This window comes from Cyclobacterium sp., assembly GCF_014762705.1.
Lineage (GTDB): Bacteria > Bacteroidota > Bacteroidia > Cytophagales > Cyclobacteriaceae > Cyclobacterium.
Map to the genome: position 1 here is coordinate 57,672 of NZ_JABURL010000060.1, position 50,794 is coordinate 108,465.

Annotated in this window: 38 protein-coding genes and 2 tRNA genes (1 of these 40 running past the window's edge); 20 read left to right on the top strand and 20 right to left on the bottom strand. The window is 43.3% G+C overall.

Annotated elements, in window-relative coordinates; translation table 11 throughout:
• Both ccsA and HUJ21_RS11390 read right to left on the bottom strand, forming a co-directional pair.
• A protein-coding gene (ccsA, locus tag HUJ21_RS11385) for a cytochrome c biogenesis protein CcsA (protein ID WP_291369840.1) crosses the window boundary here: on the bottom strand, positions 1-209 show its 5' end (the start). It extends 466 nt beyond the left edge of the window; only the first 209 of its 675 coding nucleotides appear in the window; it begins with the start codon at positions 207-209; the stop codon falls past the left edge of the window.
• Positions 210-441: 232 nt separating this feature from the next.
• On the bottom strand, positions 442-1,107 hold the full coding sequence (locus HUJ21_RS11390) for a heme exporter protein CcmB (protein ID WP_291369841.1): 666 nt from the start codon (positions 1,105-1,107) through the stop codon (positions 442-444).
• Between the two features lie 184 nt (positions 1,108-1,291).
• Here HUJ21_RS11390 and HUJ21_RS11395 point away from each other — a divergent pair, with 184 nt between their 5' ends.
• Positions 1,292-2,332, top strand: coding sequence for a dihydrodipicolinate synthase family protein (locus HUJ21_RS11395; RefSeq protein ID WP_291369842.1), 1,041 nt, complete (start codon positions 1,292-1,294; stop codon positions 2,330-2,332).
• Positions 2,333-2,362: 30 nt separating this feature from the next.
• Here HUJ21_RS11395 and serS read toward each other — a convergent pair whose 3' ends face one another.
• Positions 2,363-3,640, bottom strand: a complete 1,278-nt coding sequence (gene serS / locus HUJ21_RS11400) for a serine--tRNA ligase (RefSeq protein ID WP_291369843.1) — start codon at positions 3,638-3,640, stop codon at positions 2,363-2,365.
• 164 nt (positions 3,641-3,804) lie between these two features.
• On the opposite strand from serS, the gene HUJ21_RS11405 reads away from it, so the two are divergent.
• The 3 genes from HUJ21_RS11405 to HUJ21_RS11415 are packed head-to-tail and all read left to right on the top strand — an operon-like array spanning position 3,805 to position 6,381.
• Entirely contained in the window at positions 3,805-4,680 is an 876-nt protein-coding gene (locus HUJ21_RS11405; protein WP_291369844.1) for a PIG-L family deacetylase, read from the top strand.
• 58 nt (positions 4,681-4,738) lie between these two features.
• Positions 4,739-5,497, top strand: a complete 759-nt coding sequence (locus HUJ21_RS11410) for an SDR family oxidoreductase (RefSeq protein WP_291369846.1) — start codon at positions 4,739-4,741, stop codon at positions 5,495-5,497.
• A gap of 23 nt (positions 5,498-5,520) precedes the next feature.
• Positions 5,521-6,381, top strand: coding sequence for a fumarylacetoacetate hydrolase family protein (locus tag HUJ21_RS11415; protein ID WP_291369848.1), 861 nt, complete (start codon positions 5,521-5,523; stop codon positions 6,379-6,381).
• 87 nt (positions 6,382-6,468) lie between these two features.
• Here HUJ21_RS11415 and HUJ21_RS11420 read toward each other — a convergent pair whose 3' ends face one another.
• Positions 6,469-8,970 carry a mechanosensitive ion channel domain-containing protein gene (locus tag HUJ21_RS11420; protein WP_291369850.1) on the bottom strand — a complete coding sequence of 834 codons (2,502 nt, stop codon included), beginning with the start codon at positions 8,968-8,970 and terminating at the stop codon, positions 6,469-6,471.
• A gap of 310 nt (positions 8,971-9,280) precedes the next feature.
• Here HUJ21_RS11420 and HUJ21_RS11425 point away from each other — a divergent pair, with 310 nt between their 5' ends.
• From HUJ21_RS11425 to HUJ21_RS11440, 4 genes are all read left to right on the top strand, one after another.
• On the top strand, positions 9,281-10,762 hold the full coding sequence (locus tag HUJ21_RS11425) for a Do family serine endopeptidase (RefSeq protein WP_291369852.1): 1,482 nt from the start codon (positions 9,281-9,283) through the stop codon (positions 10,760-10,762).
• A gap of 327 nt (positions 10,763-11,089) precedes the next feature.
• Positions 11,090-11,164, top strand: a tRNA-Val gene (locus tag HUJ21_RS11430).
• A gap of 155 nt (positions 11,165-11,319) precedes the next feature.
• A tRNA-Val gene (locus HUJ21_RS11435) sits at positions 11,320-11,394 on the top strand.
• Positions 11,395-11,427: 33 nt separating this feature from the next.
• Complete coding sequence (locus tag HUJ21_RS11440) at positions 11,428-11,685, top strand: GIY-YIG nuclease family protein (RefSeq protein ID WP_291369854.1); 258 nt, start codon at positions 11,428-11,430, stop codon at positions 11,683-11,685.
• 149 nt (positions 11,686-11,834) lie between these two features.
• Here HUJ21_RS11440 and HUJ21_RS11445 read toward each other — a convergent pair whose 3' ends face one another.
• Entirely contained in the window at positions 11,835-13,664 is a 1,830-nt protein-coding gene (locus tag HUJ21_RS11445; protein ID WP_291369856.1) for a TonB-dependent receptor, read from the bottom strand.
• A gap of 247 nt (positions 13,665-13,911) precedes the next feature.
• Here HUJ21_RS11445 and HUJ21_RS11450 point away from each other — a divergent pair, with 247 nt between their 5' ends.
• The gene (locus HUJ21_RS11450) at positions 13,912-15,864 is read left to right on the top strand and encodes a M1 family metallopeptidase (protein ID WP_291369858.1); all 1,953 of its coding nucleotides are present in this window, start codon (positions 13,912-13,914) and stop codon (positions 15,862-15,864) included.
• A 49-nt stretch (positions 15,865-15,913) separates the two neighbouring features.
• On the opposite strand, the gene HUJ21_RS11455 is transcribed toward HUJ21_RS11450, so the two are convergent.
• Positions 15,914-16,366 carry a VOC family protein gene (locus tag HUJ21_RS11455; RefSeq protein ID WP_291369860.1) on the bottom strand — a complete coding sequence of 151 codons (453 nt, stop codon included), beginning with the start codon at positions 16,364-16,366 and terminating at the stop codon, positions 15,914-15,916.
• Positions 16,367-16,462: 96 nt separating this feature from the next.
• Positions 16,463-18,094, bottom strand: coding sequence for a S41 family peptidase (locus HUJ21_RS11460; protein WP_291369862.1), 1,632 nt, complete (start codon positions 18,092-18,094; stop codon positions 16,463-16,465).
• Between the two features lie 176 nt (positions 18,095-18,270).
• Here HUJ21_RS11460 and HUJ21_RS11465 point away from each other — a divergent pair, with 176 nt between their 5' ends.
• The 4 genes from HUJ21_RS11465 to HUJ21_RS11480 are packed head-to-tail and all read left to right on the top strand — an operon-like array spanning position 18,271 to position 20,819.
• A complete protein-coding gene (locus HUJ21_RS11465; RefSeq protein WP_291369864.1) occupies positions 18,271-19,029 on the top strand; it encodes a hemerythrin domain-containing protein in 759 nt (252 codons plus the stop codon).
• The gene (gene ruvX, locus HUJ21_RS11470; protein WP_291369866.1) at positions 19,029-19,442 is read left to right on the top strand and encodes a Holliday junction resolvase RuvX; all 414 of its coding nucleotides are present in this window, start codon (positions 19,029-19,031) and stop codon (positions 19,440-19,442) included. Before HUJ21_RS11465 ends, ruvX begins: the two co-directional genes overlap by 1 nt.
• Positions 19,439-19,987 (top strand): peptide deformylase, encoded by a 549-nt coding sequence (def, locus tag HUJ21_RS11475; protein WP_291369868.1) that lies wholly within the window; start codon positions 19,439-19,441, stop codon positions 19,985-19,987. The genes ruvX and def overlap by 4 nt, the downstream gene beginning before the upstream one ends.
• Before the next feature lie 40 nt (positions 19,988-20,027).
• Positions 20,028-20,819 carry an amidohydrolase gene (locus HUJ21_RS11480; protein ID WP_291369870.1) on the top strand — a complete coding sequence of 264 codons (792 nt, stop codon included), beginning with the start codon at positions 20,028-20,030 and terminating at the stop codon, positions 20,817-20,819.
• 3 nt (positions 20,820-20,822) lie between these two features.
• Here the strand turns inward: HUJ21_RS11480 and HUJ21_RS11485 are convergent, their stop codons facing one another.
• Positions 20,823-22,958: a T9SS type A sorting domain-containing protein gene (locus HUJ21_RS11485; RefSeq protein ID WP_291369872.1), complete on the bottom strand. Its 2,136-nt coding sequence runs from the start codon at positions 22,956-22,958 to the stop codon at positions 20,823-20,825.
• Between the two features lie 462 nt (positions 22,959-23,420).
• Between HUJ21_RS11485 and murF the strand changes: the two genes are divergently transcribed.
• Complete coding sequence (gene murF / locus HUJ21_RS11490) at positions 23,421-24,713, top strand: UDP-N-acetylmuramoyl-tripeptide--D-alanyl-D-alanine ligase (RefSeq protein WP_291369874.1); 1,293 nt, start codon at positions 23,421-23,423, stop codon at positions 24,711-24,713.
• Between the two features lie 58 nt (positions 24,714-24,771).
• Here the strand turns inward: murF and lpdA are convergent, their stop codons facing one another.
• The 7 genes from lpdA to HUJ21_RS11525 all read right to left on the bottom strand — a co-directional run bounded on the left by lpdA (position 24,772) and on the right by HUJ21_RS11525 (position 36,868).
• Positions 24,772-26,169 (bottom strand): dihydrolipoyl dehydrogenase, encoded by a 1,398-nt coding sequence (gene lpdA, locus HUJ21_RS11495; RefSeq protein WP_291369876.1) that lies wholly within the window; start codon positions 26,167-26,169, stop codon positions 24,772-24,774.
• A 62-nt stretch (positions 26,170-26,231) separates the two neighbouring features.
• Positions 26,232-27,785 (bottom strand): 2-oxoglutarate dehydrogenase complex dihydrolipoyllysine-residue succinyltransferase, encoded by a 1,554-nt coding sequence (odhB, locus tag HUJ21_RS11500; RefSeq protein WP_291369878.1) that lies wholly within the window; start codon positions 27,783-27,785, stop codon positions 26,232-26,234.
• A gap of 89 nt (positions 27,786-27,874) precedes the next feature.
• The gene (locus tag HUJ21_RS11505; RefSeq protein WP_291369880.1) at positions 27,875-30,667 is read right to left on the bottom strand and encodes a 2-oxoglutarate dehydrogenase E1 component; all 2,793 of its coding nucleotides are present in this window, start codon (positions 30,665-30,667) and stop codon (positions 27,875-27,877) included.
• A gap of 281 nt (positions 30,668-30,948) precedes the next feature.
• Positions 30,949-31,764 carry an NAD(P)-binding domain-containing protein gene (locus tag HUJ21_RS11510; protein ID WP_291369882.1) on the bottom strand — a complete coding sequence of 272 codons (816 nt, stop codon included), beginning with the start codon at positions 31,762-31,764 and terminating at the stop codon, positions 30,949-30,951.
• A gap of 141 nt (positions 31,765-31,905) precedes the next feature.
• The gene (locus tag HUJ21_RS11515; protein ID WP_291369884.1) at positions 31,906-32,535 is read right to left on the bottom strand and encodes a sterol desaturase family protein; all 630 of its coding nucleotides are present in this window, start codon (positions 32,533-32,535) and stop codon (positions 31,906-31,908) included.
• A gap of 148 nt (positions 32,536-32,683) precedes the next feature.
• Positions 32,684-33,826 (bottom strand): N-acetyl-alpha-D-glucosaminyl L-malate synthase BshA, encoded by a 1,143-nt coding sequence (bshA, locus tag HUJ21_RS11520; RefSeq protein WP_291369886.1) that lies wholly within the window; start codon positions 33,824-33,826, stop codon positions 32,684-32,686.
• Between the two features lie 72 nt (positions 33,827-33,898).
• Positions 33,899-36,868 carry a glycoside hydrolase family 3 N-terminal domain-containing protein gene (locus HUJ21_RS11525; RefSeq protein WP_291369888.1) on the bottom strand — a complete coding sequence of 990 codons (2,970 nt, stop codon included), beginning with the start codon at positions 36,866-36,868 and terminating at the stop codon, positions 33,899-33,901.
• Positions 36,869-37,124: 256 nt separating this feature from the next.
• On the opposite strand from HUJ21_RS11525, the gene HUJ21_RS11530 reads away from it, so the two are divergent.
• Genes HUJ21_RS11530 through HUJ21_RS11545 form a run of 4 tightly spaced genes read left to right on the top strand, consistent with a single transcriptional unit; the run spans position 37,125 to position 41,116 of the window.
• On the top strand, positions 37,125-37,541 hold the full coding sequence (locus tag HUJ21_RS11530) for a hypothetical protein (RefSeq protein ID WP_291369890.1): 417 nt from the start codon (positions 37,125-37,127) through the stop codon (positions 37,539-37,541).
• On the top strand, positions 37,534-39,375 hold the full coding sequence (mutL, locus tag HUJ21_RS11535) for a DNA mismatch repair endonuclease MutL (RefSeq protein ID WP_291369892.1): 1,842 nt from the start codon (positions 37,534-37,536) through the stop codon (positions 39,373-39,375). Before HUJ21_RS11530 ends, mutL begins: the two co-directional genes overlap by 8 nt.
• A gap of 16 nt (positions 39,376-39,391) precedes the next feature.
• Entirely contained in the window at positions 39,392-40,183 is a 792-nt protein-coding gene (locus HUJ21_RS11540; RefSeq protein ID WP_291369894.1) for a rhomboid family intramembrane serine protease, read from the top strand.
• 6 nt (positions 40,184-40,189) lie between these two features.
• On the top strand, positions 40,190-41,116 hold the full coding sequence (locus tag HUJ21_RS11545) for a rhomboid family intramembrane serine protease (protein WP_291369896.1): 927 nt from the start codon (positions 40,190-40,192) through the stop codon (positions 41,114-41,116).
• A gap of 6 nt (positions 41,117-41,122) precedes the next feature.
• Here HUJ21_RS11545 and HUJ21_RS11550 read toward each other — a convergent pair whose 3' ends face one another.
• The 3 genes from HUJ21_RS11550 to HUJ21_RS11560 all read right to left on the bottom strand — a co-directional run bounded on the left by HUJ21_RS11550 (position 41,123) and on the right by HUJ21_RS11560 (position 44,398).
• On the bottom strand, positions 41,123-41,749 hold the full coding sequence (locus HUJ21_RS11550; RefSeq protein ID WP_291369898.1) for a TetR/AcrR family transcriptional regulator: 627 nt from the start codon (positions 41,747-41,749) through the stop codon (positions 41,123-41,125).
• A gap of 70 nt (positions 41,750-41,819) precedes the next feature.
• On the bottom strand, positions 41,820-42,869 hold the full coding sequence (gene rlmN / locus HUJ21_RS11555; RefSeq protein WP_291369900.1) for a 23S rRNA (adenine(2503)-C(2))-methyltransferase RlmN: 1,050 nt from the start codon (positions 42,867-42,869) through the stop codon (positions 41,820-41,822).
• A gap of 89 nt (positions 42,870-42,958) precedes the next feature.
• The gene (locus HUJ21_RS11560; protein WP_291369902.1) at positions 42,959-44,398 is read right to left on the bottom strand and encodes a sulfatase; all 1,440 of its coding nucleotides are present in this window, start codon (positions 44,396-44,398) and stop codon (positions 42,959-42,961) included.
• 235 nt (positions 44,399-44,633) lie between these two features.
• Here HUJ21_RS11560 and clpB point away from each other — a divergent pair, with 235 nt between their 5' ends.
• The gene (clpB, locus tag HUJ21_RS11565) at positions 44,634-47,249 is read left to right on the top strand and encodes an ATP-dependent chaperone ClpB (protein WP_291369908.1); all 2,616 of its coding nucleotides are present in this window, start codon (positions 44,634-44,636) and stop codon (positions 47,247-47,249) included.
• Positions 47,250-47,418: 169 nt separating this feature from the next.
• The gene (locus HUJ21_RS11570) at positions 47,419-48,333 is read left to right on the top strand and encodes a glutaminase (RefSeq protein ID WP_291369910.1); all 915 of its coding nucleotides are present in this window, start codon (positions 47,419-47,421) and stop codon (positions 48,331-48,333) included.
• Here the strand turns inward: HUJ21_RS11570 and HUJ21_RS11575 are convergent.
• A complete protein-coding gene (locus tag HUJ21_RS11575; RefSeq protein WP_291369912.1) occupies positions 48,330-49,277 on the bottom strand; it encodes a sugar phosphate isomerase/epimerase family protein in 948 nt (315 codons plus the stop codon). The genes HUJ21_RS11570 and HUJ21_RS11575 overlap by 4 nt on opposite strands.
• A gap of 48 nt (positions 49,278-49,325) precedes the next feature.
• Positions 49,326-50,794, bottom strand: a 1,469-nt coding sequence (locus HUJ21_RS11580; RefSeq protein WP_291369914.1) for a DUF1501 domain-containing protein, incomplete at its 5' end; no start/stop codon positions are given.

The window sequence follows — 50,794 nt, forward strand, 5'->3', positions numbered from 1 at the left end:
GCCAGGTCTCCTGTCTTCAGGTGTTTGATGCCGTAATAAACGGCGACCACAAGCATCAATATCATGCCAAACCACATGGTAACATGAAAAAACAATGCCCTGATGGTCTCATTCAAAATGGGTAACCTGGGCACGTCAATCAACAAACCTGCGATGATGGTATATGCCAATAAGGCAATGGCCAAAACTTTCCACCAATAAGCTTTCATATTTAAGCGTTTAATTGCCTGGGCCAGTTATCCTGCCTGCTATTACATCTGTAAATCCCCAGTTCTGATTGGCAAATAGGGAAAATGTAAATGGGTGAGACAAGCAATTGACTCCTTATATCCGGGTACAAAATTAAGTTTTAAAAAGGGATTAATATACTTTTATCCAGTTTATTTGCTCACCGGTAAAAATCAGGTAGAAAGTAAGTTTTAATTGTTTGCAAATCTCAGATCAGCTTCTCCAAAGGTAAGGGAAAAGAATATAGGCACTGGCGGTTACAAGGGCATTGATCGCCAGTAAAGTGAGGATTTTTTCCAAATTAATCTCCCTGTCTAATCCATCAATGGCGTTTTTTGAAACCTGAATGGCCATTAATAAGATAGGGATCAATACCGGGAAACTCAAAATTGCCATCAATGTACCGTTGTTTCCTGCTTTTGAGGCAATGGCAGAAACCATGGTCAGGGAAGCCGAAAAGCCCATGGCGCCCAGCAGCAGGTTCAGCATGAAAAGCGGTTTATCGGCTACGGGATTTCCAAATACCACACCAAAAACCACATATCCCAATAAGGCCAGTATCAGGGTTAGCAGGGTATTGTAAATGGTCTTGGATAATATGATGGCTTCCGGGGAGGCGATCATATAATAATACAATTGCCTTGCCTGGTGCTCCTGGACAAAGCTTTTGGCTACGGCATTTACCGAAGAAAATAAAATGATGATCCAATACAGGGCATTCCAAACCGGAACCTGCAGGGATCCGGAACCAGCCCCCATACTCAGGTAAGCCGTAAAGACCGCACTGATAACGTACAGAAGTATGCCGTTGATGGCATACTTTTGCCGCCACTCCAAAAGGGCTTCTTTTTTTACCAGTATGACAATTTCTTTCCACATTGGGAGGCAAATATAGGCATAGAGGTGATTTTTGTCTGCAAATACAGTATTAATTTAATTCCTTGTTTACCGGAGATTAGTCTTTTTTACCGAATGACGGGTACCTATAATATAGGTTTTTTCCTTTATTGCCGTAATGGAAAATTGGAGAAAATAAATCCACATGCCAAAATTGTTAAATGCTATGGAAAATAAGAAGACCAACGAATTAAAGAAAAGACGAAACTTCATGAAGAAAATGGTTATAGGGGTGGCAGCCGGCCTAGCACCGGATTTTGGACTGCATGCCCAAAACTTCAATAAGGAATCTATGAAGGAAAAATCCTTTGTGCCTGTCATGTTAACGCCCTACAAAAAAAACAAATCAGTGGACTATAATGGGCTGAAAGCCCTAACGGATCATTACCTGGCAGCCGGTGCAAGAGGATTTTTCGCCAATTGCCTGAGTAGTGAAATGTATGACCTGAGCCCTGAGGAACGGTTAAAAGTAACAAAAACAGTAGTGAACCAGGTAAATGGCCGCTATCCGGTGGTTGCTACCGGGTCCTTCGGTGAGAATACCTTTGAAATGGCAGAATTTTCCAAAAAATTAGTTGATACAGGAGTTGATGCAGTCATTTTAATTACTTCCCATTTTGCAGAATCTACAGAAACAGATGAAATAATGATACGCCGCCTGGAGGCCTATTTGGACCAAACCAAGTCCATTGCCCTGGGTACCTATGAATGTCCAAGTCCATACAAAAGGATATTGTCATTGGAGGTACTGGATTTCCTTTTGGATACCGGGCGATTGGTTTACCACAAAGACACCACAGAAGACATCGAACGCATTCGTAAAAAGATTCTCCGATCAAAGGGATCTGATCTCGGTATTTATAATGCCCATATTGGGAGTGCTGTTGCCTCACTGCGCGCCGGAGGAGCAGGATTATCTCCTATTGCAGGTAATTATTATCCAGAGATAATTGCATGGGTTTGCCAACATGCCGACAACCCGGAGAAAAAGGCAGAAGTAGACTGGCTCCAGGAAAAATTACGGGAGATGGAATCCAAAATCACGGTCAATTATCAATTATCATCCCGGTATTACCTGAATAAATCCGGGCTGAACATGGAACTAAGCAGCCGAAGGGCAGACCAGCCCCTTAACAGCGGTCAGCAAAAACAAATTGATCTGGCCTTCCGGGAAGTTCAGGATTGGAAAGAAAGATTGGGAATATAAATCCGCTATTCGGGAAGTGGTCCAAATAAATCAGGAAATCCATTCAAAACCCAGGTAAGGTATTAATACCTCCGGCATTTTTATACCTTTTTTACTTTGATTATTTTCCAGTAGTGCAGCCACAATCCTGGGTAATGCCAGTGCACTACCGTTTAGGGTATGGGCCAAAACGGTTTTTTTATTTTCATTTTTAAACCGGAGTTTCAACCGATTGGACTGGTAAGTTTCAAAATTACTTACAGAGCTGACCTCCAGCCACCTTTCCTGGGCTGCAGAAAACACCTCCATATCATAGGTTAGCGCAGCTGTAAAGCCCATGTCTCCACCACACAATCTAAGTACCCGATAGGGCAATTCCAGTTTTTGTAACAAACCCTGCACATGCAGACTCATGGCTTCCAAAGTTTGGTAAGAATGGTCGGGATGGGTGATTTGGACAATTTCTACTTTGTCAAACTGGTGCAACCGATTTAAACCCCTGACATGTGCTCCCCAATTACCTGCTTCCCTTCTGAAGCAAGGGGTGTAGCCAACATTTTTTTTGGGAAGATCAGCTTCTGAAAGCATGTCATTGCGGTACATATTGGTGATGGGTACTTCAGCAGTAGGGATAAGGTAAAGCCCGTCCTCAGTCGCCAGGTACATTTGGCCTTCCTTGTCGGGGAGTTGGCCTGTGGCATAACCGCTTTCTTCGTTGATCAGTACAGGGGGTTGGACCTCGTCGTAACCTGCCTTTTCCGCCTCATCCAGAAAAAAATTGATCAGGGCCCGCTGCAGTTTGGCACCTTTTCCCTTATAAACAGGAAAACCCGCCCCGGTTATTTTTACTCCTAATTCGAAATCAACGATGTCATATTTTTTGATCAAATCCCAATGAGGCAATTTATAGTCTGGCTCAAGATCAGGAAGTTCCCCATTTTGAAGGATCTCCTCATTGTCTTCGGCGGTTTTTCCTGCCGGTACCGTATGATGAGGGACATTGGGGATGGTATAAAGCAATTGGGTCAGACTTTTTTCAGTAGTAATATAATCCTCCTCCAAAATTTTCACCTGGCTTTTGATGGCCGCTGTCCGCTCTTTGGTTTTTTCAGCTGCTTCTTTTTCCCCTGCCTTCATGAGTTGACCAATCTGCCTGGCCAGGGCATTGGATTCAGCTTGTAGTCCATCCCTTTCCAGCTGGATTTGTTTTCTTTGATCGTCCAATTCCAAAACCTGATGGAGCAGGCTTTCCGGATTTTTCAGGTTTCTTTTTTTTAATCCTTCGCAGGCATGGTCAAAACGTTCTCTTATCTCATTAACCTGAAGCATATATCTAATGGGCTATATTTTCGTTTCAAAATTCAGGATGCAAAGATAAGGAATAAGTTTCGGGCAAAGCGGAGAATTCAGGGATAATTTGAATTTTGGGATTGGCAAAATAGGTCGAAATGACTAACTTCAACCTTTATCTTTTACCAACCAATAATAAAGCTATGAAATCAAAATTCCTCGGATTAATATTTTGTGTATTTTCCATTTCCTTTACTATGGCGCAGGAAGGCCCATTGAGGATCATCATGATTGGAGCTCATCCTGATGATTGCGATATCAAAGGAGGAGGGACAGCTTCCCTTTTTGTGGCCATGGGGCATCAGGTCAAATTTGTTTCAGTGACCAATGGAGATGCCGGACACATGGAAGAGGGTGGTGGGATGTTGGCCAAGCGCCGAATAGCAGAAACCCAGGAGGTGGCGAGAAGGCTCGGTGTAGAATACGATGTCCTGGACAACCATGATGGGGAATTGTTGCCCACGCTTGAAATCAGGTTGCAGATCATTCGGAAAATCAGGGAATGGGATGCTGATGTGGTGATTGCGCCCCGTCCCAATGATTACCATCCGGATCACCGCTATACCGGAGTGCTGGTTCAGGATGCAGCCTATATGGTGGGTGTTCCCAATATTGCACCTGATACCCCCGCTTTGGACAAGAATCCGGTTTTCCTGTATTTTCAGGATCATTTTCAAAAGCCCAACCCTTTCGAACCACATGTAGCCATTGATATCAGTTCGGTGATTGATAAAAAAATTGACGGAATGGATGCGCACGAATCCCAATTTTATGAGTGGTTGCCCTGGATTGGTGGCTATGCCGATGAAGTACCGGAAGGAAAAGAAGCACGTAAGGAATGGTTGAAAGGAAAGCGATTTGGCAGCATTTCTCCCGCTGTAAGACTAAGTCTTGCAAAGTGGTATGGGGCCGAAAGGGCAAAGGAGGTACAATATGCAGAAGCTTTTGAGGTTTGTGAATATGGTTCGCAGCCCTCTGATGAGGAGCTGAAGAAGCTTTTTCCCATGCTGGGAGAGTGATTTTTTATCAACCAACAGTTAAATAGGTTAGCAATAAACCAAAGGAAATAATAGACACATGAATGAAAAGAATATTTTGGTAACCGGAGGGGCCAGCGGGATTGGATTGGCTATAGTCAAAAAGTTTGCCGCAGCAGGGTCAAGGGTTTACTTGCTGGATTTTAATCGTGAAAACGGACAAAAGGTAGCAGATGATTTGACCAACGAAGGTTTAAAGGTGGATTTTAGGCTGACCGATGTATCGGATCAGGAGCAGGTTAAAGAAGTCATGGATAGCATTGAAGGAAACCTGGATGTATTGGTGAACAATGCCGGTGTTGCACATATTGGTAATCTGGAGACAACAGAGGAGGCAGACATGGACCGCTTGTTTGCGGTAAATGTTAAGGGAGTATACAATTGCTCCAGGGCTGTGATCGGCAGGATGAAATCACAAGGCGGGGGAGTTATCATCAATATGGCATCTGTAGCTGCAACCATGGGGATACCCGACCGTTTTGCCTATTCCATGTCGAAGGGAGCCGTCCTTAATATGACCCTTACCATTGCCAGGGATTATGTAAAAGACAATATCAGGTGCAATGCCATTTCTCCGGCAAGGATTCATACACCATTTGTAGATGACTACCTTTCAAAAACCTATCCGGGAAAAGAAAGGGAAGTATTTGATCAATTGGCAGCTACTCAGCCGGTGGGCAGGATGGGAAGTCCGGAAGAGGTGGCCAATATGGCTTATTTTTTGGCTTCCGATGAGGCTGCTTTCCTCACAGGAGCAGACTACCTGGTAGACGGAGGATTTTGTAAATTAAAAATGTAAACAATAAACAAAAAGGAAAACCAATGAAATTGATAAGATTTGGAAAAGCTGGTCAGGAAAGGCCTGGAATAGTGACAGCCAAGGGAAAGAAGTTGGATTGCTCCGCGTCCGGCTTCGATTGGACCGCTGATTTTTTAGGAAAGGGCGACAGTTTAAAGGAATTGGAGGAATGGCTGAATGTCCATGAAGACCAATGCCCGGAGATAACCGATGGCGAAAGACTGGGTTCACCGGTTCCTTTCCCATCCAAAATCATGTGCGTGGGCTTGAATTATTCCCTTCACGCCAAAGAAAGCGGAATGGAAGTACCCAAGCAACCGGTTTTATTCATGAAAGCAACCTCTGCGCTGACGGGTCCTTTTGATCCCATTGTCATCCCAAAAAATTCCAAAGCTACTGACTGGGAGGTAGAATTGGGCATTGTCATTGGTAAGAAGGCCAGTTATGTTTCCGAATCCGAAGCCATGGACCATGTATTCGGGTATGTTTTACACAATGATGTCAGTGAAAGGGATTTTCAATTGAATCACGGTGGGCAATGGGTAAAAGGTAAGAGTTGTGATACTTTTGCTCCGGTAGGGCCTTATCTGGTGAGCAGGGATGAAATAAAGAATCCGCATGATTTAAGGCTTTGGTTAAAGGTAAATGGGAAAATCATGCAGGACAGCAATACCTCAGACCTGGTGTTCAACGTACCTCAGCTGGTAAGCTACATCAGTCAGTACATGAGTTTGCTTCCGGGAGACATTATCAGTACCGGCACACCCGCCGGTGTAGGAATGGGGCTAAAGCCGCCAACTTATCTCAAAGCCGGGGATGTAGTCGAGCTGGGAATTGATGGGCTGGGTGTTTCCAGGCAAAAGGCAGAAGACTGGAAAGGATAATTTAGTATACCGAATCATAGGAGGGCATTGTTTTTTCTTATGGTTCGGTAGTTTCTAATGATCGCTTCCCACTGATCTTAAAAACTATCAAGGTTTTTTGGGTTTATTGTTCGGATCTAGATGCCCGCTTTTAATATGCAAATCCCTTTGAGGAAAGGGGATTTCGATTTTTTGCGCTGCAAAAGCGGCATAGATCTCTCTTAGGACTTTGTCCTTTACCTGAATCCATTCATCAAAATTAGCAACCCAAAAAAGGATGCGGAATTCAAGTGAGCTGTCCCCGAAATTATGAAGTAAAATATTGGGAGAGGGAAAAGAAAGGATGCCATCTTGGGACAAGACTTTTTTAATGATATCATGGACCTTTTCAATCTCAGAACCATAGGCCACACCTACCAGAATTTCCACTCTTCTTTTTTTGTCCGATAAGGTCCAGTTAACCAGGTGTTGGGACAACAAGTCTCCATTGGGAATAACCACTTCAGATCCATCATAGGCCTGGAGCGTACTGGAGCGAATACCAACTTCTTTCACCACGCCCGTACGCCCACCTACTTCTATGGCATCACCGATTTGTATTGGACGTTCAAATGCGAGGATAATACCGGAAACCAGGTTATTGACGATGGTTTGTAAACCAAACCCGATCCCAACACTCAGGGCTCCCAAAACGATTGCCAGCTTGTCAAGGGGAAGACCGGAAGCCGTTACTGCAAGGAAAAAGCCAAGGGTCAGGATAAAAAGCCTGATCAATAGAATGGATGATCCCAGTCGCTTCTCCCTTGGTCCAAGGTTTTGACTATCCCGGATAGAAGCGAAATAAGCAATGTTTTTAGCGAGTACAAAGGAAACCCAAATCAGTGAGAAGAAGGTCAAAATACTGCTGTAGGTAAATGTGGTATTGCCAAAAGTCCGGCTAGTTTTCAAAAAAATCAATACCTGATTACCAATGGTTTGATTCAATGAAAGATTCACAAGCAATAAATAAAGCCACATTAGCAATGCCAGGAAGGAGAAAATCTTTTTCATGCGGCTGTAAATAGCCTGGTAATTGAGGTAATTGGCATAATCTTTCTGGTTGTCCTTGCTTAATTCTGAAAGCAGGTAGATGGCCTCCATAAGGACCAGTACAAAAACATAAAGGGAAATTCCCTGCATGGTGCTTAAAGTAGAAGCTACTCCAAGGATTTTACCAAGACTAAACCTTCCGATCATATGAAAGCCAATGGAGACAGTTTGCGTCACCAGGAAAAAATAGATCAGATAGGGTAAATTTACCGGGAATTTACCCGGTTTTTTCTTGATACGGAGCAAAACTTTCAGCCCCACCAAAATACCGACTAAAGAGAATGAAAGCAGGTACCATTTTTCCTGATGGGCAAGTTGTGTGATGAGATTACTTGCCCCAAACACCAAAAATGCCATAACCATGACAATCCAAAGAAACATGTCCCCTCTATCCAGAACGATACGAATCAAAAAGGTAGTGGCCAGGATGCTTCCCGATAGACAGCAAAATATCAAAAAATAGGGGGGGACGGAGATTAAGAATGGGCTTATGGTAAAAAGAATCAGTGCCGTACTTAGAAAAGGGGAATACCTGAGGTATTTACTTCGATCAAGTATCAGGTTTGAAAAATCCTTGGTTTGGCTGATTTTCTGGATCATGTTTCGAATGCCAAAAAACAATAATAGAAAAAGCAACAAAATGAAAAGCAACCAGCCATATTTTGATTCGAGGTAATGCTTGACAATGACCCTATTGAGAATTAAAGTTTCCTTAATTACCGACACCAAAGGCTTTTCCAATTCAGAGGCATGTGTTTCCCATAAATTAGGGCTATCTCTTTTTAAAAGATCTCTTCTGAAATCCCTTTGCCGGATCCTGACTGACTCCAGAAGGTCAACAAGCTGAATCTGAATACCGCCCAACCGGCTCTGCATGTCCAGCCCCTTATTTCTTTTAAGGGTATAAATGCTGTCCACATAGGCAAATTTTTCTTTAAGTACCTTTTTTTGATTCAGGTATCCCTGAAGGGCCAAAGTGTCTTCCTCTTCGCCAGTTGAAAATGAAGCTTCGTTGATAATGGACAATTCTTTACCAGACTCCATAAATGCATTGACATTATCATCTATTTCTTTTTGCCAGGTATTGATTTGTTGTTGATACCCTATTATTAAGTTTTCCAACTCATTGAGGAACCTTAGATTTACGGTACCTCTTTCGATTAGAGATTGGTCTTTGATCCTGTTCAGAACCAACTCCATGACCAGTATTTCTTCATGCAGGTAAAGGGTGTCTCGGGCACGGGATAATTTTGATTGTATGATCTGAAGCTGATTTAAAAAGGATTGGGTTTGTTGGACTTTTCGTTCAATGCTTAGTGGTTCTATAGCTGAACTATCAGCCATTTTGACAGTGTCATTTTTGTTTTGGGTTGTCCCATCAAAATTCAGATTTAATCCTTGCGCCCAACCGATTGACAGGGAAGCAAAAAAGATGATGCAAATAAATAGTCCTTTCGGGAAGGGGAGTGATAAAAAGACTGACAGTCGGGTTTTCCCCTGATTGAATAGTATTGATTTCATTGGATTAATGTACAAATAACCGAAGAATTGCTTATTAATTTATATAAAATTTAGTTTAAAATTTATTCTATGCACGAATTATTCCTGCTTGTTTGGTGGATATTTTTATACATTGACAAACTTTATATAGCTTTCATTGGTTAATTCAATAAGGTTAGCATGTTTTACCAAAGGCAAATCCCAAATAGATTGATTTTTATTGTTAAATGCTGTTAAAATCAATACTTTGTTGGTAGGTGGCATCATTTTGGAAGCAACATAAAGGGAAGTTTAACGTGTAATTCAAGTAGTTAAATAAGAAAGGTATACAATGAATAGAAAACAGTTTTTCCTTGGAATGGTGCTTGCATCATTAATCGGTGGTATGGTTGCTGTATTAGGGGTAAATTTAATGCAGAACAACCAGGATTCATCTTCGAATTTTGATGAGAAGCAGAATACCAGTTTTGTTAACTGGCTCAACGATGATCGCTTTGTGATTCCTGAAGGAATCAATTTTGTGGCTTCAGCGGAGCAGGTGACACCCGCAGTTGTCAATGTAAGAAGTACGGTGACAATGGGTAACCGGGAAGGGGGCGTAGATCCCCTGGAAGAGTTCTTTGGTTTTCGCTCTCCCAGAGGCGAAGCACCCCCAAGACAAGGTAGGAGTTCTGGTTCCGGTGCGATTATTTCTGAAGATGGATATATCGTAACCAACAATCACGTGATTGAAAATGCATCCAAAGTAGATGTCACCCTTCAGGATAACAGGAGGTTTACGGCCAGGGTTATTGGCACAGATCCGACAACAGATTTGGCTTTACTCAAAATAGATGCAAATAATTTAAATTTCATCCCTTTTGGAAACTCGGATCAGGCGAAAATCGGGGAATGGGTACTTGCTGTAGGCAACCCTTATGAGTTAACTTCTACGGTTACCGCAGGTATAATTAGTGCAAAGTCAAGAAATATAGGCATTCTCAGGGATGAAAGTAATCTTCAGGTAGAATCCTTTATCCAAACTGATGCAGCGGTAAATCCAGGCAATTCCGGAGGACCCTTGGTTAACCTAAACGGGGAAATTATCGGTATCAACACTGCTATTGCCTCAAGAACCGGGGGATTTAGTGGTTATTCATTTGCTGTTCCCAGTTCCATTGTCAAGAAGGTTATGGATGATTTGCTGGAATTTGGAGCAGTACAAAGAGGACTGCTAGGCGTTGTCATCATGGATGTTAATGCGGATATAGAGGAAATGATTGGTGAAGAAGTTAATGCAAGTCGGGGAGTATACATAAGAGAAGTAAATGAAGGCAGTGGTGGAGAAGAAGCCGGTTTGCAAAAAGGAGATATTATCATTGGCGTAGATGGCTTTGATACTTATTCTACCTCAGCCCTTCAGGAAAGAGTGGCAAGAAAAAGACCTGGAGATAAGGTGGAGGTAAAGTTTTTAAGGGATGGCAAAGAGATGACGACTACGGCCACATTGAAGAATGTTTCCGGAGATACCAAAGTTGTCATCAAGGAGATTCCTAAGACAACCGAGTTTGACGGTGTCATTTTTGAGGATTTAAATGCCTCGATCAAGGAAAGACTTGAGTTAGAAGGTGGAGCTTCTATTTCTGTTATTGAAAATGAGGCCTGGAAAGAATCTGGTGTACAAGAAGGTTTTATCATTACCAAAATTGGAAGGACCAAAATCCTGAATGGTGAGGATGTAATCGAAGCTTTAAATAATTACCGGGGCGAAGAGGTTACCATATTGGGTGTTTATCCCAATGGACAAAGATCTTATTATGATCTGGATTTATAATTGATGCCTGAGGCAAATTCATTATTAAAGGTTGTTCCTTAATCAGGGACAGCCTTTTTTATTCAATGATATTCATTGAGATTAATATATTTCCTATCAAATTAAGACATTGATATCTGACTGAATATAAAAAAAATTTAATCAATTTTTGCAACAATGAAATTTAACCCTACATTTGCATTCCGATTCTGGGGAATTTTTGACCAGCACTAATAATAGAGTGCATTTTCTACCGGGGTTTGAGCGCATGGGAGTTTAGCTCAGTTGGTTCAGAGCATTCCGATTTACATCGGAAGGGTCGTTGATTGAGCATTAAAAAAAAGAAATGGGAGTTTAGCTCAGTTGGTTCAGAGCATCTGCCTTACAAGCAGAGGGTCGGGGGTTCGAATCCCTCAACTCCCACTTTATGGAATTAAGCTGGATTCCATGTCAGGTTGTTTTTTGGGATTAACACCAGAAGGTTTCTGGAAATGAAGCATGGGAGTTTAGCTCAGTTGGTTCAGAGCATTCCGATTTACATCGGAAGGGTCGTTGATTGAGCATTAAAAAAAAGAAATGGGAGTTTAGCTCAGTTGGTTCAGAGCATCTGCCTTACAAGCAGAGGGTCGGGGGTTCGAATCCCTCAACTCCCACATTTAGACCTCGTAGTGAGGTCTTTTTTGTTTATGCCTTGTCATTTTTACATATTGTTCTCCGAAACAAAAAACAGGTTCTATATCGGGGCTACCTGTGATCACCTGGACCAGAGAGTTCGAAGGCACAATGCAAATCATAAAAAGGGATTCACAGGTCACCAGAATGATTGGATGATCGTTTATTCTGAAGCTTTCCCTTCAAAACAGCAAGCTTTTGACAGGGAAAGGGAGGTCAAAGGCTGGAAAAGCAGAAAAAAAATTATCGACCTGATCTCATCCCAAAATTAACGGTTCAGAGCATTCCGATTTACATCGGAAGGGTCGGGGGTTCGAATCCCTCAACTCCCACATTTAGTCTCTATGGGAAGCTTTTTTTGTAATGACTGTATATTTGGATTTTAAGCAAATATTTTTCTTTATTTGGGATCAAAATGCATTTATTTCAGTGTAAAATTGACCCCTCCTCTAGCCCATCTTCCGGGCATTTGCACTGTCCCTGCCTCGATATAATCGGTATTGCTCAAATTTGATATTTCGGCAAAGAAGCCAACTTTTTTTAGCCTGTTGACATCCATTCTGATGTCCAGTAAAAAATAAGGTGCCAATTTCATCCGTTCTATGTACCTGCTTTTGGCGGTCAGTTCTATGTTCTGCCGGAATTCAGCGCGAATGCCCGCAATGAGTTGATGTTTTAAGGCATTTAATGAATATTGTGTTTCTTGTCCTTCCTTCTCGATAAGGTCTGCTGCAATATAATTGTAGCTCATGGTGATTTCATCTACCCTTATCCTATGCTGAGAACCTTCAAATTGGTATTGAAATCCCGCTTCTATTCCTTGAAAAACTACCTCGTTAAAATTTTGAGGCTGCCATGCTGTGTCTTCATCCGGCCTTGTCCACTCTATCAGGTTATTGGTATGTCTGTTGAAATATACCAATTCTGCGTTAAACCCTTTTTTGGATATTTTGACACCCCCTTCATAATTTCGGGCCTTTTCAGGTTCAAGGGCATCATTTCCGATATTGGTTGGTCCCACATAATAGAGGTCAGTGTAGGTGGGGATTCGAAAACTTACACCAAAATTTGCATAGGTCCGCATCCAGGAATTGATTTGATACCCAAGCTCTGCTCCGGGAAAATGTTTCCATCCATACTCCGAGTAATAGTTGGAATAGATGCCGGCCCTGACATCCCCTTTTTCTGAAAATTCAAGTCGGTGTTCGAGAAATGCCCCCATCAAGTTCCTGTTTCTCAATCCCAGATTGTTGCTGTCAATGCTTTCTTTGCGGCCCTCAATTCCCATTCCCAAGGTTCCTATCCCGGTTTCTTGTCTGGCATTTATTTCTAAAGCAAAAACATCGGTCTGATGGATGTTTTGAAAAACAGCAGGGTCATTTCTTACCAGTCTGAATTCATCCTGGTTTCTTCTCCAATAGGCGCGTGACAAGATATAACTGTTCCCTTTTTCGAAGGTATGGCTTAGGGAGGCCAGTGTAGTCTGTATGCTTTCCCATTGGTCAGGAAAAGCGCTGGTGTAGAAGCCATTCGCTCCAAAATCCCTGTCTGCGTATGCCAACATGGTTTTAATCTCCTGGAATTGGTTTAGTGAGCGTCCTCCTTCATAAAAAAAATTACTGACCTTATAATCAGAATTGTACCAATGCCCGTCACTGGCGTCATGGGACACAGCCAGGCTTTGCCGGTATTTCCCTACGGGCAAACTCAATTGAAAAGAAGCTCCTCTCATACCAAAATCACCACCATATAATCCGGACTGAAGTTGGAAGGTTTCGGGTAATTCTGTGATGATGTTGATAGCTCCGGCATAAGCATTCTGCCCATAGATCCTTGAAGCAGGCCCTTTCAGAATGTCCACTCTTTGGATTCCTGAAAGAGGAACCGGGATATTTACCATGTGGTGCCCGGTTTGGGGGTCGGAAAGCTTAATGCCATTGACCAACATGAGGGTTTGTTCGAATGATCCTCCTCTTATACCAATATCTGCCTGTACTCCCCCTATACCCCGTTGGCGGACATCCACTCCGGGAGTAAAGGAGAGAATTTCCTGAAGGCTTCTTGCGGGGGTGGTTTCCAGTGCTTTTCTGTGGATGATATTGATGTTTCTTGAACTTTTCGAAAAGGGGATTTCCATTCGGTTTTCTTTGATGATCACCTGATTCAGGGTAATAGAGGTGCTGTCATCCTGAGCGAAAACCAGGGAAGATAATGCCAAAAAAAGAGATGGAATTAAGTAATATTTTATCATAATAATTTGGTTAGGTCATTCAAATTACCCTCCAAAAAACCAAAATTACAAATTTATAAACCAATGGTGTTTTTAGTAAATAATGAAAAAAATAAACATTCATTGGAATAAAAGCCAAATTTAAATGGCCAGCGAACTTTTTCATGGACAAAATGGATGGGGTGAGGGGCTATGTAGGAAGCATGATTCTTCTTCATGGATTTCTTTTTTCCTTAATAAATCTATTATTTTAGCAAAAAGGAAAGATATGAAATATATACTCACAGGAAAATGGTTGGTATTGTTGCTGCTATTTTCAACGAATTGGCTTTCAGCGCAGGAAACAGAAAACAATCAAAAAGATTTCAATGATTTTACCTACAGACAGGGCAATGCCTATCGGACTGCATCCGGTTTGCCAGGTCCGGAATATTGGCAAAACGAGGCCGATTATCAGATTGAGGTGACCCTGGATGAAGATGAGCATACGCTTTTGGGGCAAATAGAAATTACCTATACCAATAATAGTCCCCAAAGTTTGCCCTTCATCTGGCTACACCTGGAGCAGAATAGGTTTAAGTCCGACTCAAGAGGAACGCTTACCACTCCTATACAGGGCAACAGGTATTCAGGAGATAGGGATGGGGGCTATTCCATTGCTCAGGTTTCAGCCAGGCTGGACAAAAGGGGTAGCAAGACATCTACCCGATACCTGATCAATGACACCAGAATGCAGGTGTTTTTTGATGAACCCCTGGCGGCCAATGGTGGAGTAGCAAAAGTCAGTATGAATTTTGAGTTTAAAATCCCTGAAAAAGGCATGGACAGAATGGGGCGGCTTGATGTTGAGGATGGCACCATCTATGCCCTTGCTCAATGGTATCCCAGGGTAGCAGTTTTCGATGATGTGGTAGGCTGGAATATTGAACCTTATCTTGGAGCAGGGGAGTTTTATTTGGAATATGGAGATTTTGATTATAAAGTTACGGTTCCTTATGATCATATTGTAGTAGGTTCTGGTGCGCTTCAAAATCCTAAGGAAGTGCTCAATAACAGTCTGCAGGAAAGAATGGAAATGGCGGCAAATAGTGACAGCACTGTATATTTGGTAAAGCCCGGAGAGGTGCTGCAACCAGAACTGACCAGACCAAAACAGGATGGCAATATCACCTGGCACTTTAAAATCGAAAATGCCAGAGATGTGGCCTTTGCTTCTTCCAAAGCCTTTATCTGGGATGCCGCCATGATCCGATTGCCAGGAGGAAAAACAGCCATGGCACAGTCTGTTTACCCCAAGGAAAGCGATGGGAATGAGGCCTGGGGAAGGTCTACCGAGTATAGCAAGGCTTCTATCGAACACTATTCCAATATGTGGTATGAATATCCATATCCTGTTGCCGTCAATGTCGCCGCAGATATCAACGGGATGGAGTATCCGGGAGTGAATTTTTGTAGCTTTAATAGCAAGGGAAGTTCCCTGTGGGGAGTCACCGACCATGAATTTGGTCACAATTGGTTTCCTATGATTGTAGGTACAAACGAAAGGCGATATGCCTGGATGGATGAAGGGTTCAATACCTTTATCAACCATTACAGTTCAGAAGCATTTAATGATGGTGAATACGGATCCAATTTGGATCAGACACGCAGGTATGTCAGCTGGCTGACCAATCCTGACAGAGAAGGAATAGACACCTATCCGGATGTGGCCAATACCTCCAATCTCGGTATGATTGCCTACATGAAGCCCGCAATGGGTTTGCTGATGCTCAGGGAGTATATTCTCGGGGAAGAACGTTTTGACAATGCATTTAAAGCTTACATCAATGGCTGGGCCTATAAACACCCACAGCCCAATGATTTTTTCAATATCATGGAAAATGTGGGAGGGGAAAACCTGTCCTGGTTTTGGAAATCCTGGTTTTATGGCACCGATAACATTGATTTGGCTATAGAAAATGTGGTGCCTTATGGCAATGATCAGGTCATTATACTATCCAATAAAGGGGGAGTTCCCATGCCTGTGAAACTGGAATTGACTTACGATGATGGCAGCATTGAGACGATGATGCTTCCCGTTGAAATCTGGCAAAGGGGCGACCGCTGGAATTACCAACACCGTTCAGAAAAAGATTTAACAGCAGTTGAAATTGATCCGGAAAAAATCCTTCCGGATATCAATATTGCCAATGACAAATGGCCTAGCAATATTTATGAATAACCAGCACAAAAGGTGGCCATATGGCCACCTTTATTTTTTCACGCAGAAATTAATACTCATCATTGATTTCTATCCAATATCCATTTGGATCCTGAATATAAATTTGTTTTACGCCATCTGGTCGAATATTGATTTTCCCCTTGTTGTCCACGGCATCTTCAAAGGGGATGTTATTGGCAGCTAATTTTTCAATAAATGCATCCAGATCGGCTACACTGAAGCAAAGGTGGTTTGTTTTGTCAATAAGCGGCTCTTGCCAGGGCTTTTCCCTTTCTATGAGATGCATGGAAAGTCCGAGGCCTATGTCATACCAGGCATGCAACCCATCTTTGAAAGGCTCCTCAATGGTTTTTAATCCAACGATATTTTCATAGAATTGACTGCTTTCTTTTAAGTCCTTGGCATAAACGGCGAAATGATTGATTTTGGTTTGGCTGAATCCATTCATGGAAATTAATACTAGTAAGGTGATTAATGAAGTAAGTGTGATTTTTTGGTTCATGGGTATTGTCGTTACATTCGATTGTTTTGGGAAATTTAATCAATAAAAAAAGGCCAGGAAATAATTTCCAGGCCTTTCTTAAATTTCAATTTCTTACTACTCCTCGAAAAATGCCAGTGCTTCCGCACTTTCCAGAAGTTTAAGTGCCTGTTGGTAAATTTCATTAATGTCATTGATTACCATGTAAAAGGCGTTGTCATCGTAAAGGTTCCTGGCCATATGGGCTTTAAGAAGTACTTTTAGATAGGTTTTGGACTTGTTAAAGTCTTTTTCGTTAAATTTAACTTCGTACTTTTCGCCTGTTTTAACCAGCTCGTCAAGCATTTTGTCTGAAATTTCATAATCATTGTAAAATTCATCAAAAGACATGTTGGCAAATTTTTTCTTGTTTTCATCCACATAGTCCAAAATGAATTCTCTCCATGATTCTGAGCTAAAAAGCCTGCTGACATAAGAACTGGTCATACTGGTATCCATAGGCACGAAGTAATCGGGCATGATGCCTCCTCCGCCATATACTGTTCTTCCCTTTACTGTTTCGTATTTCAGGCTATCATTAAAGTTTATGCTATCGGCACTGAAAAACTCACCATGTTCCAATCTGTTTATATAATCCATGGCATAATCCTCCTCGCTCTCACCGTAGGGCTTTTGAATGGACCTGCCGGAGGGAGTAAAATACCTGGCAATGGTTAGTCTCAACTCCGCTCCATCGGATAGGTCGATAGGCATTTGTACCAGGCCTTTGCCAAAAGATCTTCGGCCTACAATCAAGCCCCGGTCGTTATCCTGTACTGCCCCTGCCACAATCTCAGAAGCCGATGCACTGCCTTCATTGACCAAAACAATTATTGAGCCTTCTTCGAATGAACCTGGACGCACGGCTCTGGCTTTTTGACTATACCTTTTCAGTTTGCCTTCCTGGGAGACGATCACCGCATTGTCTTTCAGAATCTCATCGGCGATATTGATGGCAGCACCCATATATCCTCCCGGGTTGCCTTGCAAATCCAGGATCAAACGATCCATGCCTTTCTCTTTGAGTTCTTGTAAAGCAGACCTAAACTCCTCATGGGTATTTGCGGCAAACCTGGTTATTTTGATGTAACCCGTTTCTTGATCAATCATGTAAGATGCATTGACGCTGTATTGAGGTATCTTGTCCCTGACAATATTGAAATCTAAGAGCTCCTCCTCATTTTTCCTTTGTATGCCAATTTTAACCTCGCTGCCTTTTGGCCCTCTTAGTAGATCAAATACGTCTCTATTGGTTACACCCGTTCCGGCCACCGTTTCTCCGTTTACCTTAATAATCTGATCACCGGGAAGCAAGCCCACTTTTTCCGAGGGGCCACCTGTCAAAGGAGAAACCACGTAGATGGTGTCTCTCAGTATGCCAAATTCAATGCCGATTCCGTCAAATTCACCCTCCAACTGTGATTTTGCCAAAGCGGCATCTTCAGCAGGTATATAACTGGAATGGGGATCTAGTTTCCCCAGCATTTTTTCTATTCCAAACTCTACCAATTCATTGGTGTCCACACTGTCTACATAATCCCTGTTGATGTAAGTGATAATTTCTTGCAGCTTGTAAATGGCGGATTTCAGGTCATTTCTGTCCGTTTTGGGCTCGGCGAAAGTAGCGCCTATCCAAATCCCCGCAGAGATTCCAAGGGCGAGAAATAAGGGAAGTCTGATTTGTGCTTTGGTATTTTTCTCTATACTCACGTTATTCCTGTTTAATATTAAAATACATCGAAATGCAGTCTTCTAATTTAATTGATTTATATCAGATTAACAATTAAACATGTATTAAAGGCATTTCGTTTAAACAAACGCATTTAATTTAAAATCGGTGTTGAAAGGTACCCCTTTTTAAAGTATTTTATTTTATTTTTGTATCAATGCTTTCTTCAGAAAACAAACATAAAAAATCCATTGCAGAACTCGTGAGCGAAAACTATACGCTCGCAGAAGTGCTGCATTATTTTGGAATAAGTTTTTTTCGGTATGAAAAGTATTCCCTGGAGGAAGTGTGCCATCAATATAAAGTTAATCCTGCTCAGGTAATTACAGAGTTGGAACAGTGGGCAAACAGAAGAGAACCAACTACCGACGAATTGTACCTGCATCCCATCGAAGTTATGGTGAGCTACTTGAAGAAAAAACACAGATTTTTTGTCAGACAAGCGCTGCCATTTCTGTCAAGTATAGTGGAAGGGATTGAGTTAGGGGCAGCCTACAAAGACCTGATAACCGACCTTAGGTTGATGTTTCCCCTTTTTGTCGATGATTTTATCCATCATATCCATGAAGAGGAAAATACACTATTCAATAGGGTAAGCATGTTACAGGATTTTGATAGAGGGGTTTTGCCTTTGTTCCAATCTGTTAAGGTTTTTTCTTTGCCCCCTATTAGTGACATGGCCGCTGAACATGAAGGTCATGATGATGAAATGGTAGGAATCAGAAAGCTTACGGATGATTATAAAATACCAGGTGAGGCTCCGGTGGCCATGAGGATACTTTTTTACGAATTTCAGCAACTTGAAAAGGAACTTATAATTCACGCAAAGATTGAAAATGACCTGTTATTCCCCAAAGCAATAGAATTGGAAAAGGAGGTAAAACGAAAAATTTCCCTTCAAATAAAAAATAACTGATGGGCAGAATCATGGCCATAGATTTAGGGACTAAACGAACCGGTCTGGCCGTCACAGACCCTTTGGGAATTCTGGCCAACCCTCTGGAAACTATCCCCACCAATAATTTGTTAGCTTATCTTGAAAATTACCAGAGCAAGGAGAATGTTACGGAGATAGTAATTGGTTACCCAAAATCACTCGATGGTAAAACCACTCATATGACCGGACCTGTTTTGGCATTGGAAAAGAAATTAAAGCTGCTTTTTCCTGAAAAAAGCATTTCCTTGGTAGATGAACGCTTTACTTCCAAGATGGCCATGCAGTCCATGATCAGTATGGGAAGCAAAAAGAAGGACAGGAAGGAAAAGGCAGGCAACCTGGATAAAATCAGTGCGGCCATTATCTTACAAACTTATTTAGAAAGAAAATGATATACCCCATAGTTGCATACGGCAATAACATATTAAAAAAAGAAGCAGTAGAAATTCAGGAAGGCGAAGACATGAAAAACTTGATCAGTGACATGTTTGAAACCATGGGTAAGGCCAATGGGGTCGGACTTGCTGCTCCTCAAATCAATAAAGGGGTCCGCCTGTTTGTCATAGACAGCAGTTTGATGCTTGAGGAGGAGGATGAGGAGAAAGGTGTGAGAAAGGCTTTTATCAATCCCATTATTCTCGATGAATATGGTGACAAATATGTTTTTGAGGAGGGCTGTCTGAGTATACCCGAGATCAGGGCAGAAATCACCCGTCCTGAAAAGTTGACCATAGAATATTTTGACGAAAATTGGAATCTCAGGGAAGAAGAGTTTTCTGGCATGACAGCCAGGGTCATTCAGCATGAATATGACCATTTGGAAGGGATACTTTTCATTGATTATTTAAAAGGCCTTAAAAGGCGCATGGTGAAAGGGAAGCTACTGGATATAAGCAAAGGTAAGGTCCCAACAGATTATCGGATGGTATACCCCTGATCCGCTCCAAATTGCCCTTAAACGTTAAAATAATTTTATTTTGGAAAACCTCTCATTAGCTTTATTTCAGATTGATCTTCATTGGGAAAATACTTCGGCAAATTTGGCCATGTTTGAAGAAAAGCTTTGGGGCATGGATGGAAAGGTGGATATTATGGTCCTGCCCGAAATGTTTACTACGGGATTTACCATGAATACCCTCAGCCAGGCCGAGCCCATGAATTTGTACAGTACCAAATGGATGCAACGGATGGCAGCGCAAATGAAGACGGTAATTACCGGAAGTGTAATGATCAAAGAGGGAGGGAAGCACTTCAACCGCCTGCTTTGGGCTACACCAGATGGGCAGCTTGCCTATTATGACAAACGACACCTCTTTAGAATGGCAGATGAAGACCATCACTATGCCATGGGACAAAAAAATCAAACCTTCACTTATAAGGGCTGGAAAATCAGACCTCAGGTTTGTTATGATCTCAGGTTTCCGGTTTGGTCCCGAAATGGCTCATCCGAGGAAGGAGAGATGGATTATGACTTAGTTTTTTATGTGGCCTCATGGCCTGCACCGAGGGTGCAGGCCTGGGATATTTTGCTTCAGGCCAGAGCCGTTGAAAACTTGTCTTACAGTATCGGTGTAAACAGGGTGGGAGTAGATGGTAATGGGGTGGCATATTCCGGTCATTCTGCAGCTTATGATTTTAAGGGAAACTGCCTGGCATCGGGAGGTGAAAAGGAGGGTATCGTCCAGGTTAACCTGGATAAAGCAGCTCTGATGACTTACCGGGAAAAATTTCCTGCCTGGAAAGATGCAGACCGCTTTAGTTTAAAATAATTTTCAGGGACTTACCCATAATTTTTTGTATAGTCGCTGCCTGTTTTTTCCGATTAACTCCAAAATATACAATCCGGGACTGAATCCAAAAAGGCTGATTTCAGAAACTCCCTGTTCTTTGATCAACAGGCCCTCCCTGATTAGTTTTCCGCTTGCCCCATAGATAGCAAGGATTACTTCCTCCTGGTTAACAATCAATTTAAGGTTTTCTCCCCTGCTGGGATTGGGAAAAACGATGGCGTTGAGCTTTTCATCAGAACCATTTTCATCACCTGCTATGCTACTCAAATACTCGAGTCCACCCGCCCTGTTGCCAATAATCAAATCCGGGTCCTCTCCCAAAAGACCTGGAATGAAGCTGATCCAGGTATTTCTCCCAAACCTGGTTTGATCGAAATCCCCTGCCTCAGTCCGGATAGAGAGCCTGCTCATGACAGGGTCAGCCAGAATGTCCTTAACTGAAAAAATTACTCCCCGCTGGTCAATAGCCATCAAAGCAGGATGTTCCCCAGAGCTTGCAGTAAGGGTTAAATTTCTGTTTACCGGATTGTCTGTAAAACCTAAAAAATCCCGCTCCAGCAATTCCAGGGCAGGTTCTCCGGACAGGTCTATGGAATATAAAACCAATTCCCCAGTTTGCCTGGCCAAGAGTAAATAATCTGTGTTTCCATCATGAAATAAAAAAACCTGATCCAGGCCTCTGAGATTAAAGGAGGGAATATGTACAGCAATTTTTTCTGTGGCTGATGAAACAGGGCTAAGCCAAATTATTTTTTCAGGAATATTATTGGTTATCTGCTCACCCGATAGCAGGTGGAAGGATTGGCCTGAGGTAGAAGTGTATTCCTGGTAGCTCAGCTCCCGGAGCCCCAATGTCTCCAGCTCTAAAAAATCTTCATCCACCAATTCAAGTCGATCTCCTTCAAGCCGAAAATGAAATATCTTGCCTTTGATTTCTTTTTGTCCAGTTATATTTGCCGCAACAAAAAGGTTGCCCTGGAAGGCATTTCCTGTAAAAAAAGGCCTGGAATTTTCCCCAAAGTCCAGCATGTTTTCCTGCAAAAAGGCATTGGTCAGGGGGAGGCCTTCGCCGGTTGGGGGCAAAAGATACATGCTCTGGGCGAAATCAATACCAAAATTGCTGGCTACCTCTGATGAATGACTGGAAATCAACAGGTTTCCTTCATAAGGAAAAGCTGCATGAAATATTGGAAATTCCGGCAATGGCCCAAAGTCGGGGAGGGTAGTGGAAAATGTGTCAAAGGCCGGTACCAAATCTGTACCCGAATTAGGAAGATAATATAAAGTTTCACACAAATCCTGGCCTATGAGCAAATCCTTGATGCCATCATTGTTTAGATCCCGGTAAAGGAGGGTATGCCCGCCGGAATGCTTGGTCCTTAATTGTTCTTCAGTATTTTGGATGGAGGATATGGGCTGACCGCTGCAGGTTGTGCCAAAGCTGATGTTTCCACAACCGCAAAATTCAAAATTGCCCCATCGAATTATCGCTGAGGCAAAACCATCAACGTCAGCTTGGTTTTTCCTTTCTATACTGGTGTTTTGGTAGTATTCCAGGTAATCACCCGAGGCGAAATTAAAGGTGAGCACATCCAGGTCCCCATCCCCGTCCAGATCTTCGATCAAGGGAATGTCTAAAATATTGCTGGTCAGGTTGGCACCATTATCTAGCCGGAGAAAATCCTGAGCTACCTCCCAGGCTGGAAAAATTTCACCCGAACCTGTATTGTTTTTATACACTTTGATGCCAAATGGAGAACCGGTAAACAAGTCTCCTCTACCGTCTCCGTCAAAATCTTTAAGTAACAGAAAAGCATTGATATCATCTGGAAAATAAAAAGCAGCTTCCGGAACGTTGGTAAATTGCCCCCCGGTTTTTTTGAAGGCCCTGATCATTCCAGCATTGATGTCCCAAACTACAAGCTCTTCTATTCCGTCCCCGTCGAGATCAAATTCCTGAACCTGTGCCGCATTGATTCCTCCGGCAAAGGGCATGGAAAGTTCCATTTCCTCGGCAAGAAAGACCCTGGCAATGGTGGATTCAAATTGGTATTTTTCCTGGGCTTTTACTTGCAGCAGGCTGATCAAAATCAAAGTAATACTAAGGCGGCAGTTCATAGGGATATACTGTATATCTTTGGCTCCTGAGTGCAAAGATAGAGATAATACTGTGTTGCTTGGACTGAATTTAATAAAGCTCCTCTTTTAATAAATGGTTCCATTCAAACTTGTGAACGTAAGGAATTTTAAGAAGCATTTGCCATTAGTGAGGTTTACCATAGTTTTCTTGCCATTTCTTATTTTGTTAACTCTTTGGGGTTATTAAAATTGCTAAATATCCTGCGAACTGATTTGTTTTTTTTTTTTTTTGGCTTGGTCTGTCTCCTGATGGTTTTGTAAGGACAGGGTAAATTCGTTTTTTAAAATAAGTGATGAATAGCTAAAAAATGAAATACCTTAGTTTTGGAGGGAAAAAGTTATTTTTAATCAACCGGAATATAAATTGAGAACAGATATATTACTTTTGTTTACCGGGAGTCAATATCCCGGTTTTCTTTAATTTGAAAAAAGAATTTGAGCATGGAAAGGATCAATCGGCTGCATGACCATTTTTTATCGGCAGGCAGGGTATGTACGGATACCCGCAAAATTCAAAAAGGTGATTTGTTTTTTGCCCTCAAAGGGCCCAATTTTGATGGGAACCAATACGCGGCAAAAGCTTTGGAACTAGGGGCTTCCATGGTGGTTGTGGATGACCCTACGGTTGTAACCGGCGATGGTTTTATTTTGGTTGAAGATGTGCTTAAAGCATTACAAGAGCTGGCTACCTTTCACAGAAAACAATTTAACCTACCAGTAATTGGTCTAACCGGATCCAATGGGAAGACAACAACCAAGGAGCTGATGCAGCAGGTACTTTCCCGGAAATTCAGGGTTCTTGCTACGGAGGGTAATCTCAACAACCATATTGGAGTGCCCCTGACATTGTTGGGCATTACCAGGGATACAGAAATCGCCATTGTTGAAATGGGGGCCAATAAGCAGGGAGATATAGCCGAACTTAGCCATATTGCCTTGCCTACCCATGGCCTGATCACGAATATTGGGCAGGCGCATTTGGAAGGAATGGGTGGTCCCGAAGGCGTTTTGAAAACCAAAACTGAACTTTTTCAATTTCTTTTGGAAACCGATGGGAAGGTGTTTTTGAATACCAGACAAGCGGTATTTGCCAACATGAAACACAGGTTTAAAGATCCCGTCCTTTTTCCTGAATCAGGTCATTTTTGTCCTGTTCAGTTTCTTGGTGCCGATCCCTTTGTAACCTTCAGTACCGGTGAAGGCAGTATTGGTTATACCTCTCAATTGATAGGGGAATATAATTTTGACAATATTGCAGCAGCCATATGTATAGGAAAGTTTTTTGGAGTTTCTTTAGGGGAGGCAGCAGCTGCAGCAGCGGGCTATGCTCCTTCGAATATGCGTTCACAAATCCTGGAGAAGCGCAGTAATTTGATTTTTATGGATGCCTATAATGCCAACCCCTCAAGTATGGAAGAGGCTTTAAAGGCCTTTGGCAGACTGGACAAAAGGAAACACAAAATGGTGATAGTTGGGGATATGTTGGAATTGGGGGAGCATACTGTTTCTGCCCATGAAAAGCTGGGGGAACAATTGCAGCAGATGAATTTGGATAAAATTTGCCTTACTGGCAAATTGGTTCAACATGCCTTGCCAAAAGTACCAAAGGCATTGTATTTTCCGGATCCGCTTTCTTTCAGGAACTGGTTGAAGGATTCCGCTCTTGAAGATTACCAAATCTTTATTAAAGGCAGCAGGGGAATGAAATTAGAATCCTTATTGGATTTCATTTAAAGACAAAGGCCGCTGAGGGTACAGCGGCCTTTGTGGGATGGAAAGCGCTTTGCCCAGATTATACGTGCAGGGCACGATTATCTGTAGCTGCCAGACAAGCTTCCCGAAACACTTCTGTATAGGTGGGGTGGGCATGGGACATTCTGGCAATATCTTCTGCGGAAGCCCGGTATTCCATGGCCACCACAGCCTCAGCAATCATGTCTGCTGTTCTGGGACCTATCATGTGAACGCCCAGAATTTCATCTGTTTCGGCATCTGCCAAAACCTTAACCAGGCCATCGGTATCCCCACTGGCTCTGGCTCTCCCGGAAGCCATAAAGGGGAACTTTCCCGTTTTGTATTTTTTTCCTTTATCTTTTAACTGCTCTTCGGTATATCCTACGGAAGCCACCTCAGGCCAGGTATATACTACTCCGGGAATAAGCAGGTAATTGATGTGGGGTTTTTGCCCTGCTAACTGTTCGGCTACAAACACACCTTCCTCTTCAGCTTTATGGGCTAGCATGGTACCTTTAACCACATCTCCAATGGCATAAATATGATCCACACTGGTTTTAAGGTGTTCATCTACCTCTATTTGTCCTTTATCATTGACTTTCACTCCTGCCGCCTCAGCATTTAAACCTTCTGTATAAGGGCGTCTTCCAATGGATACCAGCACATAGTCTCCTTTGATAGCCACCTCTTCATCCTTACTGTTTTGAGCAGTTACGGTAACTTCTTTCCCCTTTCTTTCCACAGCAGTTACCTTGTGTTTGAGGTAGAATTCAATGTCAAGTTTTTTCAGCGATTTTTGTAGCTCTTTGCCCATGGTTTTATCCATGGTAGGTATGATACCGTCCATAAATTCCACTACGGATACTTTGGCCCCCAGTCTTGCATAGACAGACCCCAGCTCAAGTCCGATGATCCCACCTCCAATGATCACCAGGTGTTTGGGCACTTCCTTGAGTTCAAGTGCTTCTGTAGAGGTAATGATCCTTTCTTTATCCAGGTTGATAAAAGGAAGGTTGGCAGGTTTTGATCCGGTGGCAATGATGATATTTTTACCACTGATCTCTTCTTTTTTGTCTCCCTCCTTTTGGATGACTACCGTATTTTTATCTTTAAAAACCCCAAGACCCTGGTGAACATCAATCTTGTTTTTTTTCATCAGGTATTGGATACCGTCTACGTTTTGTTTGACGACATCCCGCTTCCTGCTGATCATTTGTTTGAAATTAACCTTTAAATCCTTCAGGTCTATCCCATGGGTTTTGAAACTGTGCGCAGCATTGTGGTAGTGCTCAGAGGAATCCAGCAAGGCCTTGGAGGGGATACAACCCACATTCAGACATGTGCCGCCCAAAGTCGGGTATTTTTCTATTATGGCAGTTTTCAGTCCCAGTTGGGCTGCTCTTATAGCTGCTACATAGCCACCCGGACCGGAACCAATTACGATTAAATCATACATAGTGAATCACGTTTTAAATGATACCTGTGCCTGTAAAAGGCATAGGAAAGGTTGAAAAAACTTTAGATGCCGAGTAAAAGCCTTGCGGGATCTTCCAGCAATTGCTTCATGCGGACCAGAAAGCTTACAGACTCCCTGCCATCAATGATACGGTGGTCATAGGAAAGTGCCAGATACATCATAGGAAGGATCTTTACCTCACCGTTTACCGCCATGGGTCTTTCTACAATATTGTGCATGCCCAAAATGGCTGCCTGTGGGGCATTGATGATAGGGGTGGACATCATGGACCCAAAAATCCCCCCATTGGTCAGGGTAAAGGTGCCACCGGTCATTTCGTCTATGGTCAATTTACCATCTCTAGCCTTAACCGCCAGACGTACCACTTCTTTCTCAATTTCAGCAAAGGAGAGTTGTTCTGCGTTTCTGATTACAGGAACTACCAATCCTTTGGGAGAAGATACGGCTATAGAAATATCACAAAAATCATGGTATACAAGTTCGTTTCCATCAATTTGCGCATTGACTGCCGGCCACTCTTCCAGCGCAATGCATGCCGCTTTGGTAAAAAAGGACATGAATCCCAGGTTTACCTCGTAACGCTCCTTGAACTTGTCTTTGTATTGTTTTCTCAAATCCATGATAGGCTTCATGTTCACTTCATTAAAAGTGGTTAACATGGCCGTTTCATTTTTGACACTAACGAGCCGTCTTGAAATGGTTTTTCTCAGGGAACTCATTTTTTCCCTTCGACTTGGCCGTTCTCCCTTTGTCACAGCAGCAGGTTTTTCCTCTTCTGCTTTTTCTTTTGTAGCGGTAGTTTTTGATGGGGAGGGAGCAGTTTTCTTTTCTGCTTTATCCGCATCTTCTTTGGTGATGCGGCCATCCTTTCCAGTACCATTTACTGATTTGGGATCGATTCCTTTTTCAGCCAGTATTTTCGCGGCTGCAGGAGAAGCATGACCTGTGGCATAACTTTCCTTACCAGAGCTTTTCTGTTTGCCTTCATCCTTGGTATCACTTTCACTGGCGGAGGATGTTTCCCCGGCGGCCGGGCCATCTGTTAGTTCTATTTTACAAATCAATCCGCCAATTTCCAGGGTTTCCCCTTCAGCCGCCACATGTCTCAATATACCCGATGCCTCAGCAGGCAATTCAAAAGTAGCTTTATCCGAATCTACTTCCGCAATGATATCATCCAATTCCACAAAATCCCCATCTTCCTTTAGCCAGGATGCAAGGGTCACTTCGGTGATGGATTCCCCCACTGTAGGAACGTGCATTTCCTTGATTTCACCAGTGCTTTTGGTTTTTTCAACTTTTTCACCAGTGTCCGCTTCCTTTTTGGTTGCTGGCTTTTCTGTTTTGGTTTCTTCTTTGGCATCAGCATCAATTTCGCAAATCACTGCGCCAATTTCCAGGGTTTCACCTTCTTCCGCTTTGGTGTGAAGTATACCTGCCGACTCGGCAGTAAGCTCAAAAGTGGCTTTGTCGGATTCAAGTTCACAAAGGACCTCGTCCATTTCTACAAATTCTCCATCTTTTTTAAACCACTGCCCTACGGTGACCTCGGTGATGGATTCGCCTACGGCGGGGACTTTGATTGCTATGCTCATCGGTTATTTGATTTTATCCGGACTTCGGAGATGTACCGGCTTGAAAATTTCAAAATTAGTTTTAAAATAATAAGTTATGAAATGGAAAATTAGGAATTTATTTTTAATGCCTTTTCTAAAATTTGCTTTTGTTCTGCCAGGTGTACTTTATGGTAACCCGTTGCAGGAGAAGCACTGGCTTTTCTGGCGATCACGTCCATATTCAGATCTTTGAATAAATTTCTCACCATAAATGCCCAATAACCCATGTTTTCTGGTTCTTCCTGGACCCATAGGGTTTCCACGTTTTTGCCATAGGCTTTAATGGCTTTCAGGATCTGATTTTTTGGAAGGGGGTGAAGTTGTTCCACTCTGATAATTGCCACATCTTCTACCTTTTCCTTTTCCCTCATTTCGGCCAGTTCGTAAAATATTTTTCCGGAGCAGAGAACCACTCGTTTTACCTTCTTGGGATCCATTTGCTCATCGACCATTATTTCCCTGAAACACCCTTTGGTAAATTCTTCCAGTGGAGATACCACCTTGGGGTGGCGAAGAAGGGATTTGGGAGACATGACTATGCAGGGTTTTCTGAAGTTCCATGCCAGCTGCCGCCGCAACAAATGAAAGAAATTGGACGGTTCGGTCACATTGGCCACCACCACATTGTACTCGGCAGCCAGCTGCAGGAATCTTTCAGGCCTGGCATTGGAGTGCTCAGGACCCTGCCCCTCATAACCATGGGGAAGCAACATGACCAGTCCGTTCATTTTTTGCCATTTGGATTCGCCGGAGGTAATAAACTGGTCGATCATGGTTTGTGCCCCATTGGCGAAATCCCCAAATTGCGCTTCCCAGACGGTAAGGGCATTGGGGTTGGCCATGGCATACCCGTATTCAAATCCCAAAACCGCATATTCCGATAACAAGGAATTGTAAATGTAGAATTTACCTTTGCTGTCTTTAAGTTCTTTCAGGGAATTGTAGGGCTTGTTGGTATTCGCATCATGTACCACTGCATGTCTGTGGGAAAAGGTACCCCTTTGACAATCCTGACCAGTGATACGGACTGTTTTGCCCTCCAAAAGCAAAGAGCCATAGGCCAGCAACTCTCCTGCAGCCCAATTCAATGATTTGGTCTGGAAAAACATTTCCTTCCGCTGCTTGAGCTGAGCCTCGATCTGCTTGATGGGTTTAAATCCTTTGGGAAGCACAGTAAGGGCCTCTGCTATTTTTTCTATGGAATCGGTACTGATGCCCGTATCCGGAGATTTTTCAAAATCTTCGGGTTTTGCCCGGTCCAGTGCCTTCCAGGCTTTTTCAAATGGGCTGAAGGAATAGGGAAGGGGTTTTTCCTTGACCAAATTCAGTCGGTCCTGCAAAAGCTGACGAAACTCCTTGTCCATTTGCTTGGCCAGTTTGGCATCAACCTGCCCTCTCTCCAGTAATGTCTTGTTATATATTTCCCGGGGATTGGGATGCTTGGATATAAGGTTATACAGTTCGGGCTGGGTAAATTTTGGTTCATCCGATTCGTTGTGCCCATGCCTCCTGTAGCAGACCATATCCACAAATATGTCCTTGTTGAATTTTTGCCGGAAATCGACAGCCAGTTTGGCCGCATAGACTACCGCTTCAGGATCATCCCCGTTTACATGAATGACCGGTGCATCTATGATTTTCGCCACATCTGTACAATAAATCGAACTTCTGGCATCATCAAAATCAGTGGTAAAACCTACCTGGTTGTTGATCACAAAATGAATGGTCCCTCCAGTATAATATCCTTTGAGGTTGGCCATTTGGGTGACCTCATATACTACTCCCTGTCCGGCCACTGCTGAATCCCCATGGATTAGTATGGGGATCATTTTATCTTCATCACCTGCATAATGGTCATCTATCTTAGCCCTTACAAAACCCTCTACTACAGGATTTACTGCCTCCAGGTGAGAGGGGTTGGGGGCCAGTTTCAAAATCATCAATTTCCCGTTCTTTGCGGGTACTTCGGAGGAAAATCCAAGGTGATATTTTACATCTCCATCGCCCATGGTAAGGTCAGGCTTGGCCGTGCCTTCAAATTCCGAGAATATCTGCTCGTAGGTTTTTCCCATGATATTGGCCAGCACGTTTAGCCGGCCCCTGTGAGCCATGCCTATCATTACCTCTTCCACACCGCTATCCGATGCCTGGTTGATCAGGGAATCCAAAAACGGAATGGTACTTTCCCCCCCTTCCAGAGAAAATCTTTTTTGCCCCAAATACTTGGTATGCAGGAAATTTTCGAAAACCACCGCTTCATTCAGCTTGGAAAGGATTCTTTTTTTATCCTCCAGAGGGGGATTGAATTCCAGCGCATCCTTTTCTACCTTGATCCTGAACCAATCCAGCATTTCGGGATCCCGGATATAAAGGTATTCAAAGCCCATGGATCCCTCATATATGATCTTAAGGGATTCAATAATCTTTGAAAGCTTGGCATCTCCTATCCCAATTTCGTTTCCGGCCTGATATACCGTGTCCAAATCGTTCTTATCCAGTCCGAAATCTTCCAGGTCCAATAACGCCTTCCGATCTCTCCTTTCTCTGACAGGATTGGTTTTGGATCTGAGATGGCCTCTGGACCGGTAGGCATGGATCAGGGCCCTAACCTTTATCTCCTTTGGCAATCTCTCCATATCCATAATGGTGCCCTTAGTGGCCAGATTGCCGTTTACAGGACCCTGCACATCTGCTGCCGCCCCTCCGTTTTCATCCTCTCCGTATTTACTGATGGCAAACTCAAAACCATCAAAAAATGCTTTCCAGCTGCTGTCGATGGCTTCAGGATCTTTTTTGTAGTCATCATATAGCTCGTCTATGTAGGCTACATGGGCATTGGCGATGTAAGAATATTTATCCATGGGTTATTTATGTTCTGCTGACAAAATTAGCTTATTAAGTTATTTTTTAAAAACCGCTTATGCGGGTTTACAAATATATTTGAATATCAATATTTTAATTTTTTAATACCAGAATTAAAATTGTTTAATTTTAAAAAATCGGTATATTATTATTAACAGGCTATTTTTTTGAAAGTTGATTCGGATTGCTGGGATTTTTAACGGATAGCTTTTTGTCAATTAATTTATGATTTTTTGGAATGGAGTTTTCCACCTTCAGATTTTAGTAAATCATTCATCCATTACGGGGTATAGCTGAAGTCCAGAGGGTTGTCAAAATCAAAGATAAAACCTGTTTGTATCCATTTATCAGGGGAGATTTTTTTCCATAACTGCCTTTCCGGATTTTCATAACTTGCAGGTGGGGGGAAACCAAAGTCAGCGGCATTTTTTTCAAATACTTCTTTTTTGGAGGGATGTACCGGACTCACGATATTGAAAGTTTCGTTCCACAGCCTGTTTGTCAGAATCCAGGGTATAGCTCGTACAGCATCCCTGCGATGAATGTAATTAACCGGCGGATGACCGGCAACATTTTCTTTACCGGAGAAGTATCTTCCCGGAATCCTGTCATCCCCCAGAAGGCCGCCAAAGCGGATCACGGTCAGGTCATAGTTTTTGTTTTCCCACAATAGGTTTTCTGCATTCAGCAGGGTAGGGTTTCCGGTATTGGCCAGGGACAATGGTGTGGTTTCCCGTGCCAATTGGTTTTCACCAGGGTATACAGAGGTGGCACTTACATACAAAACCTTTTTAATCTGATTTTGGACGATTAAATCTTTAAGCTGCTGGATTTGTTTCGGATGAAAATCTGCTGGCTTACTCCGTCGGGAAGGAGGTACATTTATTAGCAAGATGTCAGTATCAAACAGGGATACCGGCAATTCCCCTTTCACCACGGGGTCCAGGATAAGCTGAAAAGCCTCAATGCCATCCGCACGCAAAAGGGCTCTTTTGTCTGGTTTTGTGGTACTTCCTTTTACGGTATATCCCTGATTTTGGAGCTCTGCAGCCAGTGGCGTACCCAGCCAACCTAATCCAATGATACTTATGGTCATCTTTAAAGTATTTAACTTTCCGGAATGGACAATCGATTACAGCGAAATTAATGAACAATAATCATTAAAAAAGCGGTCAATTCCATGAATTGCCGCTTTTTAACGAATGAATCATTCTCCACCAATAGCTGCCATTGGAATTCAATGTTGTTTTTTTGGTACAGTGCCAAAGACAAAATCCCAAAGTGGTGTACTTACTCCGAACGCTACATCAGGATCTTTGTAATGGTGTATGGCATGGTTTACCCAAAGGGTTTTAAGGAAGTTTTTTGGTGGCTGGTAAGCATGTACCAGAAAATGCACCCCCAGGTACATGGCATACCCAATTAAAAAGCCCGGTAGGAAATAAAGGGCCATTTCTCCCATGATGAAATCAAACAGGAAATAAAGTATAGCGGCATACATCCCTGTAATAAACGGTGGAAGGGCTAATCGGTCCTTGTCTTTTGGATAGTCATGGTGTACACCATGCATGGAATACTGAAGCTTATCTTTAAATTTAGTATCCGGTACCATGTGATATACATAGCGGTGCAACAGATATTCTACAAAAGTAAATACCAGAAATCCACCTGACATCAGTAAACCTGCCTTTAAAAAAGAAATATCCGTTGTCGTTATCCCCATATAAATTGAGAAAGTGCCAACCCCCAAAAACATGGCTATGGGTATACTGATATGGGTTCTGCTCAATTTTTCCAAAACTGGATTGGCAAACATTTTAGCACTCCCGCTATTGTCCGGACGGTCCAATCTTCCAATTTTTTTCATTATTCAAGTAATTTTTTATCGATATCTTACCTTCAATTTTGATGCCTAAGTTAAGGAATATTATCCTTAATCGAAGATTATATGTACTCTAAACGAAAAGCTTGTTACCAGGGGTTGCATTATTTAAGAAAATAAATTATGATTTTAATCAGAGATTTGAAGCTAGAAGAGAATTTTCGATGGTTTTAGTGTAGAATGTCTCATATTTAGGCAGTATTGCCGACACATCAAACATCTTTGCCCGGGCCAGGGCATTCTTTTTAAAATTGGGCAAATTTTTGCCATCTAAAATAAAAAGTGCCTTTTCGGTCATTTCAGCAATATTTCCCACTTCGCAAAGGAAGCCTGTCTCTCCATTGATATTCAATTCAGGAATGCCCCCAACATTGCTGGTCAATAAGGGGACCTCGCAAGCCATAGCCTCCAATGCTGCAAGACCAAAACTTTCCTTTTCTGATGGCATGAGAAAAAGATCTGCTACGGATAACACCTCTTCCACCGCTTCCAGCTTACCCAAAAACCTGATGTCCTCACAGGTACCCAACTGACGGCATAACCTTTCCATTTTATCCCTCTCAGGACCATCTCCAACCAGCAGAAGCTTGGCCGGAATAACTTTGCGCACCTCAAAAAAGACCCTGATCACATCCTCTACCCGTTTTACTTTACGAAAATTGGAGGTGTGAACCAGGAGTTTTTCATCCATAGGGCAAATGGCCTTCTTGAAATGTTCCTTCTTTTGTTTTTTAAATCTGTTGAGGTCAATGAAATTGGGAATGACTTCAATATGGGTATGAATATCAAAATGTAGAAAAGTGTCCTTCTTCAGATCCTCTGATACCGCAGTTACTCCATCGGATTCATTGATGCTGAAAGTCACCACAGGCTCATAGCTGGGGTCTTTTCCCACCAGGGTAATGTCCGTGCCATGCAAAGTGGTAACTACCGGAATGTTGATGCCTTGCTTTTTTAAAATTTGTTTGGCCATATAGGCTGCTGAAGCATGTGGAATGGCATAGTGCACGTGTAACAAATCCAATCCTTCGTACTTCACTACATTGACCATTTTGCTTGCCAGGGCTAGTTCGTATGGCGCATGCTCAAACAAGGGATAACTCTTGATATCCACCTCATGGTAGAACAGGTTTTCACTAAAAAAATCCAGCCTGGTGGGCTGACTGTAAGTAATGAAATGAATCTCATGACCTTTGGCAGAAAGGGCTTTTCCCAGTTCAGTAGCGACCACGCCGCTTCCCCCAAATGTCGGGTAACAGACTATCCCGATTTTCATTTTTTTTGTTTTTTTTAAAGGCCAAGCCAGATTTATGTATCAAACTTTAACACGTTATCCCTGTTAATTTGTTCATTTTTCGGCCAAAAGTATTTGGGTTTTTAAAGACTTGTAGACAATGTCCTGGATGTCGGAGCGTACATTGTCCCTCAATAACCGGTTATTTCCTGCATCCGGATGAACCCTGTTGGATAGAAAAATATAAATCAATTGGTTTTCCGGATCAGCCCAGGCAGCTGTTCCGGTGAATCCGGTATGGCCAAAAGTACCTGGAGGGGCCAGGTTTCCGGTAGGTCCTTTATCTTTTTCCGGATCAGGTTTGTCCCAACCCAAAGCCCTTCTGCTCTGAAAAGATTGCTTGCTGGTAAATTTATCAATGGTTTCCTGATCTAATATTTCTACCGCACCGTACTTTCCCCCCTGAAGCATCATTTGCATTAATTTGGCCAGATCATTGGCTGTTCCAAACAGGCCTGCGTGACCGGCCACTCCCCCATACAGGGCGGCCCCTGGATCATGCACATAACCCTGTACCAGGGTTTTCCGGAAAAGCCTGTCGTCCTCTGTTGGGGCAATTTGGCTTTGATCGAACTTTTGCAAGGGTAAAAAACCAAAATGGTTCATACCCAAAGGACTGTAGAATTGTTGCTCCAGAAATTCATTCATGGGTTGGTTTACCATAGTTTCGATCAACCGATGCAATATATACATGCCAACATCTGAATACCGATAACTATATCCCCTGCTTTTGCTTCCTTTATACCTGAGATCGGAATCTACCGTCCATTTCCAGAGGCTGTCTGGCAAAGAATGGTGTGCAAACACCCCGTCAGCTACCGGCAAGGTAAAGGGAGGCTGATTGTTGCGGCTGTAATATTCCCTTTTCCACTCGGATCCTTCAAGTGTTTGGGTAAAATGGGGAATATAAGGTAACAAGCCGGCCTCATGAGTCAGGATGTCTCTGATGCGGATATCGGCCTTATTGCTACCTGCCAATTCAGGAAGGTAAGTTTCCAGTTTTTCATCCAGATCAATAAATCCCCGGCCCTCAAGAAACATAATGGCTTGTGTGGTGGCCATTACCTTCGTCAGCGAGGCCAAATCGTACAGGGTGTTTTCGGTAACGGCCTGGCTCTTGCTGTAATCATAATGTCCATAGGACTTTTCAAGCACCACCGATCCATTTTTTGCCACCAGTACAGTACCCCCTGGTGTGGCTTTGTCTGCTATGGCTTTTTCCATAAGCCGGTCAATTTTTAATAATTCCCGGCTATCCATGTTTTGGGCTTCAGGTGTGCTGTAAGCCAGGCGATCCAATGTAGCTGTCTGAATGCCATGACCCAAAGCCCAACCCTGATCCAGACTTATTGGTAGCTTGCCTGTTCCGGGTCTTCCCCCGAAGATTACCTGAGGAGCCAGACTTTCGGTAAATTCATTTTCCTCATAAACCAATACCAGGTTTTTCTGCTCCCTGAATTTTGCAGCAGAATAGGCATTGCCAAAAACTACGGTGATGACTTGGTGGGTTTCCTGAAGCCTGTTGATGAAAGCAATTTCCTCCTCATTAAGACCAAAATTTCTCCGGCTGTTGTTGGTCATTCCCATCACTCCGACCACGATCGTGTTGTAGTCTTTCAGGTTTGCCTCCATGGCAGCGTAATTATCCCGATTGCTATTGGTCCTAAGGGTGTAGTGGGTGAAGGCCGCATACTTATCAAGAAAGGATTTAAAAGTTTCTCCTTTACCGCCCAGGGTTAGCGAAGCCATCTGGCCCATGTCAAGGTGGCGTACAGGTATAGCTTCGTCCTGATTATTTAAGACAGTTATGGAAGATGCATATAGTTGTTCGATCAGGGCTTTAGTTCCAAAATTGCTCAAACGCTCCACCAATTTTTGGGGGTTGATCTGTTGTGGTCGATGCAAACCTGCCCAGTATTTTGCATTCAATACCTTGCGTACTCTTTGGTCGATTTCTTCCTTGCTGATTTTCCCTTGTTCCACTGCCTCCAGAATCAATTTTTTCGATTTTGGCACATCTTCGGCGTACAAAAGAATATCATTTCCTGCAAGCAAAGCCAGCAGATCCACTTCTCCCGGCTTGTACAGGTCACTTACTCCCTTCATGTTAAGGGCATCAGTAAAAATGAGCCCCTGGAAATTCATTTCCTCTCTAAGCAGTCCGGTGACCACCTTGGGAGATAAAGTGGTTGGAAGCTTGTCTTCACTTCCAAGGCTGGGAATATGCAAATGAGCCACCATGACACTCATCAAACCTTTATCAATCATTTCCCGGTAGGGATATAGATCTATGTCCACAATTTTTTCTTTACTGCTCATAATGACCGGTGTGGTGTAATGAGAATCAGAATTGGTGTTTCCATGACCCGGAAAATGTTTGGCATTGGCAATGATGCCATGGTCCTGCAGCCCTTGCATGTAGGCCAAAGATTTTCTGCTGACCAATTGCTTTTCTTCCCCAAAAGAACGGTAGCCTATGACAGGATTATCTGGATCAGAATTGACATCCACTACAGGTGCAAAATTGATATGCATGCCCATTTCCTGAAATTGTCGCGCAATCTCTCTGCCCATATGGTAAACGAGTACTTCGTCCTTAGCTGCTCCAAGGGTCATCTGTTTAGGAAACCTCAGCACACTGTCTAATCTCATGCCAAGGCCCCATTCTGCATCCATGGCAATGAAAAGTGGTGTCTTTGCCAGCTTCTGGTATTCATTGGTCAAATGAGCCTGACGAACAGGTCCTCCCTGAAAAAAAATCAGGCCCCCAAGGTTTTCACGCTGTATCAACTGAGAAATTTCTTCCTGATGGTCTTTTCCTTTGTTGGAATAGGCAGCTACCATGAATAGTTGCCCGAGGCGTTCCTCAAAGGTCAGGTTATTAAACACACTGTCTACCCAAACTTGCTGGGCAGTAGTGTTTTCACTTTGAAAAAGATCCAGATCAGGTGCATACGAGTGGCTGGAAACCAATCCTAAAAGTAGGATGCAACAAATGGACAAAGCATAAACTTTTTGACACATGGGCGTGTTAAAATTTTATTGGTAATAATTTAAGGATAACTTTGTGTAATACAAATCCCGGAATTATCCAAACATACATAATTTCCGGATTTCTACCTATGTAAAAGTGATGAACAGGTGTAAATTTATTCAAAAAACAATAGTTAATTAAATTCGGTTTCGGTGGTACAATGTTTTTTTCCCAGTTTTGGATTCCTCCAAGTACTCCTAAACATCAGATCACCTTACCGAACCTTGAAAACAGACAACTGACAGCATGAAATTTCCATCTATATTCAGGGTAAACCAACCAAGAAGATTTCAGATCAATCCAAGGCATTATGATCCGGTAAAAGAAGAAATCCAAAGCAGGACTGAGGGTATCAAAAGAGATTTAGAGGCCAAAGGAGTGCTTTCGCCTGATGAAAATGGATTGAAACAGAAGTTGGGGTATCGCCATGGCTCTGCCATCAGGGGAGCATTTACCAGTGGAAGTCCTATAAAGAAGCAGCCCTCTGGCCTACTACAGAGTGCCGGAATGATGCGTACCATAATTTTTGTTTTGCTTGTAGGCGGGTTTGGGGGGTACTTGTACTTTGGTCCTGATATTATTTACTACCTGCTTTATCTGGGATCGGCAGTAGCCTTATTGATCGGGCTGTTCAAGTCAAAACCCCGTAAAAAAAATGAATGACCTGATTCAGTTGTTGCCTGATGCGATCGCCAATCAAATTGCAGCCGGGGAGGTAGTCCAAAGACCTTCTTCCGCGTTAAAAGAACTTTTGGAGAATGCCATTGATGCCGGTGCCAAAAACATTCAGGTAGTGGTAAGGGATGGAGGAAAATCCCTCATCCAGGTCATTGATGACGGCATAGGGATGTCCATTACAGATGCACGGATGTGCTTTGAAAGGCATGCCACCTCCAAGATCAAAAGATCAGAAGACCTGTTTAATATCCGCACCCATGGATTTAGAGGTGAGGCAATGGCTTCCATAGCAGCGGTGGCCCAGGTTGAATTGAAAACCAAACGCGAGGGAGACGAATTGGGCAGCCTGATCCAAATTGAGGGGTCTATGGTAAAGAAGCAGGAACCAGTAGTTTTTCAGGGCGGCACCTCTATAGCGGTAAAAAACCTTTTCTTTAATGTTCCTGCCCGGAGAAATTTTCTAAAATCCAATGCGGTGGAGACCAAACACCTGCTGGAGGAATTTCAACGGATTGCACTGGCATACCCGGAGGTGGCATTTTCTTTTTACCAAAACGACATGGAGCTGTTTAAACTAGCCTCCGGAAAGCTCAGTAAAAGAATAGTAGGTATTTTTGGGAAGCAATATAGAAACCAGCTAATAGTATGTCAGGAATCATCTCCCCACATAGATATCAAAGGGTACGTAGGAACGCCTGAACAAGCCAAAAAAACCCGTGGAGAACAATTTTTTTTCGTCAACAACCGCTATATAAGAAGTAATTACCTTCACCACGCCTTGCTGAATGCCTTTGAAGCGCTCATCAGTTCAGACCAACATCCTTTTTATGTGCTTTTCTTAACCATTGATCCGAAACATATTGATATCAACGTTCATCCAACCAAAACTGAGATCAAGTTTGATGACGAAAGAACCATATATGGGGTAGTCAGGTCTGCCGTAAAGCAGGCCTTGGGAGCACACCATGTAGTTCCCACCATTGACTTTAGCCTGGACGTTAATTTTACGGACAATTGGGACAATGACAACAACAAAGGCCATGAGGTAAGTACGGAAAACAACTACAGGACTTTCAGGGGACCCAGCTCCCTAAACAAAGACGCAAGAGGATGGGAACAAATGTTCCAGCAGGATCATGAAGAAAGAGCCATCCATTTTGACCCTGAAAAGGAAAAACAGGGAACCGGCCAGATTAAGACCTTTCCCAGCAAAGCCAATAGTGCGGATATTTCTACGGAACAGCTGGCCGCAGGTCCGGGGAAAACATTTCAGATAGGGCAAGCTTACTTCGTAACCCAAACGTCCTCCGGCATGCTTGTTTTTGACCAACAGGCCACGCATCAACGGATCCTATACGAAAGGTATATCAGGCAACTGGATCAATCAGCGGGGGCTTCCCAACAATGCCTTTTCCCGCAAAATATCCAACTGAGTCCTGCAGACTTTGCCCTGGTCATGGATTTAAAAGAAGAATTGAACAACCTTGGATTTCAATTGACGGTTTTTGGCAAACATTCCATCCTGATCAACGGCGTCCCTACCGATATTCATATTGCCAGCGAAAAAGTGCTTTTTGAAGAAATGCTGGAACAATTCAAACATTTTAAAGATGAACTATCACTCGGAAGAAAAGAAAACCTGGCAAGGTCTTTGGCAAAGAAAACTTCCATAAAGAAAGGAGATCAATTAAAAAGCCAGGAAATGGAAAACCTTGCTGGCCAGTTGTTTGCCTGTCAAAACCCAAATTATAGCCCGGAAGGGAGCAAGACCTTTATTAAATTGGATTTAAATAAAATAGAAAGATTTTTCTATTCCTGAAAATAAACAAAAACCTATGTTCAGAGCCCTTACCCCCATTGTGAAGAACCTCCTGCTAATCACTGTGGGGATGCACGTAGTCGTCTCCTTTTTTATACCACAACTTAAAAGTCTATTTGCCCTTTACTATGTGGAGAGCAGGTTTTTCATGCCTTTTCAGTTTGTGACCTATATGTTTATGCATGCGGACTTCTGGCATCTTTTCAGCAATATGTTTGGGCTATTTATTTTTGGGCCTCTTTTGGAGCAGTTTCTTGGACCAAAGAAAATTTTGATATTGTGGATGGTTTGTGGGGTAGGGTCCGGAGTGATGTATTCCGGCTACAATGCCTATAAGATGGGAAAGCTGAGCAATAGCATAGAAGCCTTTACCGCTAATCCGGATCCTGAGTCATTCAATCGCTTTGTTTCTGACAACCGGCACATGTTTAATCCAGCCATTTACGATTTTATTGACAGTTACAGCAGAAATCCAGATAATTATGAAATTCAGGAACAGGCCAAAAGAGCCATGCTTGATGTCAGGGAAAGTCAGGCAAACATTCCTATGGTAGGTGCTTCCGGGGCACTTTTCGGGATTCTCATTGCTTTTGGTATGCTGTTTCCGAATACCCAGTTGTTTTTGCTCTTTCCGCCAATGCCGGTAAAGGCAAAATACCTTGTATTGTTCTATGGACTATACACAGTTTATAATATATTTGTATCTAATCCCACTGATAATGTAGCTCATTTTGCGCACCTATCCGGGCTGATGATCGGTGCTGTGTTGGTCGTATACTGGAAAAAAGACAGAAGAAATTTTTATTAAGAAAAAATGTACGGAGGATTTTGGTATCATATCAGGCATGCCTTTGACCATAAAGATAATGGTCTGTATAAGATTATTGCGATAAATTTATTGGCTTTTTTGGTTCTAATGGTGTTGAGGGTTTTTCTGACCATAGGAGGTGCGGAAGAAGTCTATCGGTCCATTGTATCCTTTTTCATGATGCCGGCCTCGATCACCAGGTTTTTGATGCAGCCCTGGACCCTGATCAGTTACATGTTTTTACATGAAGGTTTTTTACATATCATTTTTAACCTGCTTTTTTTATACTGGTTTGGTTTATTGGTTCAGGAGTATTTGGGTAGCCGTAAGTTGGTCAACCTTTATTTTCTGGGAGGAATTGCCGGTGGTTTATTGTATATGGTGTTGTACAATATTGCCCCCTATTTTAGTGATAAGGTTGATGCCGCATTGATGCTGGGAGCAAGTGCGGGGGTTTATGCGATCGTAGTCGCTGCGGCCACACTAAGGCCCGATACACAGTTTCACCTCCTCCTTATCGGCCCGGTAAAAATAAAATACATTGCCATATTTTACGTGTTGATTGCTTTTGCCAATTCGGCAGGTTCCAATGCCGGTGGGGAGTTGGCCCATTTGGGTGGTGCCGCACTGGGGTATTTTTATATCCTTCAGCTTAATAAAGGGATAGACATGGGCAGACCCATTCAGGCAATTGGCCAGTTTTTTGAAAAATTATTTACTTCCAAGCCTAAAGTGAAAGTGACTTACAGGAGAGGGCCGGATTCAGGGAAAGGTACTTCAACCAAAAGCAGACCAAATAAAACGTCTGGCGGAAGTAGTAGCACCCAGGAAGAAATTGACAGGATACTGGATAAAATTGCTGAAAAAGGCTATGATAACCTGAGTAAAGAAGAGAAACGCAAACTCTTTGATTTTAGTAATAAAGATGTATGAGTCAAATTAATGGTCTGATTTGTCATACCCCAGTATTTTTTCGTATGATTTCAACCCTTCTTTTGTAAGAAAAGGTAAGACCATTGAAAAAACCAATTTGCTATAATACTGGAAATGGAAAATTTCCTTGCCGAAAATGATCTGGTTATGGGTGGGCCAGTAGTCAGATAACATGGTCATTTGATTGGCCAGGTTTTCGTAGCTTCCAGTGAAGTTTTCCTCAACAAAAATATTTTCCTGACGCAGTAAAGTAAACAGGTGAATCAATTGGGCCTTCCGCAATGAAATCAACTCAAAGTAACGGTCCTTGACGGGCTCATGGTTGTTGATTATGGTACCTAAGTCCATGAAGAAAAAACGGTATTTGACCTGGATGCGATAGGAACTGATGGTGCTTGCATACAGTAATTCCAGGGAAGTGCTGTTTTTGTCAATTTCAGCTGTGGCAGCATCCGATTCAGAACACAGGCTGTAAAAAATCTTTGTGATCAGGTCCTCAAAATCAGTGAATTCTCTTTTAAAATCAGATGGCCTGATCTGTAGCTGCTCCATTAACAACTCCATATCTGTACGGCGGTACCCATGCTCATTAAAAACGGTAAGTGATTTGTCTATAAGGGTCTGAAAATCCATTGTTGTTATTGAATATGTATTTCAAATTTAAAAAAAAGGAATTCATATACGAAATAACTTGCATTATTTCTTACACCTCATTTTTATTGGCCAATTGACCGCAGGCTGCATCAATGTCCTGACCACGGGATTTTCTGACCTTGGCCACAATTCCAGCAGCGTTCAGGATTTGGAGGTATAAAGCTACTTTGTCAGCTGAGGCTTGCCTGAATTCCCCCTCGTCAATAGGATTGTATTGGATAATATTGACTTTTGAAGGCACATGCTTGCAGAATTTCACCAATGCCCTGGCATGGGCCTCGTCATCATTAATACCATCCCAAATCACATATTCATAAGTGACTTTTCTTTTGGTTTTGGCATACCAATGCTTTAAAGCATCCGCAAGGTCCTCTACAGTGTTGGACTCATTGATAGGCATTAGCCGACTCCTGGTTTCATTTATAGCAGAATGCAAGGAAAGCGCCAAATTGAATTTAACCTCCTCATCCGCCAGTTTACGGATCATTTTTGCTATTCCCACTGTAGACAATGTGATACGTTTTGGGGATATTCCCAAACCCTCCGGGGAGCAGATTTTTTCTATGGCTGCCAATACGTTTTGGTAATTGAGCAAAGGTTCTCCCATACCCATGAATACGATGTTGGTCAGGGGGCGTTCATAGTAGATCCTGGCCTCTTGCTGTATGGCCACCACCTGATCATAAATCTCATCCGGATTCAGGTTTCTCATTCTTTTCAACCTGGCAGTTGCGCAAAAATTACAGTCCAGACTGCAGCCTACCTGAGAAGATACACAAGCTGTAATGCGCTTTGTCGTGGGGATAAGGACAGACTCCACAATTTTGTTGTCAAATAGTTTGACTGCATTTTTGATGGTGCCATCACTGCTGCGTTGAAAATGGTCTACATGGATATGATTGATGCTGAAATTTTCTTTTAATATTTCCCGGGTGGTTTTGGAAATATTGGTCATGTCATCAAAATTTTTGAGTGACTTGTTCCATAACCATTCATACACCTGCCGGGCCCTGAATTTCTTTTCTCCTATGGATATAAAATAATGCTCCAATGCAGCCAAATCCAGTTTTCTGATGTCTTGTTTATTTTTTTCTTGCATGAATTTCGTTTTTTTCGGGCCACTCAAAACAACAACGACCTATCAATTGGTTCAAATCTCTAAGCTGCCGTCAACCCTCTTACGTTTAATCAGCGTTTATGCCTGGGAAACCTGGCTCCTGTAGCCTCCAGCTGCTGCATCAGTTTGTGCTGCAACTCAGCTGCTTTTTCCGGAAATACTCCGCTGAGATCTTCATTTTCTCCCGGATCTTTTTCCAGGTCAAAAAGCTCGCTAACTTTGTTTTCATAAAAGTGGATCAGCTTCCATTTGCCCTCCCTAATGGCGGAACCCGGCTTCCAGGCACTTCCATGGTAATGGGGATAATGCCAGATCAAACTTTTCCTGTCCAATTGACTCTCCCCCTCCAGCAGGGGTACCAGATTCTTTCCATCATTGGCTTCATGGGGGATCCCGGCCAGACTAAGTAGCGTAGGAAACATGTCCATACTGATCACGGGGGTATCCGAAATGGCTCCCCCATTTTTAATGCCTGGTCCCTTGATTATCAGGGGTACCCTGATGCCACCTTCATAGCACCAGCCTTTTCCCGCTCTCAAAGGTCCGTTGGCAGTAGGTGCCCCTTCGGTAAAAAGGGTGGAAAGTCCACCATTATCACTGGTCAAGACCACCCAGGTATTTTCCTCCAATCCGGCCTCTTCCAGGGCCTGAAGGATTTTCCCTACATTGCTATCCAAGGCAGCCACCATGGAGGCGTAAGCTGCATTGTCCTGTATCAATTTGGTTTGACCACTTCCCTCTGCTTTGTAGGAAACCTGATCAGCTTCCAGCCCAAGTTTGTTTTTTTTCTCCTGAAAATATTCGTAGCGCTCCGGTGCTGCCTGAATAGGTGTATGCACGGTGTAGAAGGAAAGATAAAGTAAAAAAGGATTGTCGCAGTTATCCTGGATCAACGCAATACTTTCCGCTGTTAACCTGTTGGTAAGGTATTCTCCTTCCGGACCGTCTTCAAGCCTCGGGTTGCCATAGGGAGAATAGTAGCCATTGGCTTCTCCTTTTTTTAGCTGTGGCGCTCCTACGCTCCATCCCCCAATATTAATATCGAACCCCTGATGTTCAGGCCAGAATCGGTCTTCTTCTCCCAAATGCCACTTGCCAATAAAGAATGTCCGGTATCCCCCTTCTTTGAATTTTTCAGCCATGGTGGTTTCACTCAATGCCAGTTCATGATTTATTGCAGGTGTTTCCAACGTCCAGTTGTCCATGTTCCGGCTGAAGCCCGGAATCCAATCGGTTATATTGACCCGGTTGGGATGTTTTCCGGTCATCAGTGCAGCTCTTGTCGGGCTACATACCGGATGGGCAGCATATGCTTGTGTAAACCGCATGCCCGCAGCTGCCATGCGGTCCAGATTTGGTGTTTCGTAATAAGTTTCCGAATAGTTAGCCTGAATATCCGCCCAGCCCAGGTCATCCACTAAAATAAAAACAATATTCGGTTTTTTCTGAGCTTGGTCCCCACATGAAAAAAGAAACAGGCTTAGCAACAGAGGTAAAATCAGTTTTTTCATCGAAGGCAATTTAAGCTTAAAGATAATTAAAACGCTTCATAATGCAGGTATTCCCTTTCCAATTTCTATTTTGAAGAGAAACCCTTATTTTTTCTGCCAAAAAGTCTGAAAAAAGCTGATTCACTGTTCGAAATCGGACATATTTGCAGGTTTTTCCTGTAAATTGGATTTGGTTGCATATTTGATAAATTGAACAAAAGACAATGTCAATACACAGCACTTAACCCATAACATCATGGATTTCAAACAATTTACCATTAAGTCTCAGGAGGCCATACAAAAAGCCCTCGAGCTTTGTACCGCAGGGCAGCAACAGCTTATTGAGCCAGCTCATTTGCTCAAGGGGATTATTCAGGAAGACAGCAATGTCACTGAATTTTTGTTTAAAAAATTGGGGGTCAATAGCAACTTGCTTACACAAAAGCTGGATGAAATCATCCAGCAACTTCCCAAGGTAAGCGGCCAACAGCCCTATCTTTCCAATGCAACCAATCAGGTACTGCAAAAGGCAAAGGATTACCTGAAAGAATTCGGAGATGAGTTTGTTGCGGTGGAACACCTGGTGTTGGGGATTTTGGCCGGTTCTGACAAGGCAGCCCAGCTATTAAAGGATCAGGGACTGGGTGAAAAGAAATTAATTGAAGCAATAAAGGAATTAAGAAAAGGAAATAAAGTGACAGATCAAAACGCAGAATCCAAATACAGGTCCCTGGAAAGGTATTCTAAAAACCTGAATGAATTGGCCAAAAAAGGTAAAATTGATCCTGTGATCGGTAGAGATGAAGAAATCAGGCGGGTTTTACAAATCCTGGCCAGAAGGACTAAAAACAATCCCATTTTGTTAGGCGAACCTGGGGTGGGTAAAACAGCCATAGTGGAAGGCCTGGCCCAAAGAATCGTCAGCGGGGATGTACCGGAAAACCTCAAAAGCAAAATCCTTATTTCCCTGGATATGGGCTTGCTGGTGGCAGGAGCCAAGTACAAAGGAGAGTTTGAGGAAAGGCTAAAGGCAGTGATCAAGGAGGTTACCGATTCGGAGGGAGAAATCATACTATTCATAGATGAGATCCATACCCTGATCGGTGCAGGTGGAGGTGGAGAAGGTGCCATGGATGCGGCTAACCTGCTGAAACCTGCCCTGGCCAGAGGAGAACTGCATGCCATAGGAGCGACTACCCTCAAGGAATACCAGAAGTATATAGAAAAGGACAAAGCACTGGAACGAAGGTTCCAGCAGGTGATCGTAGATGAGCCTGATGCTGCTGATGCCATATCTATTCTGCGAGGTATCAAGGACAAATATGAATTGCATCATGGTGTGCGTATTAAAGACGATGCTGTTATTGCTGCGGTAGAGTTGTCCCAACGCTATATTTCAGACCGTTACCTGCCGGACAAAGCCATTGACCTGATGGACGAAGCTGCTGCCAAGCTAAGAATGGAAATAGATTCATTGCCCCAGGAGCTGGATGAGCTCAACAGGCGGATCATGCAGCTGGAGATTGAGCGGGAGGCGATCCGCAGGGAAAAGAACAAAGACAAGGAAACCGTTCTCAGCAAAGAATTGGCTGAGCTTACAGAAAAAAGGCAGGGCATTAAGGCCAAATGGGAAAGCGAAAAAGCTGTCATCCAGGGCATTCAGCGAGAGAAAGAAAACATAGACAAGTTTAAACTAGAGGCAGAGCAAGCAGAAAGGTCTGGTGATTTCGGTAAGGTGGCTGAAATACGCTATGGAAAGATTGTGGAGAGCGAGAAAAAGCTGCAATCCTTTCAGAATCAGCTCAAGGAAATGCAGGAAGGCTCCCCATTGCTGAAGGAAGAAGTGGACAACGAGGATATCGCTGCGGTAGTCAGCAAATGGACCGGCATTCCCCTTGCCAAGATGATTCAGAGCGAACGGGAAAAACTACTTTACCTGGAAGATGAATTGGGTAAAAGAGTGGCAGGTCAGCGTGAAGCCATAGCGGCCATCTCAGATGCTGTGCGAAGAAGCAGGGCCGGATTGCAGGACCCCAAGCGGCCCATAGGTTCATTTATCTTCTTGGGAACCACGGGAGTAGGAAAGACCGAGCTGGCCAAGGCACTGGCTGAATACCTCTTTAGTGATGAAAATGCCATGGTAAGGATAGACATGTCTGAGTACCAGGAGCGACATGCAGTCAGTCGCCTGGTAGGCGCACCTCCCGGATATGTGGGTTATGATGAAGGTGGACAACTGACCGAAGCTGTCCGGAGAAAACCCTATTCTGTTGTTTTGCTGGATGAAATTGAAAAGGCCCATCCGGATGTATTCAATATCCTGCTACAGGTATTGGATGATGGCAGGCTGACAGACAATAAGGGTAGGGTAGCCAACTTTAAAAATACAATCATCATCATGACTACAAATATTGGCTCTACTTTGATACAGGAGCGATTTGATACCATGGATGAATGGAACAAGGAGCAGGTAATGGAAAGCACCAAAGAAGAGGTTTTCGCCCTATTGAAGAAATCTGTTCGTCCGGAATTCCTGAACCGCATAGATGAGACCATTATGTTTGAGCCGCTAAACAAGGAAATACTACGAAAAATTGTAGATATCCAGTGGAGAGAGATCCAGCAGCGTTTGGCAGAATCGAATATTGAAATTGATGCTACCAGGGAGGTGCTGGACCATTTGGGTGAAGTAGGTTATGATCCACAATTTGGGGCCAGACCGCTGAAAAGAACCATGCAACGCATGGTATTGAACGAATTGTCCAAACAGATCCTTAGTGGATACATCAAGAGCGATAGTGCGGTTTTGGTGGATTTGGATGCAGACAAGCAGGTTTACTTTAAAAATGTAGATGCCGTTTCGGTGGAATAAATTTGGTTTGTTGGTTAGAAGTGAAAGCAGTTGGCCGGAATCCCGGTTGACTGCTTTTTTTATGGTTGATTCTTTTATGAAAATGACACAGTGATGACAAGGATGGCTTCAATAAATAAGTTATTTTTGATTTTGACATTTGGTAGCATTAAAATATAACCCCTAAGCGATGGATTATCAGGGATTGATTTCAGCGGTATATGAGGAGGTGAATGCCCTGGGCCTTTCCGGCAAAGTGGCAGATTATATCCCGGAGTTGGCGAAAGTTCCTGGCGATCGTTTTGGAATGGCTTTGGTGGATTTGAAGGGAAATGTTTACGGAGCCGGAGATTATCAGGAGCCTTTTTCCATTCAAAGTATATCCAAGGTATTTACCCTTACCATGGTATTTCATGTATTTCGCAGTAAACTCTGGTCCAGGGTTAATGTGGAACCCAGCGGCAATCCTTTCAACTCAATTGCCCAGTTGGAATATGAACAAGGTATACCCAGAAACCCCTTTTTGAATGCCGGAGCCCTGGTCATCACTGATGCCCTGACCAGCAAATTTGAGAACCCAATCCAATGTATCCGGGAATATATTGATGAATTGGCAGGGCAGCATTGCGTACGCATCAACGAGGAAGTGATGCAGTCCGAGCTCAGGCATGCGGAAAGGAATACAGCCATGGCCTACTTTTTAAAGGCATACAACAATTTTGACAATGATATTCAGGAAGTGGTGAAAACCTATGTTTCCCATTGTTCCATAGAAATGTGCTGTGAGGAGTTGGCCAAGTCCGTTTCTTTTCTGGCCAATGACGGTTATTCCATTTTTGCCAACAGGGAGGTGCTCAACGAAAGCCATACCCGGCGAATCAATGCACTGATGCTCACCTGTGGTTTTTATGATGAATCAGGTGAATTTGCTTTTCGGGTAGGACTGCCTGGCAAAAGCGGCGTGGGTGGAGGTGTAATCGCCCTGATGCCCGGTAAGTTCAGCATTGCCGTATGGTCTCCTGAACTGAATGAAAAAGGAAATTCAGTAAAGGCCATCAAAGCCCTGGAAATACTGACCAATAAGCTGAAGTTTTCTCTTTTCTAAACCAGGTTGATGGTTCGCCACATGGCCTTTGAAGTAGCGGCCAATGCCTTGTCATTGTCCATGGCGTTTAATTTCGCATTAAAAGGTTCTGCCCTAACCGGACCATCATAGCCAATATTTACCAGGGCTTGCATAAACCCCTTCAGGTCAATCAGGCCGCTGTCACCCGGGAGCTGTCGCTCACCGTCTATTTGTTCGGTCAGGCTCCTGCCGGCTGTGGCATCATTGAGGTCACAGGTAACGATCTGCTCATTGGATAATTTTTCCAGATCTGCAGGGGTTTCATTGGAAGTGTACCAATGGAAACTATCGAGTTGAATGCCCACGTTGGGCCGGTCAATATCAGCAATGAGTTCCAGCATCTCTTTCATCGTGCCTACAAAAGGATATCGGGATCGGATTTTCAGGTTTTTGGTACCTACATATTCAAACCCGAGTTTTAAGCCTTCCTCTCCGAGAATTTGAGCTGCTTTTCCCAGCCTTTCACTGTGTTGTTTGAAATTCTCCAGGTAAGACAATTCATCATGCGTAGGCATGATCCAGGTACTTACCCTGCTCACCCCGCATTTTCTAAGGGTCGCGGCTGCTTTGGGCAATTCCTTTAGTCCCTGTTCAAATGTGGTCTTGTCTTTCCTGAAATCAACGGGTAGGCCGGCAGCATCCCATGTCAATTGATGGGCTTCCTTTTTGGCCAGAAATTCATTTAACTTCCCGGGAGACATGTCCATCAGTTGCCCCGGCACCGGTAAAATGGCTTCAAAATTAAACTCCAGGGCTTTATCGATCATTTCTTCCTGATTGATGTCTACCCCAATGGCATAGGGATTCAGGCTTAGCCTGAACTTCCTTTGTCCGGGCATTTCTGAACCCATGGACCAGGCGGATCCGGTGGCCAGGGCCATGGACACTAAACTGCTGTTTTGGATAAAATTTCTTCTTTTCATTGGGGATCAGGTAAATGGATTGAATAGGTTTATTTATGGGATTTTTTGCTAGGCCAGGATTTCCCGGATGATCTCCCCTTCCACGTCTGTAAGCCGAAAGGGTCTTCCCTGAAAATCAAAGGTAAATTTTTCGTGGTCAAAGCCCAGTAGATGCAGGATGGTGGCATGCACATCATGAACGGATACCTTTTCCTCCACCCCTGAAAAGCCAATTTCATCTGTTTGACCATGGGAAGCACCTTTTTTGATGCCGCCGCCTGCCATCCACATGGTAAAAGCATCTACATGGTGGTCCCTTCCCTTGAAACTTTGGGTTTTCCCTTCCCTGTTTTCCTGCATGGGGGTTCTGCCAAATTCTCCACCCCAGACTACCAGGGTTTGATCCAGCAGGCCCCTTTGTTTGAGGTCGGTCAATAAAGCAGTTATGGGCCGGTCAATTTCCCTGCATTTGTCTTTCATGCCAATGTCAATGGCAGTGCTCTCACCGGTCCCGTGGGCATCCCAGCCCCAATCGTAAAGCTGAACAAAACGTACGCCCTTTTCTACCATTTTCCGGGCCAGCAAGCAGTTGTTGGCAAAGGATTCCTCACCCGGTTCAGTTCCGTACATTTGCTGTATGTATTCCGGTTCATCATTGATGTTCATCACCTGAGGGACTTCTATCTGCATGCGGTAAGCCATTTCATACTGATTGATCCTGGCAAGAATTTCAGGATCCGCATAGGTTTGGAAGTCCTCTTCATTTATTTTGTTGATGGCATCCAGCATTTTTCGCTTCAGGTTCCTACCCATGCCATCCGGATCTTCAATGTACAAGACCGGATCTCCCTTAGACCGGCACTGAACACCCTGATAAACTGAAGGCAAAAAACCACTTCCCCAAACACTTTTTCCGGCATCCGGGGTTTTTCCCCCGGAAGTAAGCACCACAAATCCAGGCAGGTTTTGGTTTTCAGACCCCAATCCATAGGTGACCCATGAACCAATGCTTGGCCGGCCTAACCTCGGGCTGCCTGTTTGCATAAAAAGCTGGGCAGGCCCGTGATTGAACTGATCTGTATGAACGGCTTTCAGGAAAGCTACCTCATCCACTACTTGTTTGAAATGAGGCATGTAATCAGAGACCCAATTGCCGGACTCCCCGGATTGTTCAAACTTTGCCTGGGGCCCCAGAAGTTTCGGCCTTCCCCGGATAAAAGCAAATTTCCTGCCTTCCAGCAAGGATTCGGGACATTCCTGGTTATGTAGCTTCAGGAGCTCCGGCTTGTAGTCAAACATTTCCAGCTGAGAGGGGGCTCCAGCCATGTGCAGATAAATTACGGACTGAATTTGTGGCGAAAGTGGAGGGGCCATGGGAGCCAGTGGATTCAAATCTCTTTCCGAAAGTTGCATACCTCCTTCCTTTTTCTTTGGTCCCTCGCATCCCAGAAACATGGAGCCTAGCGCCAGACCGCCCATTCCGCTGACGCAGCTTTTGACAAAATGACGTCGGGTGCTGGCTTTTAATTCACGTTCCA

Excerpts from the sequence above, each read along its gene's own strand:
- HUJ21_RS11390 (WP_291369841.1), bottom strand. The coding sequence starts at position 1,107 with ATGTGGAAAGAAATTGTCATACTGGTAAAAAAAGAAGCCCTTTTGGAG.
- HUJ21_RS11395 (WP_291369842.1), top strand. The coding sequence starts at position 1,292 with ATGGAAAATAAGAAGACCAACGAATTAAAGAAAAGACGAAACTTCATG.
- serS (WP_291369843.1), bottom strand. The coding sequence starts at position 3,640 with ATGCTTCAGGTTAATGAGATAAGAGAACGTTTTGACCATGCCTGCGAA.
- HUJ21_RS11405 (WP_291369844.1), top strand. The coding sequence starts at position 3,805 with ATGAAATCAAAATTCCTCGGATTAATATTTTGTGTATTTTCCATTTCC.
- HUJ21_RS11410 (WP_291369846.1), top strand. The coding sequence starts at position 4,739 with ATGAATGAAAAGAATATTTTGGTAACCGGAGGGGCCAGCGGGATTGGA.
- HUJ21_RS11415 (WP_291369848.1), top strand. The coding sequence starts at position 5,521 with ATGAAATTGATAAGATTTGGAAAAGCTGGTCAGGAAAGGCCTGGAATA.
- HUJ21_RS11420 (WP_291369850.1), bottom strand. The coding sequence starts at position 8,970 with ATGAAATCAATACTATTCAATCAGGGGAAAACCCGACTGTCAGTCTTT.
- HUJ21_RS11425 (WP_291369852.1), top strand. The coding sequence starts at position 9,281 with ATGAATAGAAAACAGTTTTTCCTTGGAATGGTGCTTGCATCATTAATC.
- HUJ21_RS11440 (WP_291369854.1), top strand. The coding sequence starts at position 11,428 with ATGCCTTGTCATTTTTACATATTGTTCTCCGAAACAAAAAACAGGTTC.
- HUJ21_RS11445 (WP_291369856.1), bottom strand. The coding sequence starts at position 13,664 with ATGATAAAATATTACTTAATTCCATCTCTTTTTTTGGCATTATCTTCC.
- HUJ21_RS11450 (WP_291369858.1), top strand. The coding sequence starts at position 13,912 with ATGAAATATATACTCACAGGAAAATGGTTGGTATTGTTGCTGCTATTT.
- HUJ21_RS11455 (WP_291369860.1), bottom strand. The coding sequence starts at position 16,366 with ATGAACCAAAAAATCACACTTACTTCATTAATCACCTTACTAGTATTA.
- HUJ21_RS11465 (WP_291369864.1), top strand. The coding sequence starts at position 18,271 with ATGCTTTCTTCAGAAAACAAACATAAAAAATCCATTGCAGAACTCGTG.
- ruvX (WP_291369866.1), top strand. The coding sequence starts at position 19,029 with ATGGGCAGAATCATGGCCATAGATTTAGGGACTAAACGAACCGGTCTG.
- def (WP_291369868.1), top strand. The coding sequence starts at position 19,439 with ATGATATACCCCATAGTTGCATACGGCAATAACATATTAAAAAAAGAA.
- HUJ21_RS11485 (WP_291369872.1), bottom strand. The coding sequence starts at position 22,958 with ATGAACTGCCGCCTTAGTATTACTTTGATTTTGATCAGCCTGCTGCAA.
- murF (WP_291369874.1), top strand. The coding sequence starts at position 23,421 with ATGGAAAGGATCAATCGGCTGCATGACCATTTTTTATCGGCAGGCAGG.
- lpdA (WP_291369876.1), bottom strand. The coding sequence starts at position 26,169 with ATGTATGATTTAATCGTAATTGGTTCCGGTCCGGGTGGCTATGTAGCA.
- odhB (WP_291369878.1), bottom strand. The coding sequence starts at position 27,785 with ATGAGCATAGCAATCAAAGTCCCCGCCGTAGGCGAATCCATCACCGAG.
- HUJ21_RS11505 (WP_291369880.1), bottom strand. The coding sequence starts at position 30,667 with ATGGATAAATATTCTTACATCGCCAATGCCCATGTAGCCTACATAGAC.
- HUJ21_RS11510 (WP_291369882.1), bottom strand. The coding sequence starts at position 31,764 with ATGACCATAAGTATCATTGGATTAGGTTGGCTGGGTACGCCACTGGCT.
- HUJ21_RS11515 (WP_291369884.1), bottom strand. The coding sequence starts at position 32,535 with ATGAAAAAAATTGGAAGATTGGACCGTCCGGACAATAGCGGGAGTGCT.
- bshA (WP_291369886.1), bottom strand. The coding sequence starts at position 33,826 with ATGAAAATCGGGATAGTCTGTTACCCGACATTTGGGGGAAGCGGCGTG.
- HUJ21_RS11525 (WP_291369888.1), bottom strand. The coding sequence starts at position 36,868 with ATGTGTCAAAAAGTTTATGCTTTGTCCATTTGTTGCATCCTACTTTTA.
- HUJ21_RS11530 (WP_291369890.1), top strand. The coding sequence starts at position 37,125 with ATGAAATTTCCATCTATATTCAGGGTAAACCAACCAAGAAGATTTCAG.
- mutL (WP_291369892.1), top strand. The coding sequence starts at position 37,534 with ATGAATGACCTGATTCAGTTGTTGCCTGATGCGATCGCCAATCAAATT.
- HUJ21_RS11540 (WP_291369894.1), top strand. The coding sequence starts at position 39,392 with ATGTTCAGAGCCCTTACCCCCATTGTGAAGAACCTCCTGCTAATCACT.
- HUJ21_RS11545 (WP_291369896.1), top strand. The coding sequence starts at position 40,190 with ATGTACGGAGGATTTTGGTATCATATCAGGCATGCCTTTGACCATAAA.
- HUJ21_RS11550 (WP_291369898.1), bottom strand. The coding sequence starts at position 41,749 with ATGGATTTTCAGACCCTTATAGACAAATCACTTACCGTTTTTAATGAG.
- rlmN (WP_291369900.1), bottom strand. The coding sequence starts at position 42,869 with ATGCAAGAAAAAAATAAACAAGACATCAGAAAACTGGATTTGGCTGCA.
- HUJ21_RS11560 (WP_291369902.1), bottom strand. The coding sequence starts at position 44,398 with ATGAAAAAACTGATTTTACCTCTGTTGCTAAGCCTGTTTCTTTTTTCA.
- clpB (WP_291369908.1), top strand. The coding sequence starts at position 44,634 with ATGGATTTCAAACAATTTACCATTAAGTCTCAGGAGGCCATACAAAAA.
- HUJ21_RS11570 (WP_291369910.1), top strand. The coding sequence starts at position 47,419 with ATGGATTATCAGGGATTGATTTCAGCGGTATATGAGGAGGTGAATGCC.
- HUJ21_RS11575 (WP_291369912.1), bottom strand. The coding sequence starts at position 49,277 with ATGAAAAGAAGAAATTTTATCCAAAACAGCAGTTTAGTGTCCATGGCC.